Annotated in this window: 48 protein-coding genes (1 of these 48 running past the window's edge); 26 read left to right on the top strand and 22 right to left on the bottom strand. The window is 51.1% G+C overall.

All coding sequences use genetic code 11. From position 1 onward, the window contains the following. Both MO867_RS04815 and MO867_RS04810 read right to left on the bottom strand, forming a co-directional pair. Window positions 1-1,836: the 5' portion of an efflux RND transporter permease subunit gene (locus MO867_RS04815; RefSeq protein ID WP_252465102.1), read on the bottom strand. The gene continues 1,365 nt to the left of window position 1, outside the view; the window shows 1,836 of its 3,201 coding nt (coding positions 1-1,836); its start codon is at window positions 1,834-1,836; its stop codon lies off the left edge, out of view. Window positions 1,837-1,936: 100 nt separating this feature from the next. Next, window positions 1,937-3,079, bottom strand: coding sequence for an efflux RND transporter periplasmic adaptor subunit (locus tag MO867_RS04810; protein ID WP_252465101.1), 1,143 nt, complete (start codon window positions 3,077-3,079; stop codon window positions 1,937-1,939). Between the two features lie 379 nt (window positions 3,080-3,458). Between MO867_RS04810 and MO867_RS04805 the strand changes: the two genes are divergently transcribed. Then, entirely contained in the window at window positions 3,459-4,421 is a 963-nt protein-coding gene (locus MO867_RS04805; RefSeq protein WP_252465100.1) for an AraC family transcriptional regulator, read from the top strand. Here the strand turns inward: MO867_RS04805 and MO867_RS04800 are convergent. The 10 genes from MO867_RS04800 to MO867_RS04755 form a co-directional block, all read right to left on the bottom strand. Beyond that, window positions 4,418-4,702, bottom strand: coding sequence for a hypothetical protein (locus tag MO867_RS04800; protein WP_252465099.1), 285 nt, complete (start codon window positions 4,700-4,702; stop codon window positions 4,418-4,420). The two genes, MO867_RS04805 and MO867_RS04800, sit on opposite strands and share 4 nt — an antisense overlap. 176 nt (window positions 4,703-4,878) lie before the next feature. Further along, window positions 4,879-7,194, bottom strand: coding sequence for an immune inhibitor A domain-containing protein (locus tag MO867_RS04795; RefSeq protein WP_252465098.1), 2,316 nt, complete (start codon window positions 7,192-7,194; stop codon window positions 4,879-4,881). A 298-nt stretch (window positions 7,195-7,492) separates the two neighbouring features. Continuing rightward, window positions 7,493-8,824 carry a sensor histidine kinase gene (locus tag MO867_RS04790; protein WP_252465097.1) on the bottom strand — a complete coding sequence of 444 codons (1,332 nt, stop codon included), beginning with the start codon at window positions 8,822-8,824 and terminating at the stop codon, window positions 7,493-7,495. Continuing rightward, complete coding sequence (locus MO867_RS04785) at window positions 8,824-10,176, bottom strand: sigma-54-dependent transcriptional regulator (RefSeq protein ID WP_252465096.1); 1,353 nt, start codon at window positions 10,174-10,176, stop codon at window positions 8,824-8,826. Before MO867_RS04785 ends, MO867_RS04790 begins: the two co-directional genes overlap by 1 nt. Window positions 10,177-10,283: 107 nt before the next feature. Next, window positions 10,284-10,829 (bottom strand): nuclear transport factor 2 family protein, encoded by a 546-nt coding sequence (locus tag MO867_RS04780; RefSeq protein WP_252465095.1) that lies wholly within the window; start codon window positions 10,827-10,829, stop codon window positions 10,284-10,286. A 203-nt stretch (window positions 10,830-11,032) separates the two neighbouring features. Further along, window positions 11,033-11,818, bottom strand: a complete 786-nt coding sequence (locus MO867_RS04775; protein ID WP_252465094.1) for a type 1 glutamine amidotransferase domain-containing protein — start codon at window positions 11,816-11,818, stop codon at window positions 11,033-11,035. Between the two features lie 501 nt (window positions 11,819-12,319). After that, on the bottom strand, window positions 12,320-13,528 hold the full coding sequence (locus MO867_RS04770) for an FtsX-like permease family protein (protein ID WP_252465093.1): 1,209 nt from the start codon (window positions 13,526-13,528) through the stop codon (window positions 12,320-12,322). A gap of 9 nt (window positions 13,529-13,537) precedes the next feature. After that, complete coding sequence (locus MO867_RS04765; protein WP_252465092.1) at window positions 13,538-14,851, bottom strand: ABC transporter permease; 1,314 nt, start codon at window positions 14,849-14,851, stop codon at window positions 13,538-13,540. A 13-nt stretch (window positions 14,852-14,864) separates the two neighbouring features. Continuing rightward, a complete protein-coding gene (locus MO867_RS04760; RefSeq protein WP_252465091.1) occupies window positions 14,865-15,566 on the bottom strand; it encodes an ABC transporter ATP-binding protein in 702 nt (233 codons plus the stop codon). Between the two features lie 89 nt (window positions 15,567-15,655). After that, window positions 15,656-16,936, bottom strand: a complete 1,281-nt coding sequence (locus tag MO867_RS04755) for an efflux RND transporter periplasmic adaptor subunit (protein WP_252465090.1) — start codon at window positions 16,934-16,936, stop codon at window positions 15,656-15,658. Window positions 16,937-17,320: 384 nt separating this feature from the next. On the opposite strand from MO867_RS04755, the gene MO867_RS04750 reads away from it, so the two are divergent. Together MO867_RS04750 and MO867_RS04745 are read left to right on the top strand one after the other, a co-directional pair. Continuing rightward, window positions 17,321-18,823, top strand: coding sequence for a SulP family inorganic anion transporter (locus tag MO867_RS04750; RefSeq protein WP_373565864.1), 1,503 nt, complete (start codon window positions 17,321-17,323; stop codon window positions 18,821-18,823). Further along, window positions 18,823-19,725 carry a universal stress protein gene (locus tag MO867_RS04745; RefSeq protein WP_252465089.1) on the top strand — a complete coding sequence of 301 codons (903 nt, stop codon included), beginning with the start codon at window positions 18,823-18,825 and terminating at the stop codon, window positions 19,723-19,725. Before MO867_RS04750 ends, MO867_RS04745 begins: the two co-directional genes overlap by 1 nt. Window positions 19,726-19,732: 7 nt before the next feature. Here the strand turns inward: MO867_RS04745 and MO867_RS04740 are convergent, their stop codons facing one another. Further along, a complete protein-coding gene (locus MO867_RS04740; protein ID WP_252465088.1) occupies window positions 19,733-21,406 on the bottom strand; it encodes an aminotransferase class V-fold PLP-dependent enzyme in 1,674 nt (557 codons plus the stop codon). 202 nt (window positions 21,407-21,608) lie between these two features. On the opposite strand from MO867_RS04740, the gene MO867_RS04735 reads away from it, so the two are divergent. Then, entirely contained in the window at window positions 21,609-22,085 is a 477-nt protein-coding gene (locus tag MO867_RS04735) for an Lrp/AsnC family transcriptional regulator (RefSeq protein ID WP_252465087.1), read from the top strand. Between the two features lie 3 nt (window positions 22,086-22,088). On the opposite strand, the gene MO867_RS04730 is transcribed toward MO867_RS04735, so the two are convergent. The 3 genes from MO867_RS04730 to MO867_RS04720 all read right to left on the bottom strand — a co-directional run bounded on the left by MO867_RS04730 (window position 22,089) and on the right by MO867_RS04720 (window position 23,985). Next, window positions 22,089-22,802, bottom strand: a complete 714-nt coding sequence (locus tag MO867_RS04730) for a DUF2238 domain-containing protein (RefSeq protein WP_252465086.1) — start codon at window positions 22,800-22,802, stop codon at window positions 22,089-22,091. 109 nt (window positions 22,803-22,911) lie between these two features. Beyond that, the gene (locus MO867_RS04725; protein WP_252465085.1) at window positions 22,912-23,484 is read right to left on the bottom strand and encodes a tRNA-(ms[2]io[6]A)-hydroxylase; all 573 of its coding nucleotides are present in this window, start codon (window positions 23,482-23,484) and stop codon (window positions 22,912-22,914) included. A 72-nt stretch (window positions 23,485-23,556) separates the two neighbouring features. Further along, window positions 23,557-23,985, bottom strand: coding sequence for an acyl-CoA thioesterase (locus MO867_RS04720; RefSeq protein WP_252465084.1), 429 nt, complete (start codon window positions 23,983-23,985; stop codon window positions 23,557-23,559). Window positions 23,986-24,498: 513 nt separating this feature from the next. On the opposite strand from MO867_RS04720, the gene fabV reads away from it, so the two are divergent. From fabV to MO867_RS04680, 8 genes are all read left to right on the top strand, one after another. Next, entirely contained in the window at window positions 24,499-25,677 is a 1,179-nt protein-coding gene (gene fabV / locus MO867_RS04715; protein ID WP_252465083.1) for an enoyl-ACP reductase FabV, read from the top strand. Window positions 25,678-25,789: 112 nt separating this feature from the next. Beyond that, window positions 25,790-26,833, top strand: coding sequence for an NADP(H)-dependent aldo-keto reductase (locus MO867_RS04710; protein WP_252465082.1), 1,044 nt, complete (start codon window positions 25,790-25,792; stop codon window positions 26,831-26,833). Window positions 26,834-26,989: 156 nt separating this feature from the next. Further along, window positions 26,990-27,235, top strand: a complete 246-nt coding sequence (locus MO867_RS04705; protein WP_252465081.1) for a DUF2789 family protein — start codon at window positions 26,990-26,992, stop codon at window positions 27,233-27,235. Between the two features lie 114 nt (window positions 27,236-27,349). Further along, window positions 27,350-28,315, top strand: a complete 966-nt coding sequence (gene lpxL, locus MO867_RS04700; RefSeq protein ID WP_252465080.1) for an LpxL/LpxP family Kdo(2)-lipid IV(A) lauroyl/palmitoleoyl acyltransferase — start codon at window positions 27,350-27,352, stop codon at window positions 28,313-28,315. A gap of 92 nt (window positions 28,316-28,407) precedes the next feature. Further along, the gene (gene dapA / locus MO867_RS04695; protein ID WP_252465079.1) at window positions 28,408-29,283 is read left to right on the top strand and encodes a 4-hydroxy-tetrahydrodipicolinate synthase; all 876 of its coding nucleotides are present in this window, start codon (window positions 28,408-28,410) and stop codon (window positions 29,281-29,283) included. Between the two features lie 34 nt (window positions 29,284-29,317). Next, window positions 29,318-30,514 (top strand): NlpB/DapX family lipoprotein, encoded by a 1,197-nt coding sequence (locus MO867_RS04690; RefSeq protein WP_252465078.1) that lies wholly within the window; start codon window positions 29,318-29,320, stop codon window positions 30,512-30,514. Then, entirely contained in the window at window positions 30,514-31,287 is a 774-nt protein-coding gene (locus MO867_RS04685; RefSeq protein WP_252465077.1) for an MBL fold metallo-hydrolase, read from the top strand. Before MO867_RS04690 ends, MO867_RS04685 begins: the two co-directional genes overlap by 1 nt. Before the next feature lie 90 nt (window positions 31,288-31,377). Further along, entirely contained in the window at window positions 31,378-32,208 is an 831-nt protein-coding gene (locus MO867_RS04680; RefSeq protein WP_252465076.1) for a sulfite exporter TauE/SafE family protein, read from the top strand. A 124-nt stretch (window positions 32,209-32,332) separates the two neighbouring features. On the opposite strand, the gene MO867_RS04675 is transcribed toward MO867_RS04680, so the two are convergent. Then, window positions 32,333-34,117 (bottom strand): peptide MFS transporter, encoded by a 1,785-nt coding sequence (locus MO867_RS04675; protein ID WP_252465075.1) that lies wholly within the window; start codon window positions 34,115-34,117, stop codon window positions 32,333-32,335. Between the two features lie 236 nt (window positions 34,118-34,353). Between MO867_RS04675 and MO867_RS04670 the strand changes: the two genes are divergently transcribed. After that, complete coding sequence (locus MO867_RS04670) at window positions 34,354-35,484, top strand: transglutaminase-like domain-containing protein (protein WP_252465074.1); 1,131 nt, start codon at window positions 34,354-34,356, stop codon at window positions 35,482-35,484. A 95-nt stretch (window positions 35,485-35,579) separates the two neighbouring features. Here the strand turns inward: MO867_RS04670 and MO867_RS04665 are convergent, their stop codons facing one another. The 5 genes from MO867_RS04665 to MO867_RS04645 all read right to left on the bottom strand — a co-directional run bounded on the left by MO867_RS04665 (window position 35,580) and on the right by MO867_RS04645 (window position 46,708). Next, entirely contained in the window at window positions 35,580-38,288 is a 2,709-nt protein-coding gene (locus tag MO867_RS04665) for a TonB-dependent receptor plug domain-containing protein (protein ID WP_252465073.1), read from the bottom strand. A 545-nt stretch (window positions 38,289-38,833) separates the two neighbouring features. After that, complete coding sequence (locus MO867_RS04660; RefSeq protein ID WP_252465072.1) at window positions 38,834-41,467, bottom strand: TonB-dependent receptor domain-containing protein; 2,634 nt, start codon at window positions 41,465-41,467, stop codon at window positions 38,834-38,836. A 258-nt stretch (window positions 41,468-41,725) separates the two neighbouring features. Further along, the gene (locus MO867_RS04655; RefSeq protein WP_252465071.1) at window positions 41,726-44,629 is read right to left on the bottom strand and encodes a TonB-dependent receptor; all 2,904 of its coding nucleotides are present in this window, start codon (window positions 44,627-44,629) and stop codon (window positions 41,726-41,728) included. A 123-nt stretch (window positions 44,630-44,752) separates the two neighbouring features. Further along, window positions 44,753-45,820 (bottom strand): FecR family protein, encoded by a 1,068-nt coding sequence (locus MO867_RS04650; protein WP_252465070.1) that lies wholly within the window; start codon window positions 45,818-45,820, stop codon window positions 44,753-44,755. Between the two features lie 360 nt (window positions 45,821-46,180). Beyond that, window positions 46,181-46,708 carry an RNA polymerase sigma factor gene (locus MO867_RS04645; RefSeq protein ID WP_252465069.1) on the bottom strand — a complete coding sequence of 176 codons (528 nt, stop codon included), beginning with the start codon at window positions 46,706-46,708 and terminating at the stop codon, window positions 46,181-46,183. 235 nt (window positions 46,709-46,943) lie between these two features. On the opposite strand from MO867_RS04645, the gene dnaX reads away from it, so the two are divergent. From dnaX to MO867_RS23910, 13 genes are all read left to right on the top strand, one after another. Continuing rightward, window positions 46,944-48,914 (top strand): DNA polymerase III subunit gamma/tau, encoded by a 1,971-nt coding sequence (gene dnaX / locus MO867_RS04640; protein ID WP_252465068.1) that lies wholly within the window; start codon window positions 46,944-46,946, stop codon window positions 48,912-48,914. A 58-nt stretch (window positions 48,915-48,972) separates the two neighbouring features. Then, window positions 48,973-49,317, top strand: coding sequence for a YbaB/EbfC family nucleoid-associated protein (locus tag MO867_RS04635; RefSeq protein WP_252465067.1), 345 nt, complete (start codon window positions 48,973-48,975; stop codon window positions 49,315-49,317). A 31-nt stretch (window positions 49,318-49,348) separates the two neighbouring features. Continuing rightward, the gene (gene recR, locus MO867_RS04630) at window positions 49,349-49,954 is read left to right on the top strand and encodes a recombination mediator RecR (protein ID WP_252465066.1); all 606 of its coding nucleotides are present in this window, start codon (window positions 49,349-49,351) and stop codon (window positions 49,952-49,954) included. A gap of 9 nt (window positions 49,955-49,963) precedes the next feature. Next, a complete protein-coding gene (rnd, locus tag MO867_RS04625) occupies window positions 49,964-51,094 on the top strand; it encodes a ribonuclease D (protein ID WP_252465065.1) in 1,131 nt (376 codons plus the stop codon). Further along, window positions 51,091-51,378 carry a YcgL domain-containing protein gene (locus MO867_RS04620; protein ID WP_252465064.1) on the top strand — a complete coding sequence of 96 codons (288 nt, stop codon included), beginning with the start codon at window positions 51,091-51,093 and terminating at the stop codon, window positions 51,376-51,378. The genes rnd and MO867_RS04620 overlap by 4 nt, the downstream gene beginning before the upstream one ends. Before the next feature lie 10 nt (window positions 51,379-51,388). Beyond that, complete coding sequence (locus MO867_RS04615) at window positions 51,389-51,838, top strand: YcgN family cysteine cluster protein (protein WP_252465063.1); 450 nt, start codon at window positions 51,389-51,391, stop codon at window positions 51,836-51,838. A gap of 228 nt (window positions 51,839-52,066) precedes the next feature. Next, a complete protein-coding gene (locus MO867_RS04610; protein WP_252465062.1) occupies window positions 52,067-52,384 on the top strand; it encodes a lysophospholipid acyltransferase family protein in 318 nt (105 codons plus the stop codon). Between the two features lie 39 nt (window positions 52,385-52,423). Further along, on the top strand, window positions 52,424-52,732 hold the full coding sequence (locus tag MO867_RS04605; protein ID WP_252465061.1) for a hypothetical protein: 309 nt from the start codon (window positions 52,424-52,426) through the stop codon (window positions 52,730-52,732). A 165-nt stretch (window positions 52,733-52,897) separates the two neighbouring features. Continuing rightward, on the top strand, window positions 52,898-53,278 hold the full coding sequence (locus MO867_RS04600) for a hypothetical protein (protein ID WP_252465060.1): 381 nt from the start codon (window positions 52,898-52,900) through the stop codon (window positions 53,276-53,278). Between the two features lie 548 nt (window positions 53,279-53,826). Next, entirely contained in the window at window positions 53,827-54,507 is a 681-nt protein-coding gene (locus MO867_RS04595) for a YEATS-associated helix-containing protein (protein WP_252465059.1), read from the top strand. A gap of 140 nt (window positions 54,508-54,647) precedes the next feature. Continuing rightward, window positions 54,648-55,493 (top strand): AAA family ATPase, encoded by an 846-nt coding sequence (locus MO867_RS04590; protein WP_252465058.1) that lies wholly within the window; start codon window positions 54,648-54,650, stop codon window positions 55,491-55,493. A gap of 103 nt (window positions 55,494-55,596) precedes the next feature. Next, complete coding sequence (locus tag MO867_RS04585) at window positions 55,597-56,778, top strand: vWA domain-containing protein (RefSeq protein WP_252465057.1); 1,182 nt, start codon at window positions 55,597-55,599, stop codon at window positions 56,776-56,778. 415 nt (window positions 56,779-57,193) lie between these two features. After that, on the top strand, window positions 57,194-57,367 hold the full coding sequence (locus MO867_RS23910) for a protein-tyrosine phosphatase family protein (protein ID WP_373565862.1): 174 nt from the start codon (window positions 57,194-57,196) through the stop codon (window positions 57,365-57,367). Window positions 57,368-57,671 lie beyond the last annotated feature (304 nt).

Here is a 57,671-nt window from a genome sequence, read left to right as displayed (position 1 = left end):
AACCCCTTCGGTTTCCAGAGCCAGTTCGCTGACGCGGCGTGCTACTTCTTCGGTGCGGTCCAGGGAGGCGCCTTCCGGCAGGCGAATACTACCCACTAAGTAAGTCTTATCCTGTACCGGAATAAAGCCGCCGGGCACTTGCTGGAACAGTGCGACGGTGCCGGCCAGCAGCACCAGATAAACCCCGAAAACCAAACCGCGGCGCTTGAGGCTGTGTCCGATGACTCTCTGGTAGCGTTCTGAGTTGCGCTGAAAGAAGCGGTTAAAGGGGCGGAATATCCAGCCGAAAAGGCGTTCAATAATACGCGCGGGCACATCCGGCCTGGCGCCGTGGGGCTTCAGCAGAGTCGCCGCCAATGCCGGGGACAGCGTCAGGGAGTTGACCGCAGAGATAATAGTAGCGATAGCAATAGTGGTGGCGAACTGACGGTAGAACTGGCCGGTGATACCGTCCAGGAATGCCATGGGCACAAACACCGCACAGAGAACCAAGCTGATGGCGACAATGGGGCCACTCACTTCACGCATGGCCTGGTGGGCTGCAGCTAGAGGCGTCAGGCCCTCTTCGATATTCCGCTCGACGTTCTCTACCACCACAATGGCGTCATCCACCACAATACCGATGGCCAGTACCATGGCGAACAGGGTCAGAGTATTGATGGAGAAACCCAGCAGATGCAGCACTGCGAAAGTACCGACAATAGATACTGGCACCGCCAACAGGGGAATCAGGGAGGCGCGCCAAGTCTGCAAGAACAGGATGACGACCAGTACTACCAGCAAAACGGCTTCTAACAGGGTTTTGATAACCGAGCTGATGGAGGTGCTGACGAAAACCGTGGGGTCGTAAGCGACCTCCCATTTCAGGCCTTCGGGGAACTGGTCGTCCAGTTCTGCCATTTTTTCACGGATAGCGGCGGAGACTTCCAGGGAGTTGGAGCCGGGGGATTGGAAGATGGGAATGGCCACGGCCTGACGGCCATTTAGCAGGGCGCGCAAGGAGTCCTGGGAAGAGGCCAGCTCTACTCGGGCCACATCCCGCAGGCGGGTAATTTCGCCGTTTTCCCCAGTCTTCAGCACCACGTCACCAAATTCTTCCTCGCTTTCCAGGCGACCTTTGGCATTGATGGAAATCAGGAAGTCGGAGCCATTGGGCATGGGCGAGGCGCCAATCTGGCCCGCAGAGACCTGCACATTTTGCTCGCGCACTGCGCTGACAATATCGGTGGCGGTAACGCCTACCGCAGCGGCTTTTTGCGGATCTACCCACAGGCGCATGGCGTAGTCGCCGGAGCCAAAGACGGCGGCGAGGCCTACACCGGGGATACGCGACAGCTCATCGCGGATGTGCAGTACAGCGTAGTTGCGGATGTAGGTCGCATCGAGGCTGTCATCCGGGGAAATCAGGTGCACCGCCATCATCAGGTTGGGCGACTGCTTTTGGGTGGTAACGCCCTGTAAGCGCACATCCTCAGGCAGGCGAGGCAGGGCCTGGGAGACGCGGTTTTGTACCTGTACCTGGGCCTGGTCCGGGTCGGTGCCCAGCTCAAAGGTGACATTCAGCGTCAGGGTGCCATCACTGCCCGCCACAGATTTCATATAAATCATGTTCTCCACACCGTTGATGGCTTCTTCCAGCGGTGTGGCGACAGTTTCAGAAATGGTCTTGGGATTGGCGCCGGGATAGCGGGCACTGACCTGCACGCTGGGCGGAACTACCTCCGGGTATTCACTGACTGGCAGTGACGGGATGCTGATCAATCCCACTACGAAAATAATAATCGATAGCACCGAGGCAAAGATGGGTCTATCGACAAAGAAACGGGAGAAATTCATACACTGCTACTCCGAGAGCGGTACGATTTGCCGCTCGGATTCCCTTGATATGATTTGTTGAAAACAGGGGCTCATGTCGTCGGCCCCTGGGTGTCACAAGCTATTGGCCCGCTGCGTGGGTGGTCTTGATCTGCTTCTGCATGGCTACCATTTCCGGTATCACTGGCATGCCTGGGAAGTAAATCTTTTGCAGGCCGTTCACAACAATCTTTTCGCCGGGCTTCAGGCCGCTGCGAATAACCACAAGTTCCCCCTGGCGGGGACCGGCAACCACCGGGCGTCTCTCAGTCAAATTGCTGTCGTTGACGATATACACATAGCGGCGATCTTGGTCGGTTAATACTGCCTTGCTATTGATCAATACCGCGTGTGCCACCTCTTCAATAGGCATTTCCACTCGCGCAAACTGCCCGGGTTTAAAAATACCGTCATCATTCTTAACCACGGCGCGGAACTGGATAGTGCCGGTATGGCTGTTGAGGCGGTTATCAATAAAGTCCACCTCACCGCTGTGTGGATAACCCTGTTCACCGGCGAGACCGATTCGCACCGCTGGCTTTTTCCCTTTATTTAAAAGAGTGCGGCCATTGGCGAAAGTCTGTTCATCGCTTTCGAAGTACACGTACATCGGGTCGACAGAAACCAGCGTGGTCAGCAGGGTATTGTCGGCATTGGCGAGGTTGCCGCGAGTCACCAGCGCACGGCTGACCCGGCCGGATATGGGCGCTTTAACGTCGGTGTATTGAAGATTTAACTGTGCATTCTCCAGGGCGGCCTCCGCGGCACTGAGGGTTGCTCTGGCTGAATCTCTTGCAGCGATGCGTCGATCATATTCTTCGCGGGAGATGGCTTTACTGTCGAGCAATTGTCTGGCTCTACCGGACTGCTTTTCGCTGAATGAAAGGTCGCTGCGAGCTCGGGCGAGGTCCGCTAGGGCCGCGCGTTCACTGGCCTGGTAGGGGCGGGGGTCAATGGTAAACAGCACGTCGCCCTGTTTGACCAATGCACCTTCGGCAAAGGAGACTTTGTTGATATAACCGCTGACTCGGGGGCGCAGTTCTACCGTTTCGGGGGCGGCCACGCGGCCGGTAAAGCTGCGCCACAGGGTAGTGGCTCCAGAGGAGACCTGGGCAACTTCCACGGCGGGCGGAGGCGGGGGCTGCGTGCCGGGTTCACCGCTGTTGCAGCCGGCGAGCACCAGAGCAGAGATGCCGAATAAAACCGATGTTAACTTTCTTGCCATAACCTGTGCGCTCCCTTTGCTACGGAGGGCGAAGTGCTGCTGAGCGCTTCTCCCAATAAGGGCACAACTCTAGCGGTTGGCTCGGGGTAGCGGTATCCGGGAACTGTTGATTGATTGCCTATTTCTGTTATGAATAGACTCTGAAGTTAAATAATGTGCAGACTAATCGGTGTTCATAGAACTGGATGTATAACTAGGTATCTTGGCGTGTAATTAAGATATTACAGTGATTTTAAGGGTGTTTAATGGAATAGGTTGTCTATTGCTGCACAGTGATTGCCCAATCCTGCAAAGTTGACTGGTAATTGCCTAAAACTCCGTATACAGTGTGCTACTTCGTTTTGAGTCGCCGAGCTTGTAGCGGGCACGAGGGGAGCACATGGGCATTAAAGACAGAGCAGAATCCAGTTCGATCGCTGTGGATATGGAGTTTACTAGGCAGAAGTTGATCCGCTCGCTGGTGCGGCAGGCGCCGGAGCAGGGTTTGAATGAGACGGGTTTGGAGGGGCTCTCCCTTATCCGCTGCAACGAGCCGGGTACCTGTGCTGCAACTGTTTATACACCCTCGCTCAACTTCATTATCCAGGGGCGCAAAACCCTGGAGTTAGGGGACCGTGAAATCTCCTATATGCCGCTGAGCTACGTCGCGACTTCTGTGCATTTGCCTATCCTTGGCCGAGTTGAGGATGCGTCTCTGGAAACTCCTTTTCTCGGGGTAAAAGTCACTATCAATCCGAAGGAGGTTGCCGATCTGGTTATGGAGTTGGGGGACAAGGCGCCAGGTGTCGAGGCTGGTTTCGATTGCCCTGAAGTCAGCTGTGGCTTGTGTCTCACGCGTATGGATCACGGTATGCTTGACGCGCTTAACCGATTGGTCACTTTACTTGATAGCCCCAAGGATGCACCAATACTGGCGCCCTTGGCGCGACGAGAAATTATTTATCGCGCCCTGATGGGGGAAATAGGCGCGCGGATGCGCAAGTTTGCGATGGTGGACAGCCAAGCGAACCGTGTTTCGCGGGTCATTGAAGTACTTAAAGACCGATTCTCCGAGCCTTTGCGGATTAGTGAATTGGCGGGCCAAGCCAATATGAGCGAGTCCTCGCTCTACCATAGCTTCAAACAGATTACGCGCATGTCTCCGCTACAGTTTCAGAAAAAACTGCGACTGCACGAGGCGCGGCGGTTAATGCTCACGGAGGGGATCGAAGCCGCCTCAGCCAGTTACCGGGTTGGCTATGAAAGCCCCTCACATTTCAGCCGCGAATACAGTCGCATGTTCGGTCTGCCACCCCGGGCCGATGTAGTTAAATTGCGGGGTGAGCAGCGGGTGCCGGCTTAGCCTGAAGTGGGGTTACCCTGCTTAAGGACAAATAAGGAGCACCACCCCTCGGGACTGATATCGCCCTCCACAACCAGGCAGGCATTGGGGGGCTCAAACAATTGGCAGTCCACACATTTCTTCCCATCTTTGGGGGTGTCTTGATAGTTAACCCGCTCTTTTTGGGCTTTTATTTGGGCGAGTGCCCGGTCTGTTGCAATTAATGCAACGGGGATTAATGCCAGTGAAGATCCGGTGGCTTTGAGAAATTGGCGGCGGGAGATACCTGGTTGCTTATCCATCTGTTGTTAATCCAAATCAGTAATTTATTACTGCTGTTCAGATTAGCTGGGTTGTAGATTTTTGCTGGGGACGGGAATGGTTCTTAAACAGTACAAAAAATAAAAATCATTCTTGTTTGTCATGAGGGCCGGTGCGAGAGAGGCGGTACTTGTTGTACCGCCTATGTGAAACACTTTTACTGGGTAATACGAATCTTACCCACAGACTTATCACTACTTCTGGAAACTACACGCACTTTTAACCCATAAGGTGTAATAGCACGGCCGGCGTCTGGTATTTCTTCGCTGTTATAGCTCCAAGCGTCGTTAAACAGGGGGTAGCGCCGATTGTGAGTGTCATTCATAACAATGCCGTATTCCTCCAGGAGATCCAGGACCATGTCCTCGGCTCTGTCGGTGCTGAAAGTGGCATCGTGCACTTGATAGCGGGTGGAGGCAACCGAGTCATCGCTCCATTTCAGGATGTTCTGGTCAGCATCAACCACGCCGAGGAAGCCATTGCCGGGGTGAACGCCGGCCCAGTTATTTTCATAACTGCTATCCACATACCAAACCAGCAAGCCTTCGGTGAAAGTGAGCATCTCTCCGGCTACATTAATATGAGTCAGTCCGGTATCGACACCCCGATGAGTACGCCATTCGAGCAGGTAGTAATGACTGTGCTCTATGTATCCGGGGTTTCGGCTAAAGCCCGCCAGATCAAAACGTCCATCAGCTTCTGCATCATCGAAAAAGAAGGTTGTGTCATCTATTTCGATGGTGATGTCGTCAGCAAAGAGGCCGGGGTTTGCTACTGCACTGTCAGTCATGTAGCTCATCGCTAAGCTGACCTGTTGGCCGGCATAAGCGCTCAGGTCGAACTCCACATCAATCCAGCCGTCGGAGCTGCCGGTGATACCATTTCCTGGATTGCTGCCATTGGGGTTACTGTCCGTGGTAACCGTTCCGGGGATTGATAGATAGCCATCACCCGAATCAATCATTATTGCCGCATAATCCCAGTCCAGCTCAATATCATACCAAGCTTTGAAAGACAGGCTGGCAGTGTCTGCATTGCTCAGGTCGATGGACATCGTCATTGAATTTTGCAGATTGTTACCGCTACCACTGAAGTAAGCATATTCACCGCTTGAGGGTTCAGTGATCATTTCCTGTTTTGCCGGTAGGTCTATTCGAACTGCATCGTTGTTGGTGCCCTTATGCACGGCTTCATCGAGTAACAGCTCAACTCCACGGCGGGGAATTTTATCAAGGGCGATGGTTTCACCGTGGAGCCAGTTACCGCCATGGTTGTGCTGCAAAACCTCTTTTGCGTAAGCAGAAAAGCCCGTGGGTTCTGAGCCCGGAATTATACCGGCCCAGCTACCACTGGACATGATGGACCAAGAGGAAATGGGTTCGCCGCGACCACTACCGTCGGTATCGTACTCATCGGGTAGGCCCAGGTCGTGGCCATATTCATGACTGACGACACCCGTGGCAGCATCGGCCGGCTGAATAGTGTAATCATAGGCTGCCATGGCCCCGCCCCAATAATCGACTTCTGCGGTGGTACCATCAATGGGATAAATACTGCCCAGGGTCCAGCGATGTGACCAAATGGCGTCTTCGGCCAGCTGCCCACCGCCTGCTTCCTCGCCCACGGAGGAGTGGAAGATCATGATGTGGTCCACTAGACCATCGGCCTCCCAAAAATCGCCATCGGCATCGAGATCGTAGCGGTCCTCAATATCGAAGTCTGACAGATTTATAGTGGGGTCGGCGGCGGCGGCAGTCAGCGCTTCACGTATTAGTGCGCGGGCGTCCCCATCGGTGTTATTGCCGTAAAAGGCCGCAGGCTCGGAGGCCATATACCAGCCGGCTACCGAGCCTTCGACCGAGTAACTGTTACCGGATTGTTGCCAATAATACTGCTGCATGGAGAGTATGTTCTCACCATTAGGTCCGACAAAGCCGTTTTGCGAAAACAGCAGATCGGCATAGTGTTCCGCAGCGTAGTCTGCGTAATACATATCGCTTTCCCCGGGCTCGATGCTGTTGTGGGGAAAGTCTGGGAATTCCATTAGAATCGCAAGTACCCGCGCGGTTTGCGCTTCGCCTTGGTAATTTTCAAGCTCTATGTTTTGTGGAAAGCGACGGCCGTGGTTGCGGTGAAGGGAGCCCTTGCCCTTTTGCAGTCTCGGGTGCTTGGCCCCTCCGCGAGCCTGCTGCATCATTTGTACCGTCTCACTAGAGAGGTCCTGAGACTCATTAACGCGATGCGAGGCTCGCTCCCTTAAGTAAGTGCGCAGGGTGCTCTCAGCTTCCGCCAGGGTTGCATTTTTGCTGATGCGGCCTGACCGCTTCAGCATATCAATTAATTTTGCTTCATTGGCGATCACCAAATCCAGTTGACCCCCGCCAGCTTGAGGTGCGTTGGCGGCGTAGGTGTTGGCTGCTATCAGGCTCAGCGCAAGCGTGCCGATAGAGAGTAAATTGTTTAGTTTAAGCATGATCCCTTCTTGTGCTTTATTACATTCAATTTAATGCAGTCTTTGAAATTAGCGAAAAAGACATAAATTCTGGTGTTGCTAAATTTCAAATCGTGGCAGCTTAAGCTTTATTATTGTCAGCTGCATAAGGTTGACGAGCTGGAAGTTCATTGCCGCAACGAAACTGTGGAAGTTTGGCGTAATTTTAAACTTTAGTATGAGGTTTTTTTATGGCCTTATTGTTAGCCAATAAAGTTTGAGAAATATTGTTGGCGGGTTGACGCCATAAAAAAATTTATTTATGTCGCTATATCGGATCCTAAGTAGAAGAGTCTTTATTTTTATAAGGAAGCCATAGGCAGATTTGTAGCCCGCCACCTTCCCGGTTGAGCAATTGAATTTTTCCTCCGTGGGCATCAATAATTTCTCTGCAAAGGGCCAAGCCCAAACCAACACCCTGTTCTTTAGTGGAAAAAAAAGGGAGTAGAGCTTGTTCTAGAACTTTTTCGCTCATGCCGCAGCCGCGATCGGAAAGTACCAGTTGCTGGCCGAAGTTGTCGCTGCTGATTTCCAGTTCAATATCACCACTTTCACTACCGGCTTCCCGTGAGTTCTTGATTAAATTCAGTAGGGCTTGTTCTAGCTGGATGGGATCAAAATAGCCTGATTCTTGAGGGAGCTCACCTTTTAGGGTGAAGGCTTGAATCGGTATTATGCGATCGATAAGTTCCTGCCATACGACATACTCACAGCTGGGCGCGGGTAGCTTGGCGAAAGAAGCATAGCCTTGGGTGAACTCGGTGAGGTGTTTGCAGCGATCGGCAATAATATCGAAAACCTTCCCTAGGGCTTCGCCTTTGCCAGGTTTGGCGATTAGCATCTTTCCGGAATGGGCGAGGGATGAAATTGGAGCGAGAGAATTATTGAGTTCATGGCTGATCAGGCGTATGACTTTTTTCCAGACTTCCACTTCTGCGCGGGTCAACTCCCGAGTCATCTCCCGTAAAACAATCAGGCGGTGTTTTTGTGCATTCAGCACAAAAGTACTGTTGCCAATATGCATGGAGTGGGTGCCATTTTTGTCAGTATAATTAAATAGGCCGTTTTCCCAGTTGTTGATGGCTTTGGTAATTTCTTTGGGGCTGTTTGGTAGCAGGTGTTGTAATAATAACCCCTGGATAGGCCTGCCGGCGTTGAGTAACTGCTTGGCACTGCTATTTGAATATATGATGTGGTCGCTTTGATCTACCAGTAGCAGGGCTTGCGGCGAGGTTTGAATCACGGTGTCCAGGAGAAGCTCGCGCTGGTAAATATGGGCCCGCTCGCGCCGCAGGTGCTCGCCAATTTCGTTGTACAGATTGGTGATTAAGCGCAGCTCGGCATTCTTGGGAGTGACCAGGGAGATGGAAAAATCACCATCTCGGAAATTGAGCAGTCCGTCTTGTAAAGATTTTAGGGTGGTGGTCAGTGGCTCAAGGACTAGGCGCATTAACCCCAGAATAATAAGAATTCCCAAAAATAGGCCGAGGGCCCAGGAGAGGCGCGCGTCCAGGCCAAGATAGCCACAGATCCATGGGATACCAGTGCCAATGCTAAGTGCCAGAATGGCTGTGGCGACAATGCGTCCTTCCAGGGAAAAATACTTGGACATCAATAGGAAATACCGTGTTTTTCTAGGCGGCGATACAGCGCTTGGCGGCTCATGCCGAGCTCGCGTGCGGCTTGGGCAATAATGCCGTTACAGCTAGCCAGAGTTTGCTGCAACAGTTCCCGGCTGGGTTCGAAACTTATGTCAATTTTTTCTGCCACAGGCTGTTCTGGCAGAGCCAGGACGGCTTCATCAATGGTGTCCTCCTGGCACAGTACTGACGCGCGCTGCATTACATTCTGCAGTTCGCGCACATTGCCTGGCCACTGGTAGCGGGTCATGGCGGTCAGCGCCTGTGGTGAGAGTTTTTTCGAGTTGCCTTTCTCCCTTAAGAAACTCATTGCCAGGGGCGCTATATCTTCGGGACGTTCGCAGAGTGCTGGCAGGCGTAGCTCGATTACATTTAGACGGTAGAACAAGTCCTGGCGAAAACTGCCCTCGGCGATGGTTTTGGGTAGGTCACTATTGGTGGCACTGATGACTCGTACTTTGACCCTGCGTGTTTGGCTGCTTCCGAGCCGCTGGAACTCCCCTGTCTGCAATACCCGCAGCAGTTTTACCTGGCCGCTGGCGGAGAGTTCACCGATCTCATCAAGAAACAGAGTGCCATCATCGGCGGCCTCGAAGCGCCCCTCGCGGGCTTTGTTACCCGCTCCGGTATAGGCACCGGGCTCAGCGCCAAATAGCTCCGCTTCCATCAGGTCTTCTGGTAACGCGCCGACATTGACCTTGATGAAAGGTCCATCACGTACCTGTGAGTTGGCCTGCACAATATCGGCTATTTTCTCTTTGCCGGCCCCATTGGGCCCTGTAATCAGCACCGGTACATCGGACTTGGCGACCTGAGTGGCCATTTCCAGCAGTTTTTGCATGTTGTCACTGCGGTAGATAATACTCTGCAGATCAAATTTTTCTCGCAATTCACTGCGGGCATTCATCGCCTGTTGCTGTGATGCCCGTTGGCGCTTTTGCAACTCGCCGAGTTCTAGCAAGTTGTTAATTGTGGAAATCAGTTTATTGTCATCCCAGGGTTTACCGAGGTAATCTGCTGCTCCGGCCCGGACCAGCTCGACGGCCATCTCCAGTTGTGTCCAAGCGGTTAGCAGAATGATCGGCAAATCCGGGCTAATTTCCCGAATGGCGAAAAATAACTCGCGACCCTCTTCGCCGGAAGTGGTATCAGCGGTGAAGTTCATATCCTGAATAACCAGGCTGATATCCTTGTTCTCACGCAGCAGCTGTAAGCCTGCTTGTGGGGTGATCGCGCAGAGTGGCTGCAAATCGTGTAGGGACAGCAGAATCTCAAGGGCAGAAACAATACTGCTGTTGTCATCGATGATTAGTACTTTATCCATAAGATCGGGAATAAGATTATAGTTGGGGCTATTATGCAATGATTAGACGGCAAGGGGGAGTTGCGGGGCGGCTTAGGCCCAGGTCCACAGCAAATCCCCTGCGCAAGCTATTGTTGAGAGGGTTGTGCAGCGGGCTGGTGGTCGAAGCTCAAAATCCTGGCAAGCTGCCATTTACCCCCCACCTTTTGCCACAGGTGAGTGAACTGAGCACTCTCTCGTAGGACTTCCCCTTTTTTGTCGTCGTATATGCCATAAAAGAGGTGGGTTCCAGTCTGTATTGCACCGTAGTGATTGACAGGGTAGATCTTGACACTATCGGTCACCAGTTTGCGCCGGGCATCTAAACCACTGCCATCTCTGCGTTGTTTACACATGTTGACGATAATGTTGAGAAATTCTTCACCGGAACTGGCTGTTTTTCCCCACTTGTCGTGATACATCTCCAAATCTTTGGCCACTAACGGTCGTAAGGCTTCGATATCGCAGTTATTGAAGGCCGCGTCAAAAAGAACTTGGTCGGCTGCGAGTATTTCATTGGTGAGTTCCTGGGTGACTTGGGGGCCAGAGACAACGGGGTGTTGCTCTGCGAGGGTGAAAAAACTGAGAAAGGAAAGTCCGATAAAGACAAGGGTGTAAAATTTTTTCAGCATCATTAATATCCCTATTTTTGGGTGAGGGAGGGCAGTTGGGGCTACCCCCCTTTACGCGAGTGAATCTTTGAGAGTTATAATATTAATCAGGTGGCCAAGTGATCCTGCATGATCCAAATAGGTGTTATTAATATAGGAAAACTACTCGATTCAACTCGGGAAGAGAGGCATCGAACTGCACCATATTGCCGCTGGATTACAGTACTTCAATCAGCCGGCTGGATTGATTCGTTCAGGTTGTCTTGATCTAGCAAAAGTAGCATTTCTTTAGCTACTAAAGCAGATGAAGGTAAAAACATCGTTGAAACAATGCGCTCATCAACTATTACTTCATGTTTGTCAATAATGCTGCGCTTGTTTATCGTAATTGTTCCATTTTTTTTAAGTTGATCTTCGACAAAAAATGGAAGTAATGTGCCTTGTTTTGCCCAAGATTTTTCTAGCTCTGTTGAGTTGGGGAAGCCGGCTACTCGCTTACCTTTAACAAGAAAATTGTCGTTGCTCAACTTCACGTTGGCGAATGCTCCCGCACCGTGACCACTACTCCCGATTATCCCCCCTTGTTCGTAAATGGCTGCCATGATGTTTAGTAATTTTTCGTTCGAGGCGACGTCAAAAAGTGTTCCATAGCCTCCCCCGATAAAGACCGCGGCGTAATCACTTTCAATAATTTGCTCTGGTGTTAAAGAAGCGGCGGCTTTTTCTAAAAACCCTTCATATTTAATGGTGTAGCTGCTTACCCCAAGGGCATCCAACATAAATGGGACGGTACCACCGTTAGGGGAGACGAAATCGACTTCATGCCCGTGAGAAACAAAAATATGGTAGGGGGGTGCGTATTCCCAAAGGTTGTTCCTGGCATCATGCTTATCGGGGTCTCCCATATCCTGTAAGTTCGAAGCGATAATTAATATTTTTTGATCGTTCTTTGCCAATGCTGGAAGAGAGTGAGTAGTTAATAAGATAAATATGCAGACTATTATTTTTTCCACTATTTTGAGTTCTCAATTACTTATATTAAATCTCAAGTTTGTCTTGGTTATCACTGAGTTTAAGCGGCTTTTTGCTAGCTTAGTGTTCAAGGCTCACGCGAGCGAGGTGTAGGTGGTTAGCTGCAGCAGCTTATTAAGCTCGGCCATGCTCAATAATTTTGATGGTGCTTTAATGATGGGTTTTGTGACCATTATTAGTTTCCGTTCTTCAGTGTGGAGCTGGCTGGCGAGGTGGGTGTATGTGTTTTTTAGATCACTCTGTTTTGTGCTTTTATAATCCTGAGATTTTTGCATAACTTATATGTTTAAACCCTACTGTAAATAGGCAGCCAAGTAGTTTCTCATAATATCCGAATGGATATTGTTGAGGTAAGAAAATTACCCACTTCCACCCAGAAAGAGAAGCGTCAATCTGCACTGTATTGTCGCCGGATTAATAGTAATGAGGAATGGTCGAATAGCCTGACCAGCTAATCGACCCCCCCCCATACAATAAGAAGGTTATACGCTCCTGGTCGCGGTTGCCGGAGAAATATTTGCAGCACGTATCGCCGGGGTCAGTGCTGCAGCAAGACTTACCAGGAGAACCAGCAGGGCGCAAATGGCCAATGGCATCAAGGTCAGCTCGGGTTGCGAGTAATCTCTCACCATAGATTGGTTAACAATTAATGCGGCAGCGCTGCCTATGGCGATGCCAGTACCGGCGATTAAGCTGTTTTCCAACAGAAAGTAACGGCTGATATTTGTTCGGGTGGCGCCGAGAGCCCGTCTCACACCGATTTGTTTGGCGCGTTGATTAATCCAGAAAATGGTGAGACCGACAATGCCGAGGGCCACAATAAAGCTGAGCATGGCCGCAACGATAGAGAGTACTTTAACCATCAGATTGTCGCGTGCATAACTGCGAGCCACATACTCTGAAAGTACCTTAGTCTTGATCACTCTCTGCGGATCGCGTTCGGATAATTTCTGCACTAAAGCTTTCAATACTTGATCGCGCTTGCCGGGTTCGGTGCGTATCAGGTAGTTCGTATCCTGGGTGTTTTTAATTGAGGGGAAGAAGGCGACATTACCGGCATTTGACCAGCCTACCCAGGCACCTAGGTGCCGTTCGACAACACCGATAATTTCTATGGGATTGGAGCCGCTGCCATCAAACAGGGGTTTTCCAATCGGGTCCTGTCCAGGATAGAGTTTTTCGGCAAACTGCTGGGTAACAAGGGCAACGGCGATTTCCGGGCTTTCATTGGGGTCAGAAAATTGTATTTCCGCATCGGTGAAATTCCGGCCCGCTACTAAATTGAGACCCAAAGTGTCAATAAAATGGGGGTCAGTATTATAGTAATTTGAATTTTCTCCACCGATTTCCTGATTGGGTTGGGTATAGAAGGTACCCGCTGATCCTGACTGGGATAAGGGAACTTGATTTGTCACGGTGGCGTCTTTGACATAGGGAAGGGCACGTAACAACTCCAGGTCGGCAGCGATCGCTCCGGTCATATCGTAGTTCTGGGGTATCGCCATAAAGTTGAGGGCGATAATGTCCTCTACCGTTATACCGGTAGGGCGTTCTATTTTTTCAATTCGATCCTGCACAATCACAACAATATTACTGATGATTGCCAGCGTTAATGCCAGCTGCAGAGCGATTAACAGGGCTGAGGCTTTGTTGCGCCAGAGGGCGGACAACATGGGTTTTAACTCAAGCATGATTCGGCCTCACTGGGTTTTCAGATAAATGGAGGGATTGGTACGGCTGATACGCCAGGCTGGATAGAATCCCGCGAGTAGACTGGCAATAAGCGCAAGGCCGACAGCAGCTATCATCATCACCCAATCCATCGTCGCGACTGTGTCCATTTGTCCCATGGCCAAGTGGCGAATGCCACTAATCCCCAGGACGGCGATAAATATCCCTGCGATACCGCCGATCATTCCAATCGCGGCACTTTCAATCAGGTGCTGGGTGAAAATAGCGCTGCGGCTGGCGCCGAGTGCACGGCGTACCCCTGCTTCCGGCGCTTTGCGCAAGAATTTGGCGAGTAGCAGAGCCACCGCATTGATGACGCAAACCAACAGGAAAGCCAGGGATACCCAACCCAACACACGATTGTCATCGCTGAGGACCTCGTTGAGAACCAGCCATTCAGACGGTTTGCTCAAGGCAAATTTCAGTGGGCGCTCAAATCGCCCCTGGGCCTTTTCTCCCCGTATATAGGCAGTCAGGAAATCCTCATATTGCCCTTTCTGCTCACTGCTGCTGAGTTCCACCCAGTACTGAATCCAGATGTTCTCACCCTGCAGGAAGCCCTCGTAGCCATCGGGCCTTTCACTGTTCCATCCGTTGGTATTGCCCCAGCTGTAAATTTCGTACTCTCTGTGTAAGCCGAACGGTATAAACAGCTTTGCAGATTGAGCAAAGTGACTGTTGTTGAGATCGTGAATGTTTGGCGCGGGTTGCCAGTGATCGATAACACCAATCACAGTAAAGGGCTCGGCGTTTAGGCTAATAGTTTTGCCCACGCTGTTCTCACCGGAAAACAGCTTGTCATTGGTAGACTTGGAAAGGACGACAACCTGTGTAGCCGAGGTATCTGCTTCTTTCTCCCAGGTCCCGCCGTAAATAAAGGGCACGTCAAACAGAGAGAAAAAATCGCGAGTAGTAACACGAGTAGATGCGGTGAAAGGGAGTACGGGAGAGTCCCGCAGTTCTACAGTGAACCCGAAGCGATGCATGGCAACCTGGCGTGTAGGGATATCCGAGCGCAGTAGCGCTTGTGCATCCCGGTAAGTTATTTGCCTGGGTAATTCATTGGGGGAATCGTAAGCTTTGTTAACATCCCAGCTGTCCAACTGCACTGCGTAGAGAACATCGTCTTTATGCTCGAGAGCATTTTGCGACATCATATAGTTGAGGGTCAGTACTGTCATGGAGGCACCCACACCCACCGCAATCGCAGCGATCATCAGCGCACTGAGTACCGGCGTGCCGCGCAAACTGCGCAGGGCCAGGGAAATATAATATCCAAACATGGTGTAAAACTCCTTAGACGCTAACAGCAGCAGGCTGTTCGGGGACTGCGCGTAAATCGCAGACCTGTCCATCCACAATTTGAATATTTCGGTGAGCGCGACGGGCCAGCTCCGGGTCGTGAGTAACCATTACGATGGTCGTCCCCCATTCATTGATAAATTCCAGTAATTCCATAACCTGGCGTGCCATTAGGGAGTCGAGATTACCGGTCGGTTCATCGGCGAGCAGAAAACGGGGTTCACCCGCCAGGGCACGGGCGATAGCAATGCGCTGCTGTTGACCGCCGGACAATTGCGCCGGCAGGTGCTTGGCTCGGGCGGATAGACCAACCTGCTCCAGTACTTTTTCAATACGCTTGCGACGCTCTTTGGCACTGAAGCCACGGTAGCGCAACGGTACATCGATATTGTCGAACAGCGTCAGATCGGGGATCAGATTAAACCCCTGGAAAATAAAACCGATTTTCTCGTTGCGCAGGTGGGAGCGCTGACGGTCATTGAGGTTGCTGACATCGTCCCCATCGAGAAGGTACTCGCCGCCAGTGGGGGGCTCAAGTAGACCGGCGATATTCAAAAAGGTGGTTTTACCAGAACCACTGGGGCCGGTGACTGAAACAAATTCACCCTCTTTGACTTCGAGGCTGAAATCGCGCAGTGCGTGAGTTTCGATAGTATCGGTGCGAAAACTTTTGCGGACGTTGTTCATTTTCAACATTGCGGCGTTCCCTATTTTTTAACTTGGATTTATTGATTGAGTAGCTGCGCAGGGCACTAGATGAGCCCGCTTGCAATTGTTTTTCAGGTTTAATCGGTCAGGGCAACCAGCTGGGCGTTCTCCAGCTCTTCAGAAGAGGAGGTAATAATTGTGTCCCCCTCTTGTAGGCCGGACACAATTTCCACCTGTTTGAGGCCCAGGGCTCCTATCTGGATCGACACCCGCTCGGCCTGTTGTTCGTTGTTTAAGCGGAATACATGGTTACCGCCACTTTGATCGAGGAAGCCTCCGCGTTTTACCAGCAACACGTTATTGCGGTTCTCCAGTAATATGCGGGCGGTCAAGCGCAGGTTTTGTCGCAGCTTTTTCGGTTGCTCTTTGGTGAAGCGGACGCGGGCGACCACTTGGCTATTGATGACCTCAGGGGAGATCGCCGTTATCTCTCCGGCCAGCTCTTTACCGCCCAGGTTGATCGCTACGGCCATGCTGATGCCCAGGTCATCGGCATAGTTCTCCGGCACTCTTGCTTCCAGTTCAAAGCTGGTGAGGTCAACGACGGTGATTAAGGGCGCATTGGCGGGGACGGCACTGCGTTGTGCCACCGACAGGCTGCCGACAGTACCTTTAACGGGCGAGACGATATTCAGTTCACGCACACGGCGCTCTTTCTCTTGTACCTGCAGTTTCTGCTGAGAGACTTGAAGCTCTAGGTTGCGGGTTTCGAAAGACAGGGATTCTTTTTCGAGTTCTGCATTTTGTACCGCTTGCGCGTATTCCAGTTGTGCCCTCGACATATCGTCTTTGGTCTTTTCGAAATCCAACCGGGAAATAATTTGCTTTTCCATGGAGAGCTCTGCGCGTCTAAGCTCGCGCTTGGCAGCAGTCAGGTTGACTTTGGCCAGGTCAGCCTTTTGCCGATTTTCCATTTGTTGGCGTTTTGCCTGGATCTTTTGTCGCTGCAGATTGACGGTCAGCTGGTTGAGCTGGGCATTTTCCTGGGCAAGCTGGTTGGATAATTCAGGGCTGTCTACCGCAGCCAGCAATTGCCCCTCCTCAACGATATCGCCGGCTTTAACGGCGAACTTCACAATGCCTTGGGCAGGGCTGAACAGGGTGGGACTGTTGGCAGCAACAACTTGCCCCTGAACCACCAGATCCCGTATCAGATCTCCCCGTTCAACTTGAGCAATATTAATGCGGGAGAGAGAGAGGGTGCTGTCAACTGAGCCAGTTTTGTGCCAAGCACCGACCCCCCAGGCCAGGAAGGCGACAGTCAGGCTTGCGAATACTGAGGCTTTGAGGACCTTTTTATTCTTCCAAACGGGTACAGCTTCTATCTTGGTATCTTGTCTGGAAGTATTTCTAATCATTGTGTCTTTCCGTTTCTTTTACTGTTTTGCCTGCGTTTAAGAGTTGGATGCAGGGTCTTTAAAATTTGGATGCAGAGCTGAAAAAGCAGCTTTGCAAATAGTTATCGCAAATAGCGTGCCAAACCTTAATTTTGTTGTAACCTATTGAAAAATAATGATTTTTCTGTTTTTTTATTTTTTCGTGGTTTTTCATAGGTGTCCGTAAAAAGTGTCCGCTGTCCGTCCTGTCCGTCCTGTCCGTCCTGTCCGAATCCGGACAAGGATGGGCAGGGCGGTCATTGGTGGCGTTGGGGGAGATGGAATCGCGGCGACCATGCGGGAGCAGCGCCGTTTATGGTAGAGTGCGCGGCCTTTTTTTGATCAATCTCAATTTATTGGCTGTCTATGTTTCCTTCGCTGCTTTCATCGACCAAAGCCGACTGGTTCGGCAATATACGTCGGGACGTACTTGCCGGCCTGGTAGTGGCCCTGGCGCTAATCCCCGAAGCTATTTCCTTCTCTATTATTGCGGGTGTAGACCCAAGAGTCGGGCTCTATGCTTCTTTCTGTATTGCCGTGGTCATTGCCTTTGTCGGTGGCCGTCCGGGTATGATCTCCGCAGCCACTGGTGCTATGGCACTGTTGATGGTGGATCTGGTAAAAGATCACGGGTTGGAATATCTGCTCGCGGCCACATTGTTCACGGGGGTGTTGCAGATAATTGCCGGCTATTTAAAGCTGGGCAGTCTGATGAGTTTTGTCTCGCGGGCTGTGGTGACCGGTTTTGTCAATGCCCTGGCGATTTTGATTTTTCTGGCGCAAATGCCAGAGTTGATTGGCGGCACCTGGGAAGTCTATGCCATGACCGCCGCAGGCCTGGGGATTATTTACCTCTTCCCATATATACCCGTTATCGGAAAGGTAATTCCTTCACCGCTGGTGTGCATTCTTTTGCTGACGGCGGTAGCCGTGGCCATGGGGCTGGATATTCGTACTGTGGGAGATAAAGGTGAATTGCCGGATACACTGCCGATCTTCCTGTGGCCGGAGGTACCGCTTAATTTTGAGACCCTGAAGATTATCTTTCCCTATTCCGTCAGTCTTGCGGTCGTGGGACTGCTGGAGTCCTTGATGACCGCGACGATTGTCGATGATCTTACCGATACACCCAGCGAGAAGAACCGCGAGTGCAAGGGGCAGGGCATCGCCAATATTGCGGCGGGCACTCTCGGCGGCATGGCGGGCTGTGCGATGATTGGCCAGTCTGTTATTAACGTGAAGTCCGGTGGCCGCGGGCGCTTGTCCACCCTGGTAGCGGGTGTTGGTCTGTTGACCTTGGTGGTATTTCTGAGTGACTGGGTTGCGATAATTCCGATGGCCGCGTTAGTGGCGGTGATGGTGATGGTTTCCATCGGCACTTTTGACTGGAGTTCTATTCGTAATTTGAAACGCTACCCGCTCTCCACCAACCTGGTAATGCTGGCGACGGTGATTGTGGTAGTGTGGACGGATAACCTGGCGAAAGGGGTGTTTGTTGGTGTTCTGCTGTCTGCGTTGTTCTTTGCCAACAAAGTCGGTCACTTTATGTATGTGAAAAGCAAGCTTGATGAAGCGCAGGGCCGTCGTATCTACACAGTTATTGGGCAGGTATTCTTCAATTCTGCCGAAAAATTCACCGCGTTCTTTGACTTTAAAGAAGTGGTGGATACGGTAGTAATTGATCTGAGCCGTGCGCATTTCTGGGATGTCTCTGCCGTAAATGCCCTGGATAAGGTTGTGCTGAAGTTTCGCCGTGAGGGAGCGGAAGTTGAGTTAGTCGGGTTGAATGAAGCCAGTGATACGATTGTCGACCGGTTCGGCGTACACAACAAGCCCGAGGAAATTGAACGGGTTCTTGGAGGACATTGATGACCGCAAGCAGCAGTGAAAATAACAACAAGCGTGTAGACAATGGAGAGGCCGTATCTCTGGTCCTCTCCTGTATCGATGGCTCCCAGTACACTGGGGCAGTATGTGATTACGCTGCCTGGATGGCTGTTAATCTCTCTGCGCCGTTAAAGCTGTTACACAATATTGAGCGCAGCGATGTCCCAGCGGTGACGGACTTTACCGGCAGTATTGGCTTGGGTAGTCAAGAGGAACTGCTTGAGGAGTTAACGGCGCTGGAGCAACAGCGGGCCCGGTTGATGGTGCAGCAGGGCAAACTGATGCTACAGGCTGCGCGCAGCCGCGCTGAAGGTGCTGGTGTACAGGAAATCTTGATTTGTCAGCGTCACGATACCCTTAACGAATCGGTCGTAGAGCTGGAAGATTCAATTCGTGCGCTGGTACTGGGTATACGCGGTGAGGAACACGGTGATTCCGAACGCGGATTGGGTGCTCACCTGGAAATAGTGGTGCGGTCGTTGCACAAGCCCATTCTGGTGGTCAACCGTGACTTTCAGCCCCCCAGCACGATTATGCTCGCTTACGATGGCAGTGAGGCCGCGTGCAAGGCGCTGACATTGGTTGCTGAGAGCCCGTTGTTTCGCAAGCTGTCCTGTCACCTGGTACATGTGGGATCTGCGCAAGCAGCAGAAAAACTCTTGGCGGAGGGCCGTGCTAAGTTGGAGGCGGTTGGGATGGTGGTCACCGCCACTAACCTCACCGGGAATACCGTTGAGGCGTTAGTGGCATATCAGACTGAGCACCAGATAGACCTGACGGTGATGGGGGCCTTTAGTCACAACCGTTTGCGAGACCTCTTTATGGGCAGTATCACGGCAAAGATGCTATTGAAAACCCGCCAACCTCTGCTCTTGTTGAGGTAACTACGGCTCAGAGTGCCAGCACCGCCTCTCTGGGGCTGGCAAACCAGCGCAGCTCCTCAGCGGCCTCTGATAACTTTAAATCGTAGAAATGAGCTTGGCGTTTGCTCAGGCTCAACTCCCTTTTTCCCATCTCCAAATAGTCCTTAAGGTGTAAAGCCTGGTATTGACCGTCTATTGCTTTAGATTGAACCTTGCTGAAATCCCATTGGGGAATACTGAAAGCGGGTTCCATTTTTTTATCCTGATAACGCCATACTCCAGCGGTCGGGTCAAAATGGTAAAATGGCAGTAGCCTCCAACCCTGCTGCGCAACCAGAGCAACTGCTTCCAGCAAGTATTCAAATACCGCTTCGCTGATAAAATAGTTGAAGTTGAGTCGCACCCAGCCTGGGCGCAACAGTTTGTGCCCATTCAGAATCTGTTGTTCCAGCGCCCTGCTGTAAGCCATATCGATGCCCAGTAAAGTGTGCCCGTAGGGACCGGCACATGAGCAGCCGCCGCGGGCTTGAATACCGAACAGGTCATTGAGTAGCGCAACCACAAAACCGTAGTGCAAATCCCGTCCTTTCCACTTGATACGCAGAGAGACAATGGAAAGTCGTGGTGATTGGGTGTTGCCGAGAATCTCAATATTTTTCTCCGAAGACCATCGCTCCAGGGCCCGTTCCACATAGTCTGCTTCGCGCCGGCCAATGTTTTCGGTCCCCACCGCTTGTTGCAACTTGAAAACCATACCGGCTCGGATGGATTCGACAATCGCTGGAGTGCCGCCCTCCTCACTGCGCTCGGCGTCTTCGAGATAGCGATGATCCTTGGGGGTGACATATAAAACCGTGCCGCCTCCCGGTGCGGTGGGTACCGAGTTCTGTAGGAGTCTCCTGTGGACCACCAAAATGCCTGGCGTACCCGGTCCACCAACGAATTTGTGCGGTGAGATAAATACCGCATCCTTTCCATGGTGTCCTCCAGCCACTGTGGTGCCCTGCATATTAATTGGTACATAGGGCGCTGCGGCAGCGTAATCCCAAAAAGATATAGCATCGTATTTTTTCAGCAGTTCGGTTACTGCCGCTACATCCGTTTTGATACCTGTTACATTTGAGGCCGCTGAAAAACTGCCCATTTTCAGCGGCCTGTCGGCATAGGCTTTCAGTTCAATCTCAAGCATGCGTAGATCGATTCCGCCATTTACATCCAGCGGGATAGTGATCAGTTCTACAATGCTTTCTCGCCAGGGCAATTCATTGGAGTGGTGCTCATAGGGACCGATAAAGACGACAGGTCGCTGACGTTTGGGGATTGCTTTCAATAACCGGTGGCGTTCGGTCAGGTCTGCGGGTAGGCGCAGGTTAAGAATATCGATCAACTTGTTGATTGCCGCGGTGGCTCCGGAGCCGCAGAAAATTACTTTGTGGTCAGTGCCGGCATTGACCGCGCGGCGAATTTCCTCGCGGGCCTGTTCACGCAAGGTACTGGTGTGTGCTCCGGTAAATGAGCTTTCACTGTGGGTATTGGCATAGAAGGGCAATACCTGCTGGCGAATGGAGTCCTCAATGAAGGTCAGCGCTCGTCCTGATGCGGTGTAATCGGCATAGATCAATGGACGCCTGCCAAAAGGTGTATCAATCAGCTGCATGTCGCCGATCACTGAGTCGCGGATATATTTTATTAAATCTGTCATTGTTCCCTTCCACTGCGTAGTGGGTACTACTCTAGTTTTCCTAATGAGAAACAATGTCTCTATCTGTGCCCATTCACTCTAAACTTTCGGCACAACATCCCGGTAAATGATATTTTTTCGGAAGCATGGATCGATTTGGATTGTTTTTCGTAATAAACTTTGACCCGTACGGTCAAATTGGCAACGGGAATGGGTGCTATTTATGGCGGGGGGACTGAGTAGGCAGGATAGGGAAATACTCGAATTGTTACAGGGGGACGCAACGCTCTCGGTGGGGGATATTGCAGAGCGGGTGGGTATGTCCAAGTCGGCTTGTTGGCGACGTATTCATCGCCTTGAGGAGGAGGGGGTGATTTGTGAAAGAGTGACCTTGCTAAACCAGCAAAAATTAAACTTGCCCCTCACAGTCTATATCTCGATTCGTACCAACCAGCACAATGACCAGTGGGCTAGCCGCTTTAGCGAGCTGGCGCAGGGGATTGCGGAAATTCTTGAGGTCCACCGTATGAGTGGCGACCTGGATTACCTGATCAAAGCCGTAGTGACTGACATGTCGGGCTACGACCGCCTCTACAAGGCGCTGATCAAGGCCGACCTATTTGATGTCAGCTCCAGTTTTGTGATGGAAACTATGAAGCAGACTACCCGCTTACCGCTGAATCACGTTATGGCCAAGTAGCTATCAGCTGCTGCGTCGATGATGCCACCACTGGCGGAGTCTGGTTTCGCCCAGAGATTTGTCGCCTGGGGGCACACGCAGGCTATTGCGGATTTCTTTCCAGGCGTTGGAGTTAAACCACAGGTTCAGGGCGAAAACTACCAGCATGGTGGTAATAGAGCCGACACCCGCCAATAACATATCTTTTTGTGCGTCCCAGATGTCCCCCTGTGAACCGAGGAAGGCGCTTCCCAATTCTGGAGAGACCGCTTTGGCGGCCTGCCACTCGATAATTTCGTAAATTGAAGACAGCGCGAAAGTGACATCTATTGGAAAGAAATAGCCCCAAAAGCCGCGTAAACCTGCCAAGCGGATGAGGATTTCTCGAACTGGATAAGCCAACAACAGGCCAAAACTGAAGTGTACCAACCGGTCATACATATTCCGTTCTGAACCCAACCACATTTGCAGTGTGTAGCCAAAAGGTGTCTCGGCATAGGTGTAATGAGATCCGACTACATGCAGGCACAGGAAGAGTGTTATTAGTGCATAGGAAATATTCGATAGAGGAAAAGCGCGCAGACTGAACAGAATCATTGGGATAGCAGCAAAAACCAGATAATTCTCCAGCAGCCAGTCCTCGGGATGCAAGGGATGCCAAACTGACCAGACCCAGGTCAGGGTGAACAGGGTGAGCAATAATAGGCGGAACCCGTGTCGGCGGAGAATAGCTGGCATAGATTCGGTGCCTCTGCGTCTAACTGTTAACTGTATATTGGCGCCAGGATACACCATTGTGAATGGAAGGGAATTGGGCTGTAGTACGGCACTATATGTGCTGCATACGCTAGTGCAACGCCGCACGGTGGGGGAAAGTTATAATAATTCGCGCCTCCTCATCGAGTAATTGAGATAACCTTTTCTCAACCTCTCGGTGGGAAAAATACTCCAGTGCCAGCTCCACAAATAGCTCGTGGTGGCGGGCCTCGCTACTGGTGATTAGCTCGTAAAAAATCTTTAGAGGTCCCGATGGCAATGCGTCTGCTACCAGGCCAAAGCGCTCACAACCCCGAGCCTCAATAATGGCTGCGGTGAGCAGGCGATCCATCAGGTACTCTTCCTGACCGCGGCGAATCGACTGACGCAGATTGTTGATATAGGAGTCTTTGTGATCCGGAGCCTGGTAGATACCGCGTTCATGCATAATTTTGATCACTTGGCGGAAGTGGTTCATTTCTTCCAGGGCCAGGTTGATCATTGCTTCCACCAGTAGCGGCTTGTCCGGGTAGTGGGAGAACATGGAGACGGCCATGGCAGAAGCTTTTTTTTCGGCAGCGGCATGATCTTGCAGGAATCGATCAAAGTCACTGAGCACCACTTGTGCCCAGGTTTTGGGAGTGTGATAACGCAGTTCAAACATAGCTGATGGCGGCCAACGCAAAAGCGCCAGTATACCGCCATCAATGCGTAGTTTGGGGCGACAAAAGGTACGTCAGCTGGCTAGCCTGTGCTCGCGTAGTTCTCTCTCGTGTTGGGTGATGATACGAGCCTGCTCCAGGGACATACCGGCCTTGTCATGGGGGGTAGGCTTGCCGTTTGCATCGAGAGCGACAAATACGATTTGATCCACCTGCACAATCAGTTGCTGCGTCTGCTTGTTGCGGACCTCGCAATGCACTGTTAAAGAGGTTTGGCCGATACCGACAACCTCGAATCCAAATTCCACCACATCCCCGCAGCTGGCGGAACTGACGAAGTTGATTTCTGACATTAACTTGGTGACTAGCATCGGCGTGCCCATCTGGCAGCCGGCAAAAATTGCCGCCTCCTCATCAATCCACGACAGTAGCTGACCGCCGAAGAGGCGTTGAGCGGGGTTGAGGTCTCCGGGTTTTACACAGTAACGGGAATAGTATTTCACACTGACCTTCCTAAGTAGCTACAGGTTGAATAATTTTTGAACCGTTGGTGGTTCGGCTGTGTTGCGGCGAAGGGCCGTCCACTACTTTGCCGTTGGGCGAAGTGGTCTCCTTGCAAAGGGACTTGCATACAGCGTGCCAAACCAGAAAAAGTGCAGATGCCGGATTTTCGTAAAAAAATGTGTCAATTAGCCCTATCAAGGCACTGATTTGGCGCAATCTTGATCAAGATGGCCCACTTTCTGTGTAGGAAAGTCAGAAAATGTAGACGTTTCTTCCGGGTAGTGAGCGGACTATGGCGAGTTTGGCCGGGATAGTAGATATTCTGGACGCCACAGGGAATTTGTGAGAAATGCCGCTATGGGACTCCCGGGCCACAAGGATTAGAATGACCCGCGAATCTGACTCGGGCGTCGCAATGCCGGGCTTCAGTTCATAGTTTTCCAGAGCGCTACCCGTAATATCTGTGCTCAGGTAACCACGATTCCCCAAATACAAAGGGAGAGACTGCAAGAATGATCATCCAGCCGAAAGTACGCGGTTTTATTTGTACCAATGCCCACCCGCAGGGCTGTGCTGCCAATGTACGTGAGCAGATTGAGTACATTCAGAACCGGTCAGCGATTGAAAACGGGCCTAAAAGGGTACTGGTGGTCGGCGCTTCCACAGGCTACGGCCTGGCGTCACGAATTACGGCTGCTTTTGGCTGTGGCGCCGATACCCTGGGGGTGTTCTTTGAGAAACCGCCCACTGAGAAACGTAGTGCATCGGCAGGCTACTACAATTCTGCGGCTTTTGAAGAGGAAGCGCAGAAGGCGGGCCTTTATGCTAAAAGCATCAATGGCGATGCTTTTTCTGATGAAGTCAAGGCCCAAGCTATTGAGATGATCAAAGAGGATCTTGGGCAAGTAGATCTTGTTATTTACAGTTTGGCTTCCCCACGTCGCAAAGATCCAAAGAGTGGGGAGCTACATAACTCAGTGCTCAAGCCTATTGGCAAGTCTTACACTGCCAAGAACTTGAATACTGACAAGCTGGAAATTTCCGATATCACCCTGGAGCCTGCCAGCGATGAAGAGATTGCGAACACCGTTAAGGTTATGGGCGGTGAAGACTGGGAGTTGTGGCTGCAGGCTCTCAGTGAGGCAGGTGTCCTGGCAGACAACTGCAAGACGGTGTCTTACACCTACATCGGTGAAAAGTTGACCCAACCGATTTACGGCCACGCCACTATTGGCAAAGCTAAAGAAGACTTGGATCGGGCTGCAAAAGCGATTACCGATAGCGGCAAAGCCGCTGCCAGTGTCGCGGTTCTGAAGGCGTTGGTCACCCAATCCAGCTCAGCAATTCCTGTGATGCCTCTGTATATCTCCCTGGTTTACAAGGTGATGAAGGAAGAGGGAACTCACGAAGGCTGTATTGAACAGTTGTATCGTCTCTATACCGAGGGTCTATACACCGATGATCCCCGCCTGGATCAAGACAGCCGTATGCGCATGGACGATAAAGAGTTGCGCGCGGAAACCCAAGCAAAAATTGAAGAGTTGTGGCCGCAAGTGACAGCCGACAACCTGTTCGACTTGACTGACTTCAAAGGTTACCAAGAGGACTTCCTGAAGTTGTTTGGGTTTGGTGTAAAGGGTGTCGATTACAGTGCCGACAGCTCCCCCTTGGTAGAAGCAAAGTTTAAATAAATATTTGTGGGGCTCCGTTAGAGAGCCCCATTTCCCCCCCTCTTAAGCTGCCTCCTACAACTATTCCTAGTAAAGCTGCATAATTTGATTTTTCGGTTTACGGATGATTTCAATGGAATACCGCCAGCTCGGCACTAGTGACCTTAAAGTCAGTCAGATTTGTCTGGGTACCATGACTTATGGCGAGCAAAATAGCGAAGCGGAAGCGGCCCAACAGCTCGATTATGCACTGGCGCAGGGAGTCAATTTCATTGACTGTGCTGAGATGTATCCGGTGCCACCACGGCCGGAAACCCAGGGTCGGACCGAGGAATTTATAGGGAGCTGGATAGCACAGCGAGGGACGCGCCATCAGGTTGTTCTCGCTACCAAAGTCACCGGTCGCAGTGCAGCCAACTCCGGTGTGGGCCATATTCGCTCGGGCCCGCGTCTTACGCGCGAGCAAATTCTGCAGGCTTGCGACGATTCTTTAAGGCGCCTGCGAACAGACTACATCGACCTCTATCAGTTACATTGGCCAGAGAGGCAAACGAATTTCTTTGGGCAATTAGGTTATTCACACGGCAGTGACGATGGCGTTCTTATCGCCGAGACGTTAGGTGCCCTGGAGGAGTTGGTCTTGCAAGGCAAGGTGTGCCATGTGGGTATTTCCAACGAAACCCCCTGGGGAATGCTCGAGTATTTGAAGGAAGCTGTCGTTTACGGGAAACCCCGAATTGCCTCAATTCAAAACCCCTACAGCCTGCTTAATAGGACTTTTGATGTCGGTTGCGCTGAAGTCGCCATTCGTGAGAAATGCGGCTTGCTGGCCTACTCACCCCTCGCATTCGGTGTGCTGTCAGGCAAGTATTTAGGCGGGCAGAAACCCGAGGGGGCCAGGCTTACCCGTTATGAGCGCTTTCAGCGCTATGCGAGTGAACGCTCCGCTAGCGCAACTCAGGCTTATGTAAACCTGGCGTGTCAGTATGGTATTGACCCTGCACAAATGGCCCTCGCATTTGTAAATCAGCAGCCATTTGTTACGTCAAATATTATTGGCGCGACAACCATCGAGCAGCTGCGCAGTAATATTTCGAGCGTGGAGATTAAACTGGATGATGAGCAGCTGGCAGCGATTGAGTCGATTCATCAACAGAATCCCAACCCCGCCCCTTAACTCACCACAGACCAAGCAGTTATACGAATATGGGCTGTAGGCCCGGGTTGAAAAAGGCCCCCCAGCGGCTTTTTTCAACAACCTTTAAGAGTGCGTGCCAGCCTATCTATAATTGGAGCAAGGGCCTCGAAAAACCGGACTAATTGGGAAAATATAGTGGGACTTATTATGGAAACGACCGGACACCATACTCTCAAGGACCTATTTTCCCAGTTGGGTCTGGCTTCTGAAGATGCGCAGATTCATGAATTTTTGGTAACCCACTTTCTGTACCGCCACGAGAAACTTTCCGCAGCTTCTTTTTGGAGTGACGGCCAGCGGGAGTTTATTGAAAGTGCCATTCTCGATGATTCTGACTGGTGTGTTGCCGTGGATGAACTGGATTCTCTATTGCGGCACTGACGCCATGACCTCCCCCATTAGTGGGCATGCGCTCGCCCCCTCGTCATTAGGGTATACTACGCCTATTTCAACCGACTGAAATGGCAGATTGGTGCCGTACCCTGAATATATCTGATGGATAAACCCCGATTCCGCGCGGCTTTGCTGCACCCTCGATACTGGCTGACCTGGTTGCTGTTTGCATTTTGGTTTCTGCTCGCCCAATTGCCATATCGTTGGCAATTGGGCCTGGGCCGTGGATTTGGCCGGCTAATGCTCAGGCTTGCAACCAGTCGCCGCACCATCGCTGAGCGCAACTTGGCGCAATGTTTCCCTGAACTGGGAAAGGATGATCGTGCAGATTTACTGCGACGCAATTTTGAGTCCAACGGTATCGCGATTATGGAAACAGGCATGGCCTGGTTCCGTTCCGCGCGCTGGCTTCACAAGCGTTTTACCTTCGAGGGGCTGGAGGCTGTGCGGGCTCTTCAGGCTGAGGGACAAGGTGTTCTGCTGATGGCGATGCACTTCACCACCCTGGAACTCGGTGCCGCTATGATGGGAATGAGTATCACTTTGGATGGCATGTACCGGCCCCATAAAAACCCGGTTTACGACTATATGCAGCGCAAGGGCCGCGAACGTCATACTGGAGGGGGCACTGTCTATCAGCGCAAAGATGTGCGCGGAGTATTGCGAGCCCTGCAGCGGGGGCGTGCAGTCTGGTATGCTCCCGACCAAGACTACGGCATCAAGCAGGGGGTTTTTGCCCCGTTTTTTGGTGTCCCGGCTGCGACAGTGACCGGAACTTCAAGATTTGCCCGAGTGGGGAGGGCCAAAGTGGTCCCCTATCTGGTGACTCGACTGGATGACTGCTCAGGCTATCGCCTGAAAGTGTACGAACCAATAGAGCAAATTCCATCGGGGGATGAGCTGCAAGATGCTATTTTGGTCAATCAGTTTATTGAAGCCCGTATTCGCGAGGCCCCGGAACAATATATGTGGGTACATCGCCGTTTTAAGACCCGCCCAGAAGGCGCTGAAAATGTTTATGAAGGTGTGCGCAAAAAGAAAAAGAAGCGCAAGAGGGTGGAGAAATAGTCGCACTGGCATAGATACCGGGCCCTGAGTAACATATGGGTCTGACTCTGGCGGTGCTATTCCGGGTGGAGCACGAAATATAAGGAGTTAGGATGTTAACCGGCAGTATGGTGGCTCTGGCCACACCAATGTATGCAGATGGAAGCCTGGACTGGGACAGTCTGCACAACCTTGTTGAGTGGCATATTGAGCAGGGCACCCGCGCTCTGGTTGCCGTGGGCACTACCGGTGAATCCGCGACCCTCGATGTCAACGAGCATATCGAGGTCATCCGTCGTGTTGTGGATCAGGTGGCTGGTAGGGTGCCAGTGATAGCTGGAACCGGCGCCAACTCTACCTCTGAAGCGATTGAACTCACTGAGAATGCTGCCAGGTGCGGAGCGGATGCCTGCTTACTAGTCACTCCCTATTACAATAAACCCACCCAGGAAGGTCTTTACCAACACTATCGTTCTATTGCCAAGGGTGTCTCTATCCCGCAGATTCTCTACAACGTGCCGGGACGCACAGCTGTTGATATGCGGCCTGAGACCGTGCAGCGCCTCGCGACGGTTGGCAATATTGTTGGAATTAAGGAAGCAACCGGTGACTTGGAACGGGCCAAGGTTTTAATAGATACTCTGCCGGAAGGTTTTGCTGTTTACTCCGGTGATGATTTTACTGCAGTTGAACTTATGTTGATGGGGGGGCACGGGAATATCAGCGTGACCGCCAATGTGGCACCGGCAGCGGTGGCCCAGATGTGTGAGGCGGCGCTGGCCGGAGACGCTGTGACTGCCCGGGCAATTGACCAGAGAATACAAATATTGCACAAAGTGCTGTTTTTGGAGTCCAACCCGATACCGGTGAAGTGGGCTCTCCGGGAAATGGGGCGTGTAGACGGCGGAATACGTCTGCCATTGACGAGTTTATCCCCTGAACACCACGGGACAGTGCGCGAAGCTTTGCGTAGCGCCGGTGTACTCTAAATCCGCGAACTGAGAATTAACCAGGATAGCTTTAATGAAAAAACTGACCCTTGGAGCCGGGCTCTTTATTTCCAGTATTACACTGGCTGGGTGCGGTGTGCTCGGTAACGATGGCTATTTTCGCGATCGCAGTAATGACTATCAGCATGCCGATAGCCTTCCCCCGCTAAGGATGCCAGAGGGCGTGAATGCGAAGCATCAGGAGGAACTCTACGAGGTTCCTCAAATTGCCGGAGAGCAGCTGGCCCAAGGTAATTTTGAAGTGCCGCGCCCCCAAGCGATCTCAGTGAATGCCGGCCTGGATAGAGTAAAAATCCAAAAACTTGGTGGCAACCGCTGGGTGCTGGTTTCCCAGCCCCCAGAAGAGGTTTGGCCCCAGTTACACCAATTTTTGCGTGCTTCCGGTTTGCGCGTAGAAATGTCAGATGCCAGCGCCGGTATTATGGAAACGGCTTGGATGTCGTTTAACGAAAGCCCTGACAGCAAAGACAAGTATCGCCTGCAGGTAGAAACTGGCGTGCAGCCTGATACCACAGAGGTTCATGTGCGACATCTATCTGTGTCTTCATCTGCCCCGGTTGGTGGCAGTGTGAACTGGCCGCAACGCTCCTCCAGCCCTGAGCGAGAGGGCTGGATGATTGATGAGATGTCCACAGCCCTGGCTTCTGAAGCTGCCGCTTCTACAGCCTCCCTGGTTGCTCAAGCAATCGGCAATAGTTCTTTGAAAGTGCAGCTTCGTGAGCCTGCTGGTCATGAGCCTTATATCGCTATGGGCCTGGAAATGGAGCGAGCCTGGGCAACCGTCGCCCATGCGGTTAATTCTGGTGGTTATCGCCTGCACCGTGAAGACTCCGACATTGGTCTCTTCTACGTCACCTACGATGAAGAGCGGGAGCTCTCTTCTGATGGGGAAGATGATGATGGAGGTTGGTTCTTCTGGGGGGGTAATAGCGATGAAGATGAGTTGGCGGAGACTGCCGATCAGGTAAGCCTGCAGCAGATTCTCGCCGGTATTGACCTGTCCAAAGGTGCCGAGCCCGCGCTGTTCAAAGAAATTAAAGGGCTGGGCATTGACGCTACGGCAAGCGAAGCTTACCCCGGTTACCTGATCGTTATTCGCGGTGGTAGTGATGATGAAATTGAGGTGCGTATCCGTGATACCCGCGGACAGCCTTTATCCAAAAACGAAGCATCTCAGTTACTTCTCTCTATTCAGCAGAACCTGATTTAATGGGTTTGCGCTTCGCTTCCCTGGGAAGCGGCAGCAAAGGTAATGGAACAGTGGTCGCCAGTGGCGACCACTGTCTTTTGGTGGATTGCGGTTTTACTATCAAGGAAACCGAGCGTCGCATGGCGCGCTTGGAGATGTCACCGGCGGATATCTCAGCAGTCCTGGTAACCCACGAACACAGTGACCACCTCTCTGGCGTTGGGCCACTTGCTCGAAGATATGGTTTACCGGTTTACCTGACTCCCGGCACCCTTAAAGCTCGGGATATCGGTAAGTTACCCGAGCTGCACCTGATCGAGGGGCATCAGCCTTTTGTCGTTGCAGATATTGAGGTAACCCCGGTTGCAGTTCCCCACGATGCCCGAGAATCGGCCCAATTTGTATTTCGTAGCCGCGGTCGCAGCTTGGGATTACTCACCGATCTCGGAACGATTACCCCGCATGTTGAAACGCATTTTGGCGATTGTGATGCGCTGGTTTTAGAGGCTAATCACGACCCGCAGATGTTGGCACAAGGGCCTTATCCGCCCTCATTAAAAAGGCGGGTTGGTGGAGCCTATGGCCATTTGAGCAACCAGCAGGCAGCCGGGTTTCTACAGAGAGTCGGCTATGAGCAGCTGCAACACTTGGTTGTGGCCCATATCAGTGAAAAAAATAACAGTCTTGCCCTGGCCAAAGAGGCCTTGGGTGAAGTTGCCGAGTGTGTGCAAAGCTGTATTTTTGCATGTCAGCAAGATGGATTTGATTGGCTAACGGTTGAAAGCCGCCGCTAACTCCGATTTTTATCCCCAACTTATATCTGATTAAATGCGGCTGGCGCTAAAAATTAGCGCCAGCCGTGGTTGCTTTTAATTGAGGGATATATGGAAACGCTGTTGATTTATTTACTGGTGGGCGCAGCCGCAGGAACTATTGCGGGGTTATTTGGTGTCGGTGGCGGGCTGATTATTGTTCCTGCGTTGGTCCTCGTGTTTACCGCTATGGGGGTATCCCCAGAAATCCTTACCCATATGGCAGTGGGAACCTCCCTGGCAACCATTATTATCACTTCCATAAGTTCAGTGCGCGCCCATAATAAAAAAGGTGCCGTGAATTGGAAGCTCTTTGGAATTATGGCTCCTGGGGTTCTAATCGGTTCCTGGATAGGCGGTGCTACTGCAGAGCTATTACCTGGTGCCTGGTTGCAACTACTGTTAGGTGTTTTTGCTATCGTGATTGCCGTACGAATGTGGCTCAGTGGTGCCCGGCATAATCAACAGGCAGAAGGGGTGGGAAAGTTGCCGAGTGTGCCGTTACTGGTCTCCGCAGGTGGGTTGATAGGCTGGGCCTCGGCTATTTTTGGTATCGGAGGAGGCTCACTAACGGTGCCTTTTTTGTCCTGGTGTCGCGTTCAGATGCAGCGAGCTGTAGCGACTTCAGCGGCCTGCGGCCTTCCTATTGCGATTGCGGGTGCACTGAGTTTTGGCTTCCAAGGTTGGAATAATAAGCTTTTACCAGAATGGAGCAGTGGTTATGTTTATTGGCCGGCCTTTATCGGTATCGTGATTACCAGTACTTTTTTTGCCCGTTTCGGTGCCAATCTGGCCCATCGGCTCTCGCCCAAAATGCTTAAGCACTGTTTTGCCGTTTTGCTGTTCGTAATTGGGGTACGCTTTATTTGGACAAATTTGGGATTGTTAAAAGGACTGATTTAAAGAGTGCAATTTAGTTTGCTCACGGCGACCTTAAAGGCTCCAGCTGAAAGCTCATAGGAGCCCCAAGAATAGAAAAGGCCACTGCATTGCAGTGGCCTTTTTGGTATTTGGCGGAGTGCTAAAATTAGCGGATACCGCGCATACCTTTCTTCAGGAGCGGGGAGATAATGATCATCAGTGCACCGGCGCCAAGACCCCACCACATCAGGTATTCGTACAGACTGGTGTAGGTCGTCAGGGTTGAAGCCAGATCTGTGGCGCCATCCTGAGGAACCGCTGCCATCTTGCCAATACGAGTGGCGACGGTTTCAGATAGGGCGGTAGCAAGGAACCAAGTACCCATGCTAACACTCACGACCTTGCCGATAGACAGTTTGGTAACTGCAGACAGGCCAACAGGGGATAAGCACAATTCACCGGAAGTGTGCAGCAGGTAGGCCAGCACCAGCCAAATCATGGCGACTTTTCCAGCCTCGGTCGGGAATGTAGCTCCTAGAACCAGCGCGCCAAAGCCCAATCCAGCTTGGATAATGCCCAGGCCAAACTTCACTGGCGTGCTGGGTTCCCAGCCGCGCTTACCAAGCCAAACCCACAAGGATGCAAAGGGGATGGCTAGCAGCATAATAAAGCCGGCGTTAAGAGACCCAAACATGGAGGCGCGAACTTCGCCATCGCCTATGGAGCGGTCCAATACACGGTCCGCATAAAGGGTCATTGAGCCGGCGGACTGCTCGAACAGGGCCCAAAATACGATGGTGGAGGTAATCAGAACCATCAGTACGACGGTGCGGGAGAACTCCTCGCTATAGTGGCGAATAAAGCCATAACCAATAAATCCAACAAGGGAGAGCAGCATTGTCCCCAGCCAAATATCGTTACCGCTAAATGCCCATACGAGGCCCAAAGCCGCTGTTACACCGGCTATAGCAATGGCGAGTATGTCCTTGTTCTTCTCGTCTTTGTAGAGCATTGAGAACAAAATTAGGCCAACAATAGCGACGATGAGGAGGCTGTTCTGTGCCAGGTGAACGGCGGGTTCACTTTGTACAAGGTACCATACTGCACCCAGTGACAGGATGGCGCCCAGGTATACCGCCCACTCCTTGTTGATGGGGCCGAGGGCTTTTTCTTTGAGTACCTCTGGGCGGCTGGGCTCTGCCAGACCATCCAGATACTTCTGTCCCCAAATGAAGGTAATAAGACCTAAAATCATGCCGATACCGGCGAGACCGAAGCCATAGCCCCATCCATAGGTTTCCCCAAGCCAGCCACATAGCAGAGTGGCGATAAAGGAACCTACGTTAATGCCCATATAGAAAATGGTGAAGCCGGCATCGCGACGGGAATCATTCTTCGGATATAGCTGACCCACAATGGTGGAAATGTTGGGTTTGAGAAAGCCTACCCCCACGGTGATCAAGGCCAAAGCCATAAAGAATACTTTGAGAGCGACAACGTCTTGGATAATAACGTTTTCGCTCAGAGTGGTACCGGCAGCGATTACCGTACCGTTGTTCAGCGTAATCGCTTCACTCAAAACAGAGCCGGCAGCATAGGAGATTGCTTGATGCCCTTCTACGGCCATAAGCAAGTGCCCTAGGCAAAGTAGCGCTCCGCCGAACAGTACCGCTTTGCGCATACCGAGGTAGCGGTCAGCAAGTAGGCCACCGATCAAGGGGAGGGCGTAAACAAGGCCGGCGTAGGCGCCGAGAACATCGTAGCCAGCACTATCAGTGAACAGGTGGTACTTTGTGAGATAAAGCAGAAGCAAGTACTTCATCCCATAGAATGAAAAGCGTTCCCACATTTCTGTGGCAAAACAAATGTAAAGGCCTTTGGGGTGCCCAAGCAATTCGCCCGAGCCAGAAGTGGCCGCCGCCGTAGTAGCGTCCGCGACATTAGAAGACATAGAGGTTCCTCTGTCTGTAATAGTTATTGGGGAGCCTCAGCTAGCAACGACTTAGGGGGCCGGGCCGTCAAGCTTTGCTTCCAGAGTTTCCGGTACAACAGGCAGAGTTTACCAGCTGTCTATTTAACAGGCGAATCGTAGTGGTTTGATTTTCTCAAATGGTAACAGGGTACTTTGTTAGTCGGTAAATTAGAGTTAAATCCTGTTACATTCTTAGTTTTGAGGGGAAAATAACCGTGAAGGGTCTCTTCGCTACCGCCCTAGTCCTGGCTATTTGTGGCTGTTCTCAGCTTCCAAAGCACAATTTGGAAAGTGCAGATACTAAATCTGTCTTGAATGGACAGGTGATTTTCAGCCGGCCAATCTCTACTGATGAGTTACCTGATAGGGCTCTATTGGCGCTAGATGCTGAGATTGAGGTATACCTGGAAACCATTGCCCCAGAAGAAGAGCCCGATAGCCGCCTGCAGTCACTCATAGATGCTTTGCGTCAACAGCAGCTACTTTTTGAGTACGATGCCAATAGCACGCTCTCTGCCAGGGATGCCTACCACCAGCAACGGGGAAATTGCTTAACCTTTACTCTGATGATGGTCGCTATGGCCAGGGAATTGGGAGCGGAGGCATACTTTAACGAGGTGGATGTTCCGCCAGTTTGGAGCCAGGAGGAAGCGGAGACTTTTGTCATTTATCGCCATGTAAATATGGTATCCGGGCGCCCTCAGGGGCGACGTGTTGTCGACCTGAATCTGGCGGTGTATGACCCAGTCTACCAGCAAACAAAGCTGGACGATGTAACAGCGTTTGCCCTCTACTACAGCAATCGTGGTGTTGAGCTGATGCGGGAAGGGGAAGAGAAGCAGGCTTTTTTATATTTGCGTAAAGCGATAGAGCTACGTCCTGAGAGAAGTGACTTCTGGTCAAATCTGGGTGCACTCTACAGTCGCTTTAATCATAACTACGAGGCTGAGCAAAGCTACCTCCAAGCGCTGCACTTGAAGCCGGATAATCTTGTGGCTAGTAGCAATTTAGAGTGGCTCTATCGAGGCACTGAAAGAGAAGCATTGGCTGATACCTATGCCGCATACGTGCGGTATCACCGTCAACGCAATCCTTATTACCTCTATTACCAAGCCCGGCAGGCATACGAGGATGAAGACTTTAAACTAGCAGAGAAGCGTTTGAATCGAGCGTTGCGGGCCAATGATAATGACCATCGTTTTCATTTTTTGTTGGGTTTAACACAATATAAGCTCGCTGACATGGAGGCCTCGAGAGTGAGCTTTAAGAAGGCATTTTCACTGGTAAGTAGCTTGGAGGCAAAGAATAGTTACAGGCAAAAAATTGAATCTCTTACTGAACCGTGAGGGATAATTTTAAGGGATACAAATTTAGCAATTTCTTACTTATGAAAAAGGGTGCCTCTGGGCACCCTTTTTCATCTAGTCTCTGGATACCTAAGCTAAAATTGGTAAGTTACTCCAGCCCAAGCGTAACGTCCCTGATAGTCATAGCTGCTGTTCACATCGTACCAATCAGAAGTATAAGAGGGCTCACGGTCGGCAACATTGTCAATACCTGCGCTGACACGCATTTTGTCGTTAACATCCCAACCCGCCTTCAAGTTTAAGTAGGTATGAGAAGGTACGTCGACATAGGGGCTTTTGCCATCGCTCAAGTATTGTACATCTACACCGAAGTCCCAGCTGTCTGCATACCAAGTAGCGCTGGCAAGGCCTCGCCATTTCACGTAGACACTGCTGTTAGTACCTACGTAATCCAGGTAATCGGAGGTCTGCTCTGTTTCAGTGTTGTAAATCTCATACTCGAGCAGACGGGTAGCCTGCGCGCGCAGTGCGAGCTTGCCCGTATCGTAGTAGAGGTTCTGCACAATATCGAGATCAATACCTTTGGTTCTGATTTCACCAATGTTCAGCAGTGAGCCTTCCAAGTAAGTAATTTGCCCGCTGTCACCACGCTCAACTAAAGCGCAAGCGTCAGCGATACCATCCCGGTAACAGTCGTCCAGTATCTGCTGCAAGTCTGCACTGTCGATAGCATTAGTGATTTCGACATCGTAATAGTCCACGGTGATGGACAGATCTTCAACAAAGGATGGGGTCCAAACAACACCAGCGGTGAATGTCCGAGCCTCTTCTGCTTCCAGGTCCTCATTGCCGCCGACATTGGTAGCAATTTGGGAGCCTGCTTGAGTAAAGCTGGAGCTGACTTCGCTACAGTTGGTACCTTGGCCGTTTTCATTGGAACTGCTGGTATCACAGGGGTCCAGCAAGTACTCATAGCTCTGGGAGGAGCCACTGTAAAGTTCATAAATGCCTGGTGCGCGGAAGGAGGTTGAGTAGCTGGTGCGGAAACGGAAGTTCTCTGTTGGAGCGTAAACGATACCTAGCTTACCCGTACTCTGGCCTCCGAACGTGTCGAAATCGGAGTAGCGTAGAGCGAGGTCCATGGACAGTTCTTCAGCGTATTTAACACCGGCCAGAATCGGCAGGTTAAACTCGGTAAACAGCTCAGTAACTGAGTAGTCACCGGAGGTGGCATCCTGCTGGTTGCCGAAAGTATCACCACTTTGAGTTTCTTCACTAGGATTAAATTCACCGGATTCTTTACGATACTCAACACCGGCAGCAAAGCCGAGAGGGCCGCCAGGCAGTTGTATGGCATCAATGTCGCCTGCCAAGCTGGCGCCAAAGTTTACCAACTCGTATTCATTGTCTTCGCGGTCTGTGTAGCTGACGTAGTCCATAACCTCATCACTCATACCTCCAAGGAATGAAATATCTTCGTCAGCAATAGAACTCTCACCATCGATAACTTCCTGCAGCAATGTTTTGTTATAGGAGTTTCCGATTGTATTTTCACCTTCATTTCGCCCGTAGCTCAGAAAGGTATCCCAGTTGAAGCCGTTAGCAAATTCGCCGCGAGCACCACCTAGGATCCGGAAGGTTTCAGTTTTCTGCTCATAATCGCGGGTGCCCCCGGCAACTGGACGTAAACGGATATCGCTGATGCCATCCTGCCAGTTTTCGCCATGAGAAGCATCGGGTGCGCTTGGTTCCAGACCGTCTGGACTGCCTTGTGATTCCCACTCAGCCAAGGCGGCTTCATAAGCAGCCAGCTCAATCTGATATGAATCTTCGGCTTCTTGCCAAGCATCTTCCAGTTGGGCGGCAACCTCATCTGAGAGATTGTCAGAGGTCAGATTAAGACCGTTGCCGCCGTACATGGGCTGTGCAGCCAGCTGCTGACTGGTAGTTTTTACTGTATAGGAACCCTCACCGTAAAGCTCAATGTCGTCAGTGACATAGTAGCTACCGTTTGCTGTCAGGCTGGTACGCTCCATGGCGCCGGAGAGCCACATATATTGGCCGATGTCATAGGACGAGTAATCGGTAAGAGACTCTCCGTCGTCGGCAACACTGAAGGAACCGTAGTTAGTAAAGATATTACCGGTGGGGGACATAGAGCTATAAAGCTGTGCCCAGTCGCGGTCGTTGTATGTAATTTCGTCACGTTTGGTGTGGCTGATATTCGCAATAAATTTACCGCGTTCGCTCTCTCCCCCGAAGGTAATTGAAATCTCGCCATTTTCACCACCGCCTGCTTCGGTTGCGCCGGCACGGGCGTTGATGCGTACTCCCTCAAAGGAGTCTTTCATCACGATGTTGATAACACCGGCAACCGCATCAGATCCGTATACGGCGGAAGCGCCGTCCGTCAGAACCTCAATACGATCAATCATGTCCACGGGAATATTGTTCATATCCACCGCAGAGCTGACGCCAGAGCTTGAGGATACGAAACGACGGCCGTTGACCAAAACCAATGTCCGGGCAGAGCCTAGGTTGCGCAGCTCAACAAAGGACAAACCGGCACCGCCATTGTTGTCATTGGAGTTGATACCGGTAGTACCCATGGATGGCAGTTGGTTTAGCAGCTCATCAATGGTGCCAACGCCAGAGCGCGCAATGGTCTCTGAGTCAACTAGGGTAATTGGACCTGTAGTGGATAGTGGGTCACGAGCGATACGTGAACCGGTAACAATTACCTCTTCCACCTCTGCGCCAGCAGAGGATTCCTGGGCAAAAACGCCAGTACTGGCGAGCGTGCTCAGAGCAGCGATGGCAATGCTCAGTTTGGTCTTGATCATATTGGAACCTTCTTATACTTAAGGTACTTATAGTGCTTTTTATGATAATAGTTAAAAGCTGTCAGACCTGACTTTAATGCATTACTTGAAAATATGGAACTACTGGGGGGCTTGTAAAGTCTATGATTTGGCTATTTTAATGGTTGATTTTTGATCTTTGTGTCTTTTTTTTGATCTTTACGCGGTGGGCAATCTATCCAAAAGTCTCCACACCATTAAATTCGTCCTATAAGTATCCAATTTCATAGGAAAATAATTTTATGGCTGGTTTTTGAAAATTTGGAGTGGCGAGAAGGGAAGAGTGGCAACTTGTAGTTTGGTACTGACGAGGTGAATAGTATTAACTTTCGGTTTTACTCACTTGAAGTGGCGGGTTGGCACTTTAGAAAGACTTGATTGCTCGCGTGACACTTTGTGGGGAGCTAACACTGATTCTTTATAGTGTGTTACTGATTGAGGAGTGGGAAGCTATTTTCTCTCGGTATTTCTCGAACGAAAAAGGGCCGGCAGAGCCGGCCCTTTTTGTCTTCAGAGAGAATGAACTCTTAGAAGCTCATAGTGTACTCAGCGTACAGAACACGACCGGTATTGTCATACAGGTTGTAGTGGTCAGACGAGAATTTACCATCTTTATCCAGTACTGGCTCTTCATTGGTCAGGTTACGAGCGCCCAGTTTGATCAGGCCGTAAGACTCGGTATCAAAGCTGTAAGACAGGTTCATGGTGGTCCAGGTGTCCAGATCGTCACCGCTCTTAACTAAAGAGCCGCTATCAGTAACAGTGGTGAATTCATCGTGGCTAGTAACGTAGTCAACAGTCAGGTCCACCGCATGTTGATCCATACTCCAGCCCACAGTAAATTGAGCACGAAGATCTGGGTATAAGTTGAAGCCGGCAATGTCTTGTACAGGGCCTTCGAAATACGCCTCTTTCTCATAAGAGAGCTGGTGGCTCACGAAAGAACCCAAGTTAAGCATACCAAAAGGAAGTTCGACGCTGCCGTCAATTTTGATATCAATACCAGTTACATCCAGGACGCCGGCATTAGTGCTTTGAGAGTAGAAGACAGTTGCTGCGCTATTACCGTTACCAGTGAAGTAAACGCCAGTTGCTTCAGGCAGATCAACACCTGAAGCCCAGGCGTAGAAGATATCCTGAACTTCGGGCTGCAGAATGACATCTTCAACTTCAACGTTCCAGATGCTGAGATCTACATTCCAGTTATCAGCAAACTCCCAGTTACCGCCGATAGACATAGAAGTGGATGTTTCCGCTTCCAGGTCTTCACTGGTGGAGTAATAGATATCCCATTGTCTGCGGAGACCAGTATTTGGGTTGGTGGCTGTTTCGGCTGAAAACTGGGATGGACCGTATAGTTCGTCGAGCGCCGGAGCACGGAATCCTTTACCAACGCGAGCACGCAGGCTAAGTGTGTCGAGCACACGGTAGCTCGCAGATAGAGTTGGAGCAATATTGGAACCGAAGTCACTGTAGTCATCGTAGCGAAGTGCAGCACTAACTTCGATGGCATCGGTTACTGGAACAATGGCCTCGGCAAACAGAGCGACAACATCGCGATCACCGCTGGAAGAGTTACCGGCGCTACCGCCAACAAGGCCAGCTTCAGAGCCTGCATCGTACTGGTTACCGTACTCCATGCTGTAAGCTTCGGCGCCAGTCAGTACCAGGGTTTCACCTGCGCCGAAGAAGTCTCCTACGCCAAACTGCACATGGCCATATGCTTTGGACATAGCGGTGTAGTTATCTTGGGAGGTGGTGGCCTTCATCACCTCCGCAGCTGCGTCGGAGGTTGGGTCCATACCGTCTGCAAGTACGGAATCCAGGCCTGGGTAGGACAAGTAGTAGCTACCAAACTCTTTGGATTCATAACGGCCGGTTTGCAAGTAAGTTTCATAGCTTACGTTGTCGGACAAGTCGCCGCGAAGACCAAGGGTGAAGTCATATTGGTAGTCAGTAACAACGTTGTCACGAGGGCCAATATTATTCCAGCGGTAGTAGCCGGTCAGGGCGTAGTCTTCGGTGATTGTACCGTCGGCTATCAGCGCATTGATTTCGTCTTCGGAGAACGGGTTGTCCGCATAGTCAACAGGCAGGTCAGACCAGGTAGCAGCCGGTGGAGCATAGCGGCCGAAAGACTCTACTTTGGAGAAGAGAACGCTGGAGAATAGCTCTACTTTGTCAGAGATTTCGTAGTTGGCGTTCAGGAAAGTATTAACGCGCTTTAGCTCTGCTTTATTTGCAGAGATATTGCCATAGGCGTAAGAACACAAGGTCCCATCGCTGTCACCGAAAGCTGCAGCACCCTGCTCTGCGAACAGAGGCTCAGAACCACAGCTGCTAGCAGCGCGGTATGACTCGTACTCTGTTTCAGCATCTGAAAGGAGGACAGTTCTTCCGTAGTAAGAGTAGCCCTCAGTGTCGTTGTACGTGTCTATCTTGCCATCGCCATCCTGGTCCTGAGCCCAGGCGGCGGTGTAATCGCGGTCCGCATCAAAAATTGGGTCGCGACGGTCAAATTCTGCGGCAAAAGTGATATTGCCGCGATCACTGCTGATACCAGTAACAAAGCTGAAAGACTCTTCGGCACCATCGTCTTCAGAGCGGTCGCCACGACGCACAGAGAATTCGAGGCCATCGAAGTTCTCGCGCATTACCATGTTGACCACACCGGCAACTGCGTCTGAACCGTAAACAGCGGATGCGCCATCGGCGAGGATGTCGATGCGCTCAACGGCTGCCATCGGGATCATGTTCAGGTTAATAGTTGCGGCGCCCAAGTTCGGGGAGCCGGGTAGGCGGCGGCCATTCAGCATTACCATGGTACGCTGTTCGCCAAGACCGCGCAGATCAACAGTCGCGTTGGACTGAGCGGAGCTGCCAGAGCGCTCGCTGAAAGAACCCAGAGAGTTCAGAGGAGTATTGCGTAGGGTGTCAGCAATCATTAGGCTGCCAGCAGCGTCAATATCGGCGCGGTCCATGCTGACTACTTGCGCGGCTTCATCGAAATTTGTGCGCTTAATACGGGAGCCAGTTACAACAACTTCCTCTACGAGAGCGGCGTCTTCTTGAGCGAAAGCGGGCGTAGCCGGAATCATGATCGCTGCTGCGGTAAGGCCCAAAGCCCCCTTAACAGCTGCAGACAGTAGGTTCTTTTTCATTGTCAATCCTCTCTTGATCGTTGGATTTATAGTCTTTTGTCGTTTATGACGATTGCCGGAAGTAGCTACCCCCAAGCGGCCACTTCCCTCCCAACACTCTTGTTAACGATTGGCGGGGAGAACCCCTCAAAAGAATCGCATTTTTTTTCCAATACTACGTATTGTCAGGACTGCCAGGTCCCTTTCTGGTTGATTTTTGAACGAAGTGGCTTTTTTTAATGCTTTTTAGTTGGGGAGGTAGGACTGGGAGAGGTAGGCTCAGAACCTGAGGGAGATGCTTCCATATAGGAATCGGCCGGTAAGGTCGTACGTCTGATAGTCGTAGTTATCGCTGACTGAGGTTGAAGCGAAGGGAGGGGGGGTGTCTAGCAGGTTGTTTATACCAATGGCAAATTTTAGCGGTTCGCTAGGAGTGTAGGAAATCTGGATGTCCTGAGATGACCAGTCACTAATTTTTCGCGCGCCATCAGTGCCGTCTTGATTGGTGAAGGCCTCTGTCAGGCTTCCTACGTAGTGTATGGTATAGCCCGCATTCCAAGGGCCCCTATTCCAATACGCACCTGCATTCGCCTTCCATTTGGGGAGTGAACCAACCCCCCCGCTGGAGATATCGGTGAAGGTTCCGACAAAGTCCTTTTGATTTGACTCGGGAGAGCTTTGGTTAAGGTAATGTAGCATTCGGCTGATGTTGAGGGCCAGCTGAAGCTGGCTGTTATCACCGGTCTGAAATTCATAGCGAAAGGCCGTGTCGTATCCTCGAATTTCCCGGCTACCTTGATTGATGCGGGATGCGTAGATTTGGGTGATATCACCGTTTCCATCACGAACGACCAGATCGGTATATAGGTTGAAGTATGCATTTTGATCCAGCAAAAACTGGGGGTTGGTACCTATGACCTGATCTTCATCAATATCGTAAAAGTCGAGCGTTGCGGTAAACCCTGCTATGTCGGGTGGCTGCCAGGTCACGCCGAGAGAAGCCGTGCGGGATGTTTCCGGTTTGAGATCAGGGTTGCCGCTAAATTCTGTTAAATACTGTATTCGTGAATTGTCGGCCTGCGCTAGGCAACCGGGAAGGGAGCTGGCATTTGAGCTGGTGCAGGGGTCAAATAAAAACTCTTGGGTTTGGTAGCCTTGCTGGTTCATGTCTGTCAGCGTCGGGGCCCTAAACCCGGCGGTATAACTGCTGCGAACCAGTAGTGAGGGTGCGGGCTTCCATCTAATAGCGAGCTTTGGATTGCTGGTATCTCCAAAATCATTGTAATAAGAGGTTCGGATGGCCCCATCAAACCACAGTTTTTCTGAAATAATAGGTACCGATACCTCGGCAAATGCTTCTTTGATAGTTCGGGTTCCCTCGGTAGAGCCAGGAGCGTGCCCCCCGATAAATGAGAGTCCAGTATTGTCATTGGATCGAAGGCTGACGCTCTCTCGCCTAAACTCTATTCCGGCAGCTGCGAGGATGTTACCGGCAGGTATTTTCTTAACGATACCATCGGTAATAAATGTAAGTGATGTCATGCGGGAGTTGCTGGTGGTAACGCTTTTGCCGCGTATATAGTCCAGCTGGTTTGGGTCGATACTGCCACTGGGGCCCAGTAAGTTAATGGGTATACAGGAAATTGTGGCGTTGCAAGTATCTGGCCCTTTGAGACCTGTAGATAGAGCGTATGGGTCTATGACGTTACTTAAAGTTTCCTTTTTATAGGCTCGATGAATCGAGGCACCCAGCTCCCACTGCCATTCATCCCAGAAGCCTTTAAGCCCAGTATTAAACCTCCACGAGTTTGTTTGGTTGTTCTGTACACGAGGTCCCAATTCAATGATACGCCGCCGTACATCATAGATATCCTGATCGAAGGTGTTATAAAGGTTGTCGGCAGATATTGTCAGGTCACCATTATCAAAGTGAGTAAATACAGGTGTTGGAGCTGAGGTGGACTTTCCGGTTGATCGTACACCCATGATTTCAGAGAAGGCGACTGAGCTATCGCCAATATCCAAGTTTCCGGCTATGTAGATGGAGTCATTCTGTGTGGGAGTGACTGCGGAAGAATAGTCACTATAGTCAAATTTGTCTTCGGTGGACCAATCTTGATAGAGGCCGGCCGAAAGACTGGTTATTACGTCATTTTCCCCAAGGGCAATAAATCCTTCTGGAATAGCCGATGAGCGCTGGTCAGAGCCCCCTAGAGCGCGGCTATCGGCCGAACTTGATAGGTTGCGGTTACGGCTCATCACCGCCCCCTGTTTATTTTGCGAAAGATTGAGCATCACATGGGCGCGATCCCCTCTCCAGCCCCAGGTTAAGTTGTGAGACTCACTCTCGCGATCGCTGTGCGGGGTTTGACCAAAAAAGCTCTTTACTGAGAGTCCTTCAAAATCCCTTTGCAGGATGATGTTGACCACTCCGGCAATGGCGTCTGAGCCATATACCGCCGAGGCCCCGTCTTTTAATATTTCGACCCGCTCAACCAAGGCAAGGGGAATGGTGTTGAGGTCTGTTGCCTCCCCTTTGAACCCATCGCTAATAATGCGTCTCCCATTGATAAGTACCAAAGTGCTATTTGCTGGAAGGCCGCGAAGTGAAACGGTCGCAGTTCCATCACTTTCTTGGCTGACAGAGGTGCTTGTTGAGTTACCGGATATTGCCGGTAGAAATTTGAGCAAGTCAGCTATAGTTTGAGCGCCGGTCATTTCCAGTTGATCACGTGAGAGTCGGTCGACAGGTAGGTATCCGTCTGATTGAAAGTGGCGTAAGTGGCTGCCGGTCAGGCTCTGGCCGGTTACAGTGACCTCTTCCGTTTGTGCGTTTTCAGGTAGTTCTTGGGATAGTCTGTTTGTGGCGGGGGGCTCAATTACGGCAACTGATGATGCCCCCACCCTTTTGTAGGAAAGGGGTACTTCCTTGAGTAATTCTTTTAAGGCTGACTCAAATTGGCCGTCCGGGCTCTGTAGCGTCTGTCGGCTTACTCGGTAGTTGGCTGCAGATGAGGTTCGTACTAGTAGTGAGATTTCACACTGCTGTCCTAGGGATATCAGTGCTTGAGAGAGGCTCCCCTTGGGTATCTGAATCCCAGATTTTGGGCATAGAGCTGAGGCGCCGCCGGGGTGAGCTAGCGCTATGGCAAGGGATAATGTTATCCAGTGCTTGAGAGTCAATGGAGTGCCCGCTGTTATCAATGCTGCACACTGGGGCGCAGCATTACTATCGCTATATTCTGGTTTTATGACGGGTTAGTTTCGCCTAGATAATAAACAACCGCCGTGGGCGACGGTTATAACCTAGTTATTCGTAGGAGACAAGATAGTCAGGTTGGAGTCGCTGTGATCTTGTTGTAAGTCCAGGGCGGTAGCAATTGCCTTGAGTGTGTTATCTGGGTCGGAGATCTCAAAGGTTCCCGAGATTAGTCGGTTTTCTACCTGCGGGGATGCGGTAGCAGGGATACTGAGATAGCGATTAAGCTCCATAAGCGCATCTTTGAGGGGAGTTCTTTCAAAAACCAGCGTGCCCCTTGTCCAGTCGGTGGCTTCCTCTGGGGAGGTGTGAGCGATAGGGGTAAGCCCTCTATCGGAGACGCTGACTTTCTGGTTCTTAACGAGTTGCACTGACTCGGGTTTAAGACCGGCAGCACTGCTGGCTTCACTGACTGAAACTGTACCGCCTACGACGGACACTCGCGTGTTTTCAGGGTTGAGCTCGACATTAAATTCGGTACCCAAAACGCGAATATTGGCACTACCTGCGACTACGGTGAAGGGTCGAGAAGTCTGCCTGGCGACCTCAAAGAAAGCTTCTCCCCGGACTAGCTGGGTGCGCCGCTCTTTGCGGCTATAAATCACTCTCAACTCGCTATTGGAATTCAGCTTTACTTCTGAACCGTCGGAAAGGTCAATAGTTTGCACCTGGCCACGCTCGGTCACAAATATCTGTGCCTGAGGTTGGCTGTTTATGCCTTGATAGCCTACCCAGAGAGCGATCACTGCCCCGCAAGTTGCCAGTCCTCCTCCAATCAACCATTTAGGTAATGCCCGCAGGCGTTCTTCAGATTTGTATCCCCTTACATGGGGGAGGGCGGATCTTTGAGCGGTAAAGTCCGAAGCACTCGGATTCTGAGATGGAGCGCTCTCGGGGAACAGCTGGTCGATTGGTAGATGGGATAGGGCACCCAGATCTCCCCAGAGTTCAGTAATCTCAGAAAAAGCGAGGTGGTTTTCTTCTGAGTAGGTTATCCACTGGCTGAATTCGCGGTGGTCAGCTGCGCTTACTGAGCCTGAACGCAGGCGCACAACCCAAGCACAAGCCTGGTCGAGGCTATCTTCGCTTACTGCTTGCTTGGGGTTAGTTGTCATGGCTGCTCTAATACCTTGGGTCTTCAAAAGCTTACTTGGTACAAAGGTGCCTAAAGTGGCATCTTACTCAAAAAAATGTGATTTGTACGTTCTGTTTGGCGCAAAAAGCTAGATCAGAAAACAATTTCAACACATTCTTCATGTTTTGCAGTAAAAAATTCTGTATTCAGTGCAAAATTCAGAGTGTTCAATTTTCTCTTTCTGGCCTTGGAAGCTGAGACGGCCGGAGAGGCTCCCCCCTCAACTAATTTTCATGTTGAATGTTAGATTGATGTGACCATTTTCTGCGGCTTTACCCTAAAGTCGTTTTTAAAAATAGGCCGCGAATGCCTTACTTGAATGACTGCCCCCCTCGGATAGCTACCTCTCAGGAGCGACTTTTTTCCGACATGCCTTTAAAGCCTGCAAAATATACTTTTCGACACTGCTCACTGAAATATTCATTTCCTGGGCTATTTCGCTATAGGACAGCCCCCGGGTTCTGTGTAGCAAAAATGCTTGGCGGCACTTGAGAGGCAGCTTGTCCATGGTGTCGTAAATGGACTGCAGCTGCTGACGGGCTGCCAACAGTCTTTCGGGGGACTGATGGTCGGCGTGTTCATCGGTATAGGGGGCGCTGTCCAGCGGTGCTTGTTGGTTGATGTATTCGACATGCAGCTTGCCGCGACGCAATTGGTCCACCGCCAAGTTGTTGGCTATTTGGTAGAGGTAGGCCCGGGGGTTGTCGAGTTCTTTTTCATCGCTGAGTTTTTGCAGGCGCAGATAGGCATGCTGGGCGATATCTTCGGCATCGTCAGGACTTTTGACAATGCGAGAGACAAAGCGTACCAAGGCCTGTCCGTGCTCGGTAAACAGCCGTTCGAGAAGCGTCTTCCTGGCCTTATTCATTACTGATCGTGATCCCCGTACCCGACTCGCTGTAGTTATGGACTGATTGTTCTTAGTGCGAGTTGGCGCACAGTTATATCACAAGCATTGGTTTGGCTACGAGAGGCACGATCGAACTTGACTGGTCACACCTTTCGATTCCCTATGCCTCGAGGTCGATGCCGGTATAATGGCGGCCGCGCCACAGGCGTAGACGACAAGATTTTGCAGAGGTGTGTCGAGCACCGGAGATTAAATGAGTTATCAAGTACTGGCACGGAAGTGGCGCCCAAGGCTGTTCCGCGAGATGGTGGGGCAGGAGCATGTGCTCCAGGCGCTGATCAATGCCCTGGATAATGAACGTCTACACCATGCTTACCTGTTTGCTGGCACTCGTGGGGTGGGAAAGACCACTATCGCGAGAATCCTGGCGAAGTGCCTGAATTGTGAAGAAGGGGTCAGTTCCGAGCCCTGTGGTCAATGTCATGCCTGTAATGAAATTGCCGATGGCCGTTTTGTTGACCTTATCGAAGTGGATGCGGCTTCCCGTACCAAGGTGGAGGATACCCGGGAACTGCTTGAGAACGTGCAATACGCTCCCACAAGAGGCCGCTATAAAGTCTACCTGATTGACGAAGTACACATGCTGTCCAACAGCTCTTTCAATGCGTTATTGAAGACACTGGAAGAGCCGCCCCCCCATGTGAAGTTTCTTCTGGCGACCACTGATCCACAGAAGTTGCCGGTCACAGTGCTGTCTCGCTGTCTCCAGTTTAAGTTAAAGAATATGAGCCCAGAGCGGGTTGTGGGGCATTTGAAATTTGTCCTGGAGCAGGAGCAAGTCCCATTTGAAGATGGAGCTCTCTGGCACCTCGCTCGGGCTGCCGATGGCAGTATGCGTGACGGGATGAGTCTTACCGATCAAGCGATCGCCTTTGGTGGTGGAAAAATCACTGAAGCTGAAGTGCGCGGTATGCTCGGTAGTATTGATTCGAGACTGGTCTGGAAGTTGTTGCAGGCCCTATCTGATGAAGACGCTCCTGGGTTATTTGCTGTTGTTGCGGAGTTGTCCCAACAGGCGCCCGATTACAGTGCCGCGCTGGTGGAGCTGGCAGATAACCTGCACCGCATAGCCGTCGCGCAACTCCTTCCTCAATCCATTGATAACTCTCTTGGGGACGGGGAGAAACTTAGGGCTTTGGCGGAGCGTCTCGGCCCAGAAAATGTGCAGTTGTATTACCAGATGGCTTTACATGCACGACGCGACCTGCCGCTGGCACCGGATCAGCGAAGTGGCTTTGAAATGGCGTTGTTGCGTATGTTGGCATTTCGTCCGCAGGGGGTTGCGGATATCCCGCGTGCGCCACTGCCAGCTGCTGAATCAAAGGGAGTAGACGCGTTGCCCTGCGAGCAGCAGCCATCGATGTCCAATTCGGAGGTCAGTCCGGCAAAAAAGCCTGAGGCGGTGCAACCGCCTGCTCGATCGGTTGCGACAGGTCTTGAAAGAGTCCCGCATAAACAGGTTTCGAAATCATCGGGATACGACCGGGTGGTGGGGTCCGAAGTGGAGTCACCACAGCAAACTGTTCCAGAGACTGGCATCGGTGAGTCGATGATAGAGTTTGAGCAGGAACCGGCTCCGAGTGCTCCCCTTTTACAGAATGAACGGGAAGCGAGGCAGGAACAGCGGCCTCAGCGCCAGGATGTCCTGGCTGAGCTGCGTCAGCGAGTAGCTGAAGTGGAGTCAATGCCGGTCGAGGTGACGGCGGTCGCTTCGAAAGAGCCCGCAGCGAAAATTTACAACCAGGAGTTGCCAAAGGCGCAGCTGGAAGCATTGACTCCCGGTAGTTGGCCGGTGATGTATAGACAGCTGGGTATTACCGGTATATTACACTCCATCGCCCAGCATTTAGAGATGGTGGGGCGGCAGGACAATATACTGTCCTTTACTCTGGATGAATCGTATAGCAGCCTCTACGACGAAATTCACCAGCGGCGCCTGGGGGATTTGTTTGGGGATTTTTTCCAGCAGCCAGTTGTGGCACAAATACAAGTGGGGCAGGTGCATGGCAGCACTCCCGCAAGACTGGTAGCTGCTACGCGCCAGGAGCGACTGGAAGCTGCCCACGATGCACTGTTAGCTGACCCTTTGGTTCAGGAGCTGCAGGCTGAATTGAGTGCTGAATTGGTGCCAGATTCCGTAGAGTCTCTGGTAGACGCAGATTAATTACAGGTAGGTCTCCACAGTCATAGCTCGGGGCCACCTACAAAGATAGAGGTTACCTATGAAAGGTTTGGGCGATTTAATGCAGCAGGCCCAGAAAATGCAGGCTGACATGCAGGAGAAAATGCAGAAGGTTCAGCAGGAGCTTAATGAGCTTCGCATTTGTGGTGAATCTGGTGCGGGAATGGTCAAGGTGACGATGAATGGTCGGCACGATGTTATTTCTGTAGAAATTGATCCCTCTCTTCTCGCCGAAGATAAAGAGATGCTGGAGGATTTACTGGCCGCTGCGGTGAATGATGCGGTGCGCCGAGTAGAGGAAAAAACGCAGGAATTGCAAAAGCAGGGGGTGGGAGACCTCACTTCAGGCATCAATTTGCCTGAAGGCTTTAAGTTCCCGTTTTGAAAAGTGGCTGATCCACTGGTTTTAGATTTGTATGTTTAGTCCTTTGATAGAAGAGCTGATTCGCGCACTGCGCTGCCTGCCGAGTGTAGGCCCCAAGTCCGCACAACGCATGGCGATGTATCTGCTGGAGAAAGACCCTGAAGCGGCGTCCCTACTCGCCCATAGCCTAGCGCAGGCGGTGGAGAGGGTTGGCCGTTGCCAGCAGTGCCGGACCCTGACCGAAGAAGCGATCTGTTCGCTGTGTGACAATCGTCGTCGCGAGCAGGATTCTCTCTGTGTGGTGGAGACACCGGCAGACGTGTTGGCTATTGAGCAGGCGGGAAATTACCATGGTCGCTATTTTGTACTGCATGGACACTTATCGCCCATTGACGGGGTAGGGCCTGCGGACCTGGGAATGGACCTACTAGAACAGAGACTTGCTACAGAGTCTTTGCGAGAGCTTATCGTGGCAACTAACCCCACCGTTGAGGGAGAAGCGACAGCGCAATATATTGCAGAGCGGGCAAGGGTGCAGGGTGTGGCAGTGAGCCGAATCGCCCATGGCGTGCCTATTGGTGGAGAGCTCGAATATATTGACGGCGGCACACTCGCACATGCCCTTAATAGTCGAACCGCATTTTTTCCAGGCAGCTAAGTGATATCAATGACTGAAATAGATACCACCCCGCGCTGGATCGATAGTTTTGAGCAGCTGGCGAGCCTTTGTGCCGGCTGGCGTGAACAGCGGGCTGTGGCCCTGGACACTGAGTTCATGCGGAGCCGCACATTTTACCCCCAGCCGGCGCTGGTACAGATTGGGGATGGTAAGCACTGCTACCTGATCGATAATCTTGCTATCGCAGATTTACAGCCTCTGCGGGACCTGCTGCTCGACACCGCTGTGACCAAAGTTATGCACAGCTGTAGCGAGGACCTGGAAACTCTGGAACGCCTGTTGGGCGTTATTCCCGAGCCTATTTTTGATACTCAGATCGCTGCCGCTTTGTGCGGAATGGGAGCGGGACTGGGTTATGCGGCAACGGTTAACCAGCTGCTACGTATCGATCTGCCAAAAAGCGAAACCCGTTCTGACTGGCTGCAGAGACCCCTCAGTGAGGCACAAAAAAACTATGCCGCGCTGGATGTGGCTTGGTTGCCCGTACTTTACGGTGTACTGCTGAAAGACTTGAGTGAGCGTGGTCGTCTGGAGTGGTTACATGAGGACTGTGCGTCGCTGGTCACCGTGGCTCAAAATCCCAGCCCAGCAGAGGTTTACTACCAAAAAGTTAAGGGTGCTTGGCGCTTGCGCAACAAGCAATTGGCGGTGCTACAGGATGTTTGTGCCTGGCGAGAGCGAGAGGCCAGAGTTTTGGATATGCCGCGCAACCATCTGCTTAAGGAAGCTATCTGTATCAGTCTGGCCCAGCAGCTCCCCCGTCATAAAGGTGCATTAAGCCAGCTCGGCATAGAGGGAAGGGCACTTCGAGAGCATGGCGATACGCTCCTGAAGATTGTATCGCATGCCTGCGAAAGAGTGGATCCGCCTCCGCGCATGCGTCAGCCTCTCAACCGACAACAGGGGGAGGTTCTCAAGCAATTACGTCTTGAGTTGGGTGATATTGCGGAGCGTACGGGACTACCCTCGGGAATATTAATTCGCAAGAAAGAGTTGGAAGCCCTGGTTCAGGCTGATCGTCCGGAATTGGAAGGACGGCTTGGTGGCTGGAGAGCTGATGTGATTGGTCAGCCCCTGCTTGAGGCTCTGCGACAACTGCGCAAAGAGGAATTGAAGTGAGAATTTTGTGCGACATTTATCGCAGCCCCAGTAAAGAAGAAATGTATCTGTATGTGGACAAGCGGGAAGGCATCTCACGAATTCCTGATAATTTGTTGGAACTTTTCGGCAGTCCAAAGCATGTTACGACTATGCTGATGACCGCGGACAAAAAGTTAGCCCGTGCGAATGCAGCCAAAGTTTTAGAAGAGGTGCGCGCGCGAGGTTATTACCTGCAGATGCCGCTGGTCGAGGATTCCGAAATGCGTGAAATTGCTCTTAAAAACAGCAAGTTGCAGCGCTGAGAAGGATTAAATGGCACAGGTGCCTTTCTGGCGACGAAAAACACTGGAGCAAATGAGCCAGGCCGAGTGGGAGCTTCTTTGCGATGGTTGTGGCCGTTGTTGCTTGCACAGCCTTGAGGACGAGGATACCGGTGAAGTATACCTGACCAATGTTGCCTGTCGTTTACTGGATACTCGCTCGTGTCAGTGCAGCGAATACAACCAACGGAAAAAATATGTTCCCGGGTGTATTCGGCTACGTGTACAGGATATTGCTGAGTTCGACTGGCTGCCAGTTACCTGTGCTTACCGCAATCTCGCGGAGGGTCGTCCGCTTGCAGACTGGCACCCTTTGGTATCAGGGGATCGTGAATCGATACACCGGGCAGGTATATCAGTGCGAGGCCGTGTTGTCAGCGAAAAATCAGTTCACCCTGAGGATATGGAAGAGCACATTATCTCGTGGGTTGAAGTGGGCTGATCGAAAGCAGGATCAGCGACCTGGAATAATCAAAGTAAAACACTTTTCGCATGTGAGCACATTACTATCAAGGGTAAATCGCATTTGCGAGGACAACCAATATCATGCGGGTCCTTGATGGCATACGGTCAGTTTTTTTAACGTGGCTTTCTACAGTTGGAGTCTTCTATTTTTAGGCTTGGCAGTTTTGCCCCTTTGCCTTGGAAGGGAGACCTGGTGCGCTGGGGTGTGAAGAATTACTGCGTGGGGACTCGCACAATCGCGCGCTGGGTGATGGGCATCAAATGTGAATTTAGGGGAATTGAAAATCTGCCAAAAGAGGGTGCGCTGATACTTGCAGCAGCGCACCAGAGTTATCTGGACCTTCTGCTTCGCAGTGATGTTACAGCGCTGGCCAAGCGTGAACTCTTTACTCTGCCAATCATTGGTCCGATTCTGAGGAAGATACGAGTCATTAGAGTCGATCGCAAGGATACAAATGTACACCTTGATATGCAGTGTGTGGGTGAACTTGTACAAGCGCAAAAAAGCCTTCTATTGGTATAGCCTCAGGGTACGCGTGTTGGTATCGGTGATACCCAGCGCTTGAAAGCAGGTGCATTTCATCTGTACATAGATTCTGGATTACCGGTTATTCCGGCTTCTACAATCAGTGGGCTGTTTTGGAGAAAAGGGTTTTTTCACCGTTGCGGAACGGCAGTTTATGAGATTGGTTCTGCATTTCCGGCGTGTTTAGCCGCAGAAGTATTTATGGAGATACTGCATCACAGCGTTATTGACCGCAGCCATGAACTTGTTACAGAAGCCGGCTCCGAGGTACTTTTTCCGTCCAAAGAGGCTGTGATAAGGCTGAAAAATTTTAGTAGATACCTAAAACTGGGCTGCTTATCGTAGCTTTTATCGCAATAATGTGTGGAAATCCTCATGGCTTCAGTGAGCTTGTTGTGTAATTGCTATCTGTAGTTTTTTGAAGTGGTATGTTTCAAGCGACAAAATGTAACAGACTTGTGCATGTGAACCTGGCATTGATATCGGTATGCCACAAAATAGAGTGAGAGAATGTCAGAAGATTTTCAATTTGCCTGGATGATATATGTCGCCTCAACACTGGTTGTTTTGGTGGCGGGCTGGTGGTTTATGCGTAAGTGGCGTTGGGGCTGGCTGCGTCAGACTTTACTGCTATTGACTGCGGCTGTATTGCTGGTGCCGGCAAAGACTTCTTTGGCTGAGTCGGTCGCCATGCCAGTGTTGCCTTTATTCGTTTACCAAACCCTTTTTGAAGAAAATGGTGCTGCGCCAGAAGTAACCGCCAATTTAGTATTTGCTGCCGGTGCAGCTTTGGCTGTTATGGTAGTTTGGGGGCTGGCTAGCCTGCTGATGAGGTTTCGTAGTGATAGGCGCCGCCGCTTCGATGAAGACCCTTACTTCAATGAGCAGTAACCCGGCCATGCCCTTTTTGTTCAGCTGATACTCGGCGGTGGGATCTGTACAGCAGCCTATCGCCTGGCACCAACTTGTTTACACTTCGAGCTACCCCCCTTCTGAGATCCTACTGCGACGCTTTTATAGTGGTCAGTTCTAGGCTGCTTCTATCAAAGGCGCAAAAACCGTTCCGAGAAACAACCGCAAGCAATGACAGCTGCTATATCTATTAAGCTGGTTCCAAGCTAGGCACAGGGCAGATCAAAGTATAAGAAAGGTCATTTTTCGATTTGTTGCCGGTGCCCAGTAAAAAGAAATGACGGTTGATCGCGGAAAGTATTCTGGATAGAGGTTTCGCTGACAGATGACCTGTCTGTATCAATAGTATGTCTCCCGTTGGTAGGAGCGCACGAACACTTCTCTGTGATTTTACGCTCAGGCCTGGTTCGATAGGTGGCAGTTGTATGTTTTACGATTAAAGAACAGCCGCCATAAGAGTACAAAGTTCAGTTTGAAACCCACTTCCACGGATTGGCAGTGAGAGCCAGAATGGCTGAGGAATATTGATGCTCGATCACCTGCTTATCTTGACGGCAGTAATGCTGGTTTCGGGCATTTTGGGCGGCTTAGTTAATTACTATCAAATGCTGTTTACCGAAGAAGACCCGGCGGGCCTCGCACGTTGCCTGATCATGGGGCTGTGTGGGGCGCTAATGGTGCCTATCTTCCTCAAATTTACCCAAAGTGATCTGTTAATTGAAATCCAGGGAGACCCGTCGCGCCTGTTGATTTTTACCGGCTATTGCCTGCTTGCCGCTATAGCATCCCGTATGTTTGTGTTTAATGCGGCGCGACGTCAGTTGCGCGATGCCAGTATCGCCCGCGCTCGTGTTGAAAATATGGAGCAGGAACTGCGCACCATGCAGTTGGAGATGATGCCGCTGCTTGAGCATGAGATCGAAGGTGACCCGGAACAGGGCCCAGCGATCGACTTTAACCAGATTCGTAAACTGGATGACAATGCGCTGCAAGTACTTCATTTATTGAACAGCGGAGAATGCGTGTTCCGCTCTTTGTCTGGCATGGTGCAGGACAGTGGTATGGAAACCAACTCTATTGCCCGAGCTTTGAACAGTCTGTTGGTGCTGGAGATGGTCGGTAAGATCCATAGCCACCTGGGCATCCGCTGGTATATTACTGGCAAAGGGCGACAGGTTGTGCACCGGCGCAATACCCAAATGGCCTGATCAGGTTCCCCGTCCCTCGGCCCTCGGCCTACTCGGGCTGGTCATCCAAATTGATCGTTCCCGCCTCGCCACTCCACCTGTTGATCAATTATCATTCGCCAATAGAGATAGTTAGTGTCGATGACAGGATTGGAGCAGTTATGAAATTTACCGGTACCGAAAGCTACGTAGCGACCGAAGACCTGCAGATGGCGGTGAACGCGGCCGTTACTCTGCAGCGCCCTCTATTAATCAAGGGTGAGCCGGGCACCGGCAAAACACTACTGGCCGAGCAGGTAGCGGAGAGCTTGGGTTTAAAGCTTATTCAGTGGCACATTAAATCTACTACCAAGGCTCAACAGGGCTTGTATGAATACGATGCAGTATCACGCCTGCGGGACTCCCAGCTGGGCGTGGATAAGGTCCAAGATATTGGCAACTACATCAAACGTGGCAAACTGTGGGAAGCATTCGCAGCCGACGAGCGCGTAGTGCTGTTGATTGATGAGGTCGACAAAGCGGATATTGAATTCCCCAATGACCTGTTGGTTGAATTGGATCGTATGGAATTCTTTGTTTACGAAACCGGTGAAACCATCAAAGCCAAGCAGCGCCCCATTGTTATTATTACTTCCAATAATGAAAAAGAGCTGCCGGACGCGTTCTTGCGCCGTTGTTTTTTCCATTACATCAGTTTCCCCGACCGCGACACTATGTGTAGGATTGTGGATGTACACTACCCGGATATTAAAGGGCAGTTGGTGGCAGAGGCGATGGATATTTTCTTCCAGTTACGTGAAGTGCCAGGCCTAAAGAAAAAGCCATCTACCTCAGAGTTGATTGACTGGCTCAAACTGTTGATGGCAGATGATATTCCAGAAGAAGTATTAAAAAATCGCGATAGTAACAACGCAATTCCGCCTCTCTATGGCGCTTTGCTAAAAAATGAGCAAGATGTCCATATGCTGGAGCGCCTGGCTTTTATGGCGCGACGCGACAACCGCTAGTTTAGTGTTGTTATGCTTCAATAGGGGTAAATTAGAGCCCCTATTGAATATTCCGCTCGGTAAAACCGAGAGTCATTTTCCCTTATGCTGACTGCGAATTATTATGCTGATTGGCTTTTTCCTGAATTTACGCCGCTACAAATTACCGGTATCCATCACCGAGCTTTTGGCCTTGCTTGAGGCTTTACAGCAACGCTTAGTATTTGCTGACCTGGAGGAATTTTATTTCCTTGCCCGTGTCTGTCTGGTCAAAGATGAAAAACACTTCGACAAGTTTGATCGTGCCTTCGAAGCCTATTTTAAGGGCTTAGACACTCTTGATGATATTGTCGAGCAAATGATCCCTGAGGATTGGTTAAGAGCAGAGTTTCTGAAGCAGCTTACCGAAGAGGAAAAGGCACAAGTTGAGAGCCTTGGTGGATTGGAAAAACTGTTGGAGGAGTTCAAAAAACGCCTGGAGGAACAGAAAAAGCGTCACAGCGGCGGCAATCGCTGGGTTGGTACTGGCGGAACCAGTCCCTTTGGGAACAGTGGCTACCATCCGGGGGGGATCCGGGTCGGAGGCAAAGGCCGCAATCGATCGGCGTCTAAAGTATGGGAAAAGCGCCAATTCAAGAATCTGGATGACAGTATCGGACTCGGCACTCGCAATATACAAGTGGCCCTGCGCAAGTTGCGTAAATTCGCCCGTACTGGTGCAGCTGAAGAACTGGATCTGGACAACACCATCTCCTCGACTGCGCGCAATGCCGGTTTGTTGGATATTAAAATGGTGCCCGAGCGACATAATGCGATAAAAGTCCTGATCTTTTTTGATGTGGGCGGTTCTATGGACCCCTATGTGCGTGTATGTGAAGAGCTGTTCTCTGCTTGCCGCTCAGAGTTTAAGCATCTGGAATACTTTTATTTCCACAATTTTGTTTACGAGCATGTATGGAAAGACAATCAACGTCGCTTCAGCGAAAATACGCCACTGCTGGAAATACTGCGCACTTATGGTAAGGACTACAAGGTAATTTTTGTTGGCGATGCCTCAATGGCACCTTACGAAATCACCAGCCGTTACGGCAGCGTCGAACACATGAATGAAGAGCCTGGTGCGATTTGGATGGAGCGCATTACTGATATCTACAGTAATTTAATTTGGCTGAATCCAGTGGGCGAGGAATACTGGCAGTATACACCGAGTATTGGTATGACACATCGATTGGTCGATGAACATATGTATCCGATGACCCTGGAGGGTTTGGATAGAGCGATCGCCTATTTGGTCAAAGGACGCTAGTCCAGGATAAAGTATTTTTCCATTGTCGCTTCCCGCTATATGCAGATAGCACTGGCCGTGCTATCTGCTTTCTTAAAGTTATTTCAGTGTCTTTTATTATGATTCCAGATATCTACCAGATCTGCCTTCTTGGGGCGGGGTCTTTGAATATTATGGTAAAGCCCATATCTGGCGAGTGGATTTAAGAAAAGTTTTCTGGGATTGCAAATCTGGGTATCAATAAAATAGTTTCTTTGCTTGAAGTTCAGGAGGCGCAAAAATTGGATCTGGGTAGTGAGCGTGAATTGGCCGTAAAAAATGCTCTTGACTTTGTTTCCTACCCATTCGTCGATAGGGGCGCTCCTCAGTCTGTGGGACGATTTTCGATAATGGTGAAGAATTTCATGCGGAATTTATTAAGGGTTCACATACGGTTGTGCATTGCCGCGCGGGGATTGGTCGTACCGGTATGGTAGCCGCCGCTATTTTACTGCGTTCAGGGCTAGAGCCAATGGAAGCATTTCAGTTGTTTTCCAGTAAGAGGTGTGTACAGGTTCCTGATGAACAAATAACTTGGCTAATTGAGAAGCAAGCAATAATTAAGGACTAACTGAGCTGATGATCCGGTTTGATTGATGAATGCCCGTCCTCAACTTGCTAACTCACCGTTAAAGGCGCTAGCTGCTTTACGAATTTTAATAGCGATAAATCGTTGTTGGGTGCCATGACAAGAGAGAGTCCCGATGGCTTTTGTATTTCACTTATCCCGGACATAGTTTGTTTTTCTGAAATGGAAAACAGTGGCAAATGACATTGAGGCGCCCCCCACAACCGGGGGAGTTATTGTCAATTCTGGTGTTCAACAGGCCTGATCAAGCAGCGCTCTGGTCGACTGTTGGCACCTCCTCTCCATC

This window comes from Microbulbifer okhotskensis (genome assembly GCF_023895975.1).
GTDB lineage: Bacteria > Pseudomonadota > Gammaproteobacteria > Pseudomonadales > Cellvibrionaceae > Microbulbifer > Microbulbifer okhotskensis.
The sequence above is the reverse complement of the archived record's forward strand: the minus strand, read 5'-3'. Positions and strand labels throughout refer to the sequence as shown.

Bases quoted from the DNA above. Each gene is read 5' to 3' on its own strand.
- fabV (WP_252465083.1), top strand. From the start codon at position 24,499: ATGATCATCCAGCCGAAAGTACGCGGTTTTATTTGTACCAATGCCCAC.
- MO867_RS04800 (WP_252465099.1), bottom strand. From the start codon at position 4,702: ATGGATAAGCAACCAGGTATCTCCCGCCGCCAATTTCTCAAAGCCACC.
- MO867_RS04740 (WP_252465088.1), bottom strand. From the start codon at position 21,406: ATGACAGATTTAATAAAATATATCCGCGACTCAGTGATCGGCGACATG.
- MO867_RS04755 (WP_252465090.1), bottom strand. From the start codon at position 16,936: ATGATTAGAAATACTTCCAGACAAGATACCAAGATAGAAGCTGTACCC.
- recR (WP_252465066.1), top strand. From the start codon at position 49,349: ATGTTTAGTCCTTTGATAGAAGAGCTGATTCGCGCACTGCGCTGCCTG.
- dnaX (WP_252465068.1), top strand. From the start codon at position 46,944: ATGAGTTATCAAGTACTGGCACGGAAGTGGCGCCCAAGGCTGTTCCGC.
- MO867_RS04650 (WP_252465070.1), bottom strand. From the start codon at position 45,820: ATGACAACTAACCCCAAGCAAGCAGTAAGCGAAGATAGCCTCGACCAG.
- MO867_RS04780 (WP_252465095.1), bottom strand. From the start codon at position 10,829: ATGATGCTGAAAAAATTTTACACCCTTGTCTTTATCGGACTTTCCTTT.
- MO867_RS04785 (WP_252465096.1), bottom strand. From the start codon at position 10,176: ATGGATAAAGTACTAATCATCGATGACAACAGCAGTATTGTTTCTGCC.
- rnd (WP_252465065.1), top strand. From the start codon at position 49,964: ATGACTGAAATAGATACCACCCCGCGCTGGATCGATAGTTTTGAGCAG.
- MO867_RS04805 (WP_252465100.1), top strand. From the start codon at position 3,459: ATGGGCATTAAAGACAGAGCAGAATCCAGTTCGATCGCTGTGGATATG.
- MO867_RS04690 (WP_252465078.1), top strand. From the start codon at position 29,318: ATGAAAAAACTGACCCTTGGAGCCGGGCTCTTTATTTCCAGTATTACA.
- MO867_RS04600 (WP_252465060.1), top strand. From the start codon at position 52,898: ATGTCAGAAGATTTTCAATTTGCCTGGATGATATATGTCGCCTCAACA.
- MO867_RS04770 (WP_252465093.1), bottom strand. From the start codon at position 13,528: ATGCTTGAGTTAAAACCCATGTTGTCCGCCCTCTGGCGCAACAAAGCC.
- MO867_RS04590 (WP_252465058.1), top strand. From the start codon at position 54,648: ATGAAATTTACCGGTACCGAAAGCTACGTAGCGACCGAAGACCTGCAG.
- MO867_RS04730 (WP_252465086.1), bottom strand. From the start codon at position 22,802: ATGCCAGCTATTCTCCGCCGACACGGGTTCCGCCTATTATTGCTCACC.
- MO867_RS04810 (WP_252465101.1), bottom strand. From the start codon at position 3,079: ATGGCAAGAAAGTTAACATCGGTTTTATTCGGCATCTCTGCTCTGGTG.
- MO867_RS04645 (WP_252465069.1), bottom strand. From the start codon at position 46,708: ATGAATAAGGCCAGGAAGACGCTTCTCGAACGGCTGTTTACCGAGCAC.
- MO867_RS04685 (WP_252465077.1), top strand. From the start codon at position 30,514: ATGGGTTTGCGCTTCGCTTCCCTGGGAAGCGGCAGCAAAGGTAATGGA.
- dapA (WP_252465079.1), top strand. From the start codon at position 28,408: ATGTTAACCGGCAGTATGGTGGCTCTGGCCACACCAATGTATGCAGAT.
- MO867_RS04665 (WP_252465073.1), bottom strand. From the start codon at position 38,288: ATGATCAAGACCAAACTGAGCATTGCCATCGCTGCTCTGAGCACGCTC.
- MO867_RS04680 (WP_252465076.1), top strand. From the start codon at position 31,378: ATGGAAACGCTGTTGATTTATTTACTGGTGGGCGCAGCCGCAGGAACT.
- MO867_RS04760 (WP_252465091.1), bottom strand. From the start codon at position 15,566: ATGTTGAAAATGAACAACGTCCGCAAAAGTTTTCGCACCGATACTATC.
- MO867_RS04790 (WP_252465097.1), bottom strand. From the start codon at position 8,824: ATGTCCAAGTATTTTTCCCTGGAAGGACGCATTGTCGCCACAGCCATT.
- MO867_RS04635 (WP_252465067.1), top strand. From the start codon at position 48,973: ATGAAAGGTTTGGGCGATTTAATGCAGCAGGCCCAGAAAATGCAGGCT.
- MO867_RS04710 (WP_252465082.1), top strand. From the start codon at position 25,790: ATGGAATACCGCCAGCTCGGCACTAGTGACCTTAAAGTCAGTCAGATT.
- MO867_RS04725 (WP_252465085.1), bottom strand. From the start codon at position 23,484: ATGTTTGAACTGCGTTATCACACTCCCAAAACCTGGGCACAAGTGGTG.
- MO867_RS04745 (WP_252465089.1), top strand. From the start codon at position 18,823: ATGACCGCAAGCAGCAGTGAAAATAACAACAAGCGTGTAGACAATGGA.
- MO867_RS04765 (WP_252465092.1), bottom strand. From the start codon at position 14,851: ATGTTTGGATATTATATTTCCCTGGCCCTGCGCAGTTTGCGCGGCACG.
- lpxL (WP_252465080.1), top strand. From the start codon at position 27,350: ATGGATAAACCCCGATTCCGCGCGGCTTTGCTGCACCCTCGATACTGG.
- MO867_RS04735 (WP_252465087.1), top strand. From the start codon at position 21,609: ATGGCGGGGGGACTGAGTAGGCAGGATAGGGAAATACTCGAATTGTTA.
- MO867_RS04750 (WP_373565864.1), top strand. From the start codon at position 17,321: ATGTTTCCTTCGCTGCTTTCATCGACCAAAGCCGACTGGTTCGGCAAT.
- MO867_RS04795 (WP_252465098.1), bottom strand. From the start codon at position 7,194: ATGCTTAAACTAAACAATTTACTCTCTATCGGCACGCTTGCGCTGAGC.
- MO867_RS04595 (WP_252465059.1), top strand. From the start codon at position 53,827: ATGCTCGATCACCTGCTTATCTTGACGGCAGTAATGCTGGTTTCGGGC.
- MO867_RS04675 (WP_252465075.1), bottom strand. From the start codon at position 34,117: ATGTCTTCTAATGTCGCGGACGCTACTACGGCGGCGGCCACTTCTGGC.
- MO867_RS04660 (WP_252465072.1), bottom strand. From the start codon at position 41,467: ATGAAAAAGAACCTACTGTCTGCAGCTGTTAAGGGGGCTTTGGGCCTT.
- MO867_RS04615 (WP_252465063.1), top strand. From the start codon at position 51,389: ATGGCACAGGTGCCTTTCTGGCGACGAAAAACACTGGAGCAAATGAGC.
- MO867_RS04585 (WP_252465057.1), top strand. From the start codon at position 55,597: ATGCTGATTGGCTTTTTCCTGAATTTACGCCGCTACAAATTACCGGTA.